General features: G+C 53.0%; 55 protein-coding genes, 1 tRNA gene and 7 pseudogenes (2 of these 63 cut by a window edge). 37 read left to right on the top strand and 26 right to left on the bottom strand.

Annotated elements, in window-relative coordinates:
- From pheT to CPH65_RS02490, 3 genes are all read left to right on the top strand, one after another.
- Positions 1–935 carry the final stretch of a phenylalanine--tRNA ligase subunit beta gene (gene pheT / locus CPH65_RS02500; RefSeq protein WP_096171985.1) on the top strand. Its footprint begins 1,483 nt before the window's first position, so 935 of the gene's 2,418 nt are visible here — the last part of the coding sequence; its start codon lies beyond the left edge, outside the window; it ends in the stop codon at positions 933–935.
- Between the two features lie 72 nt (positions 936–1,007).
- Complete coding sequence (locus tag CPH65_RS02495) at positions 1,008–1,400, top strand: ASCH domain-containing protein (protein WP_096171984.1); 393 nt, start codon at positions 1,008–1,010, stop codon at positions 1,398–1,400.
- 128 nt (positions 1,401–1,528) lie between these two features.
- Positions 1,529–2,194: a nucleotidyltransferase family protein gene (locus tag CPH65_RS02490; protein WP_096171983.1), complete on the top strand. Its 666-nt coding sequence runs from the start codon at positions 1,529–1,531 to the stop codon at positions 2,192–2,194.
- Here the strand turns inward: CPH65_RS02490 and CPH65_RS02485 are convergent.
- From CPH65_RS02485 to CPH65_RS02470, 4 genes are all read right to left on the bottom strand, one after another.
- Positions 2,181–2,420: a FeoC-like transcriptional regulator gene (locus CPH65_RS02485; RefSeq protein ID WP_096171982.1), complete on the bottom strand. Its 240-nt coding sequence runs from the start codon at positions 2,418–2,420 to the stop codon at positions 2,181–2,183. The two genes, CPH65_RS02490 and CPH65_RS02485, sit on opposite strands and share 14 nt — an antisense overlap.
- The gene (gene feoB / locus CPH65_RS02480; RefSeq protein ID WP_096176179.1) at positions 2,417–4,744 is read right to left on the bottom strand and encodes a Fe(2+) transporter permease subunit FeoB; all 2,328 of its coding nucleotides are present in this window, start codon (positions 4,742–4,744) and stop codon (positions 2,417–2,419) included. The genes CPH65_RS02485 and feoB overlap by 4 nt, the downstream gene beginning before the upstream one ends.
- Before the next feature lie 94 nt (positions 4,745–4,838).
- Entirely contained in the window at positions 4,839–5,078 is a 240-nt protein-coding gene (locus CPH65_RS02475) for a FeoA family protein (RefSeq protein WP_096171981.1), read from the bottom strand.
- A 220-nt stretch (positions 5,079–5,298) separates the two neighbouring features.
- The gene (locus CPH65_RS02470) at positions 5,299–5,790 is read right to left on the bottom strand and encodes an Lrp/AsnC family transcriptional regulator (protein WP_096171980.1); all 492 of its coding nucleotides are present in this window, start codon (positions 5,788–5,790) and stop codon (positions 5,299–5,301) included.
- Between the two features lie 315 nt (positions 5,791–6,105).
- Between CPH65_RS02470 and CPH65_RS02465 the strand changes: the two genes are divergently transcribed.
- Both CPH65_RS02465 and lepA read left to right on the top strand, forming a co-directional pair.
- Entirely contained in the window at positions 6,106–7,212 is a 1,107-nt protein-coding gene (locus CPH65_RS02465) for a TRAP transporter substrate-binding protein (protein WP_096171979.1), read from the top strand.
- Between the two features lie 166 nt (positions 7,213–7,378).
- The gene (lepA, locus tag CPH65_RS02460) at positions 7,379–9,184 is read left to right on the top strand and encodes a translation elongation factor 4 (RefSeq protein WP_096171978.1); all 1,806 of its coding nucleotides are present in this window, start codon (positions 7,379–7,381) and stop codon (positions 9,182–9,184) included.
- Positions 9,185–9,224: 40 nt separating this feature from the next.
- Here the strand turns inward: lepA and CPH65_RS02455 are convergent, their stop codons facing one another.
- Positions 9,225–9,800, bottom strand: a complete 576-nt coding sequence (locus CPH65_RS02455; protein ID WP_157747470.1) for a DUF2799 domain-containing protein — start codon at positions 9,798–9,800, stop codon at positions 9,225–9,227.
- 277 nt (positions 9,801–10,077) lie between these two features.
- On the opposite strand from CPH65_RS02455, the gene mepA reads away from it, so the two are divergent.
- On the top strand, positions 10,078–11,040 hold the full coding sequence (mepA, locus tag CPH65_RS02450; RefSeq protein WP_371359446.1) for a penicillin-insensitive murein endopeptidase: 963 nt from the start codon (positions 10,078–10,080) through the stop codon (positions 11,038–11,040).
- Positions 11,041–11,069: 29 nt separating this feature from the next.
- Here mepA and msrA read toward each other — a convergent pair whose 3' ends face one another.
- Together msrA and CPH65_RS02440 are read right to left on the bottom strand one after the other, a co-directional pair.
- Positions 11,070–11,714 (bottom strand): peptide-methionine (S)-S-oxide reductase MsrA, encoded by a 645-nt coding sequence (gene msrA, locus CPH65_RS02445; protein WP_096176177.1) that lies wholly within the window; start codon positions 11,712–11,714, stop codon positions 11,070–11,072.
- Positions 11,715–11,805: 91 nt separating this feature from the next.
- Complete coding sequence (locus CPH65_RS02440; RefSeq protein ID WP_157747469.1) at positions 11,806–12,126, bottom strand: hypothetical protein; 321 nt, start codon at positions 12,124–12,126, stop codon at positions 11,806–11,808.
- Positions 12,127–12,584: 458 nt separating this feature from the next.
- Here CPH65_RS02440 and CPH65_RS02435 point away from each other — a divergent pair.
- A tRNA-Ser gene (locus tag CPH65_RS02435) sits at positions 12,585–12,674 on the top strand.
- Between the two features lie 425 nt (positions 12,675–13,099).
- On the opposite strand, the gene arsC is transcribed toward CPH65_RS02435, so the two are convergent.
- Genes arsC through CPH65_RS02405 form a run of 5 tightly spaced genes read right to left on the bottom strand, consistent with a single transcriptional unit; the run spans position 13,100 to position 15,738 of the window.
- Positions 13,100–13,504, bottom strand: a complete 405-nt coding sequence (gene arsC / locus CPH65_RS02425) for an arsenate reductase (glutaredoxin) (protein WP_096171974.1) — start codon at positions 13,502–13,504, stop codon at positions 13,100–13,102.
- 19 nt (positions 13,505–13,523) lie between these two features.
- Positions 13,524–13,769, bottom strand: a complete 246-nt coding sequence (locus CPH65_RS02420; RefSeq protein ID WP_157747468.1) for a hypothetical protein — start codon at positions 13,767–13,769, stop codon at positions 13,524–13,526.
- Between the two features lie 21 nt (positions 13,770–13,790).
- The gene (gene arsB, locus CPH65_RS02415; RefSeq protein ID WP_096171972.1) at positions 13,791–14,861 is read right to left on the bottom strand and encodes an ACR3 family arsenite efflux transporter; all 1,071 of its coding nucleotides are present in this window, start codon (positions 14,859–14,861) and stop codon (positions 13,791–13,793) included.
- Positions 14,852–15,370 carry an arsenate reductase ArsC gene (locus CPH65_RS02410; RefSeq protein WP_096171971.1) on the bottom strand — a complete coding sequence of 173 codons (519 nt, stop codon included), beginning with the start codon at positions 15,368–15,370 and terminating at the stop codon, positions 14,852–14,854. Before CPH65_RS02410 ends, arsB begins: the two co-directional genes overlap by 10 nt.
- A 35-nt stretch (positions 15,371–15,405) precedes the next feature.
- A complete protein-coding gene (locus CPH65_RS02405) occupies positions 15,406–15,738 on the bottom strand; it encodes a helix-turn-helix transcriptional regulator (RefSeq protein ID WP_096171970.1) in 333 nt (110 codons plus the stop codon).
- Positions 15,739–15,824: 86 nt separating this feature from the next.
- Here CPH65_RS02405 and CPH65_RS02400 point away from each other — a divergent pair, with 86 nt between their 5' ends.
- From CPH65_RS02400 to CPH65_RS02390, 3 genes are read left to right on the top strand one after another with little or no spacing between them, the layout of a single operon-like run.
- Positions 15,825–16,196: a metalloregulator ArsR/SmtB family transcription factor gene (locus tag CPH65_RS02400; protein ID WP_197703946.1), complete on the top strand. Its 372-nt coding sequence runs from the start codon at positions 15,825–15,827 to the stop codon at positions 16,194–16,196.
- A complete protein-coding gene (locus CPH65_RS02395) occupies positions 16,190–17,275 on the top strand; it encodes a permease (RefSeq protein ID WP_096171969.1) in 1,086 nt (361 codons plus the stop codon). The genes CPH65_RS02400 and CPH65_RS02395 overlap by 7 nt, the downstream gene beginning before the upstream one ends.
- Before the next feature lie 28 nt (positions 17,276–17,303).
- Positions 17,304–17,540 (top strand): thioredoxin family protein, encoded by a 237-nt coding sequence (locus tag CPH65_RS02390; RefSeq protein ID WP_096171968.1) that lies wholly within the window; start codon positions 17,304–17,306, stop codon positions 17,538–17,540.
- A gap of 567 nt (positions 17,541–18,107) precedes the next feature.
- Here CPH65_RS02390 and CPH65_RS02380 read toward each other — a convergent pair.
- On the bottom strand, positions 18,108–18,701 hold the full coding sequence (locus CPH65_RS02380; protein ID WP_096171966.1) for a hypothetical protein: 594 nt from the start codon (positions 18,699–18,701) through the stop codon (positions 18,108–18,110).
- 640 nt (positions 18,702–19,341) lie between these two features.
- Here CPH65_RS02380 and CPH65_RS02375 point away from each other — a divergent pair.
- The 3 genes from CPH65_RS02375 to CPH65_RS02365 all read left to right on the top strand — a co-directional run bounded on the left by CPH65_RS02375 (position 19,342) and on the right by CPH65_RS02365 (position 23,465).
- On the top strand, positions 19,342–21,156 hold the full coding sequence (locus CPH65_RS02375; RefSeq protein ID WP_096171965.1) for a DUF262 domain-containing protein: 1,815 nt from the start codon (positions 19,342–19,344) through the stop codon (positions 21,154–21,156).
- Between the two features lie 462 nt (positions 21,157–21,618).
- Positions 21,619–22,560: a patatin-like phospholipase family protein gene (locus tag CPH65_RS02370; RefSeq protein ID WP_096171964.1), complete on the top strand. Its 942-nt coding sequence runs from the start codon at positions 21,619–21,621 to the stop codon at positions 22,558–22,560.
- An 11-nt stretch (positions 22,561–22,571) separates the two neighbouring features.
- Positions 22,572–23,465 carry a nucleotidyltransferase gene (locus CPH65_RS02365; RefSeq protein WP_157747467.1) on the top strand — a complete coding sequence of 298 codons (894 nt, stop codon included), beginning with the start codon at positions 22,572–22,574 and terminating at the stop codon, positions 23,463–23,465.
- 293 nt (positions 23,466–23,758) lie between these two features.
- Here CPH65_RS02365 and CPH65_RS02360 read toward each other — a convergent pair whose 3' ends face one another.
- From CPH65_RS02360 to CPH65_RS02325, 7 genes are all read right to left on the bottom strand, one after another.
- The gene (locus tag CPH65_RS02360) at positions 23,759–24,061 is read right to left on the bottom strand and encodes a type II toxin-antitoxin system RelE/ParE family toxin (RefSeq protein WP_096171962.1); all 303 of its coding nucleotides are present in this window, start codon (positions 24,059–24,061) and stop codon (positions 23,759–23,761) included.
- A complete protein-coding gene (locus tag CPH65_RS02355; RefSeq protein ID WP_096171961.1) occupies positions 24,043–24,321 on the bottom strand; it encodes a type II toxin-antitoxin system ParD family antitoxin in 279 nt (92 codons plus the stop codon). Before CPH65_RS02355 ends, CPH65_RS02360 begins: the two co-directional genes overlap by 19 nt.
- 111 nt (positions 24,322–24,432) lie before the next feature.
- Entirely contained in the window at positions 24,433–24,978 is a 546-nt protein-coding gene (locus tag CPH65_RS02350) for a recombinase family protein (RefSeq protein WP_096171960.1), read from the bottom strand.
- A 171-nt stretch (positions 24,979–25,149) separates the two neighbouring features.
- The gene (locus CPH65_RS02345; protein WP_096171959.1) at positions 25,150–25,452 is read right to left on the bottom strand and encodes a HigA family addiction module antitoxin; all 303 of its coding nucleotides are present in this window, start codon (positions 25,450–25,452) and stop codon (positions 25,150–25,152) included.
- Positions 25,452–25,730 carry a type II toxin-antitoxin system RelE/ParE family toxin gene (locus CPH65_RS02340; RefSeq protein ID WP_096171958.1) on the bottom strand — a complete coding sequence of 93 codons (279 nt, stop codon included), beginning with the start codon at positions 25,728–25,730 and terminating at the stop codon, positions 25,452–25,454. Before CPH65_RS02340 ends, CPH65_RS02345 begins: the two co-directional genes overlap by 1 nt.
- A 198-nt stretch (positions 25,731–25,928) precedes the next feature.
- A complete protein-coding gene (locus tag CPH65_RS02330) occupies positions 25,929–26,681 on the bottom strand; it encodes an IS6 family transposase (protein WP_090075640.1) in 753 nt (250 codons plus the stop codon).
- A gap of 221 nt (positions 26,682–26,902) precedes the next feature.
- A complete protein-coding gene (locus tag CPH65_RS02325) occupies positions 26,903–27,907 on the bottom strand; it encodes a LacI family DNA-binding transcriptional regulator (RefSeq protein WP_096171956.1) in 1,005 nt (334 codons plus the stop codon).
- A gap of 573 nt (positions 27,908–28,480) precedes the next feature.
- On the opposite strand from CPH65_RS02325, the gene CPH65_RS02320 reads away from it, so the two are divergent.
- From CPH65_RS02320 to CPH65_RS02305, 4 genes are all read left to right on the top strand, one after another.
- Complete coding sequence (locus CPH65_RS02320; protein WP_096171955.1) at positions 28,481–29,362, top strand: 2-hydroxy-3-oxopropionate reductase; 882 nt, start codon at positions 28,481–28,483, stop codon at positions 29,360–29,362.
- The gene (locus tag CPH65_RS02315) at positions 29,362–30,648 is read left to right on the top strand and encodes a glycerate kinase (RefSeq protein ID WP_096171954.1); all 1,287 of its coding nucleotides are present in this window, start codon (positions 29,362–29,364) and stop codon (positions 30,646–30,648) included. Before CPH65_RS02320 ends, CPH65_RS02315 begins: the two co-directional genes overlap by 1 nt.
- Before the next feature lie 17 nt (positions 30,649–30,665).
- A complete protein-coding gene (garL, locus tag CPH65_RS02310; RefSeq protein WP_096171953.1) occupies positions 30,666–31,433 on the top strand; it encodes a 2-dehydro-3-deoxyglucarate aldolase in 768 nt (255 codons plus the stop codon).
- Positions 31,434–31,703: 270 nt separating this feature from the next.
- Positions 31,704–32,678 carry a hydroxyacid dehydrogenase gene (locus tag CPH65_RS02305; RefSeq protein ID WP_096171952.1) on the top strand — a complete coding sequence of 325 codons (975 nt, stop codon included), beginning with the start codon at positions 31,704–31,706 and terminating at the stop codon, positions 32,676–32,678.
- Between the two features lie 99 nt (positions 32,679–32,777).
- Here CPH65_RS02305 and CPH65_RS02300 read toward each other — a convergent pair whose 3' ends face one another.
- Complete coding sequence (locus tag CPH65_RS02300; RefSeq protein ID WP_096171951.1) at positions 32,778–33,470, bottom strand: GntR family transcriptional regulator; 693 nt, start codon at positions 33,468–33,470, stop codon at positions 32,778–32,780.
- Positions 33,471–34,065: 595 nt separating this feature from the next.
- Between CPH65_RS02300 and CPH65_RS02295 the strand changes: the two genes are divergently transcribed.
- From CPH65_RS02295 to CPH65_RS24425, 4 genes and pseudogenes are all read left to right on the top strand, one after another.
- A complete protein-coding gene (locus CPH65_RS02295; RefSeq protein WP_096171950.1) occupies positions 34,066–35,010 on the top strand; it encodes a tripartite tricarboxylate transporter substrate binding protein in 945 nt (314 codons plus the stop codon).
- Positions 35,011–35,097: 87 nt separating this feature from the next.
- Positions 35,098–35,580 (top strand): tripartite tricarboxylate transporter TctB family protein, encoded by a 483-nt coding sequence (locus tag CPH65_RS02290; protein ID WP_172891440.1) that lies wholly within the window; start codon positions 35,098–35,100, stop codon positions 35,578–35,580.
- 12 nt (positions 35,581–35,592) lie between these two features.
- Complete coding sequence (locus tag CPH65_RS02285) at positions 35,593–37,104, top strand: tripartite tricarboxylate transporter permease (RefSeq protein ID WP_096171948.1); 1,512 nt, start codon at positions 35,593–35,595, stop codon at positions 37,102–37,104.
- A 158-nt stretch (positions 37,105–37,262) separates the two neighbouring features.
- A pseudogene (locus tag CPH65_RS24425) lies at positions 37,263–37,877 on the top strand (IS5 family transposase); the annotation flags it as partial.
- 35 nt (positions 37,878–37,912) lie between these two features.
- Here the strand turns inward: CPH65_RS24425 and CPH65_RS02270 are convergent.
- Positions 37,913–38,725 (bottom strand): annotated as a pseudogene (locus CPH65_RS02270) (IS256 family transposase); the annotation flags it as partial.
- A gap of 115 nt (positions 38,726–38,840) precedes the next feature.
- Here CPH65_RS02270 and CPH65_RS02265 point away from each other — a divergent pair.
- A pseudogene (locus CPH65_RS02265) lies at positions 38,841–39,026 on the top strand (MerR family transcriptional regulator); the annotation flags it as partial.
- Here the strand turns inward: CPH65_RS02265 and CPH65_RS02260 are convergent.
- On the bottom strand, positions 39,008–39,220 hold the full coding sequence (locus CPH65_RS02260; protein WP_371359445.1) for a transposase: 213 nt from the start codon (positions 39,218–39,220) through the stop codon (positions 39,008–39,010). The pseudogene CPH65_RS02265 and the gene CPH65_RS02260 sit on opposite strands and share 19 nt — an antisense overlap.
- 56 nt (positions 39,221–39,276) lie before the next feature.
- Positions 39,277–40,491: a transposase gene (locus CPH65_RS02255; RefSeq protein WP_157747465.1), complete on the bottom strand. Its 1,215-nt coding sequence runs from the start codon at positions 40,489–40,491 to the stop codon at positions 39,277–39,279.
- A gap of 121 nt (positions 40,492–40,612) precedes the next feature.
- Here CPH65_RS02255 and CPH65_RS02250 point away from each other — a divergent pair, with 121 nt between their 5' ends.
- Positions 40,613–41,365 carry an IS6 family transposase gene (locus CPH65_RS02250; protein ID WP_090075640.1) on the top strand — a complete coding sequence of 251 codons (753 nt, stop codon included), beginning with the start codon at positions 40,613–40,615 and terminating at the stop codon, positions 41,363–41,365.
- A 648-nt stretch (positions 41,366–42,013) separates the two neighbouring features.
- Here the strand turns inward: CPH65_RS02250 and CPH65_RS02245 are convergent.
- Positions 42,014–42,856, bottom strand: a complete 843-nt coding sequence (locus CPH65_RS02245) for a MurR/RpiR family transcriptional regulator (RefSeq protein ID WP_096171944.1) — start codon at positions 42,854–42,856, stop codon at positions 42,014–42,016.
- Between the two features lie 337 nt (positions 42,857–43,193).
- Here CPH65_RS02245 and CPH65_RS02240 point away from each other — a divergent pair, with 337 nt between their 5' ends.
- The 8 genes from CPH65_RS02240 to CPH65_RS02205 all read left to right on the top strand — a co-directional run bounded on the left by CPH65_RS02240 (position 43,194) and on the right by CPH65_RS02205 (position 51,099).
- Complete coding sequence (locus CPH65_RS02240) at positions 43,194–43,910, top strand: N-acetylmannosamine-6-phosphate 2-epimerase (RefSeq protein WP_096171943.1); 717 nt, start codon at positions 43,194–43,196, stop codon at positions 43,908–43,910.
- Complete coding sequence (locus CPH65_RS02235) at positions 43,907–44,872, top strand: ROK family protein (protein WP_096171942.1); 966 nt, start codon at positions 43,907–43,909, stop codon at positions 44,870–44,872. The genes CPH65_RS02240 and CPH65_RS02235 overlap by 4 nt, the downstream gene beginning before the upstream one ends.
- Positions 44,873–44,984: 112 nt before the next feature.
- Positions 44,985–46,307 (top strand): extracellular solute-binding protein, encoded by a 1,323-nt coding sequence (locus CPH65_RS02230; RefSeq protein ID WP_096171941.1) that lies wholly within the window; start codon positions 44,985–44,987, stop codon positions 46,305–46,307.
- Positions 46,308–46,371: 64 nt separating this feature from the next.
- Complete coding sequence (locus CPH65_RS02225; RefSeq protein ID WP_244574515.1) at positions 46,372–47,241, top strand: carbohydrate ABC transporter permease; 870 nt, start codon at positions 46,372–46,374, stop codon at positions 47,239–47,241.
- A complete protein-coding gene (locus tag CPH65_RS02220; protein WP_096171940.1) occupies positions 47,241–48,065 on the top strand; it encodes a carbohydrate ABC transporter permease in 825 nt (274 codons plus the stop codon). The genes CPH65_RS02225 and CPH65_RS02220 overlap by 1 nt, the downstream gene beginning before the upstream one ends.
- A 4-nt stretch (positions 48,066–48,069) precedes the next feature.
- Positions 48,070–48,858: a glucosamine-6-phosphate deaminase gene (nagB, locus tag CPH65_RS02215; RefSeq protein ID WP_197703943.1), complete on the top strand. Its 789-nt coding sequence runs from the start codon at positions 48,070–48,072 to the stop codon at positions 48,856–48,858.
- The gene (gene nagA / locus CPH65_RS02210; protein ID WP_157747464.1) at positions 48,848–50,029 is read left to right on the top strand and encodes an N-acetylglucosamine-6-phosphate deacetylase; all 1,182 of its coding nucleotides are present in this window, start codon (positions 48,848–48,850) and stop codon (positions 50,027–50,029) included. The genes nagB and nagA overlap by 11 nt, the downstream gene beginning before the upstream one ends.
- Positions 50,029–51,099, top strand: a complete 1,071-nt coding sequence (locus CPH65_RS02205; RefSeq protein WP_096171938.1) for an ABC transporter ATP-binding protein — start codon at positions 50,029–50,031, stop codon at positions 51,097–51,099. The genes nagA and CPH65_RS02205 overlap by 1 nt, the downstream gene beginning before the upstream one ends.
- Positions 51,100–51,170: 71 nt before the next feature.
- Here the strand turns inward: CPH65_RS02205 and CPH65_RS24220 are convergent.
- A pseudogene (locus tag CPH65_RS24220) lies at positions 51,171–51,311 on the bottom strand (ATP-binding protein); the annotation flags it as partial.
- 73 nt (positions 51,312–51,384) lie between these two features.
- Here CPH65_RS24220 and istA point away from each other — a divergent pair.
- The 6 genes and pseudogenes from istA to CPH65_RS02170 form a co-directional block, all read left to right on the top strand.
- Positions 51,385–52,793, top strand: a pseudogene (gene istA / locus CPH65_RS02195) (IS21 family transposase); the annotation flags it as partial.
- Between the two features lie 126 nt (positions 52,794–52,919).
- The gene (locus tag CPH65_RS02190) at positions 52,920–54,143 is read left to right on the top strand and encodes an IS256 family transposase (protein ID WP_096171576.1); all 1,224 of its coding nucleotides are present in this window, start codon (positions 52,920–52,922) and stop codon (positions 54,141–54,143) included.
- A 62-nt stretch (positions 54,144–54,205) separates the two neighbouring features.
- Positions 54,206–54,588, top strand: a pseudogene (locus CPH65_RS02185) (IS3 family transposase); the annotation flags it as partial.
- Positions 54,589–54,669: 81 nt separating this feature from the next.
- A protein-coding gene (locus CPH65_RS02180) for an IS630 family transposase (protein ID WP_096171592.1) occupies positions 54,670–55,736 on the top strand; the annotation gives its coding sequence in 2 pieces (ribosomal slippage) (positions 54,670–55,174 and positions 55,174–55,736; 1,068 coding nt in all).
- A gap of 31 nt (positions 55,737–55,767) precedes the next feature.
- Positions 55,768–56,010: pseudogene (locus CPH65_RS02175) on the top strand (IS3 family transposase); the annotation flags it as partial.
- 53 nt (positions 56,011–56,063) lie between these two features.
- On the top strand, positions 56,064–56,397 hold the start of the coding sequence (locus CPH65_RS02170; protein WP_090075640.1) for an IS6 family transposase. It continues 419 nt past the right edge of the window; 334 of the gene's 753 nt are visible here — the first part of the coding sequence; its start codon is at positions 56,064–56,066; its stop codon lies beyond the right edge, outside the window.

The following is a 56,397-nucleotide window of genomic DNA, read 5'->3' as shown; positions in this document are numbered from 1 at the left end:
GCCAGAAGCGCATTCGCAATGCCCGCCGTCAGCTTGCTGCGCGGGGCATGGTCGAGGCGGTCACTTGGTCCTTCACCGAGAAATCCCTCGCCGAGTTGTTCGGCGGTGGCAAGCCAGAGCTGGCGTTGACCAACCCGATCTCGTCAGATCTGTCGGACATGCGTCCGAGCCTTCTGCCGGGCCTCCTGCAGGCTGCCCAGCGCAACGTCGATCGCGGTTTCAATGATCTGGCGCTGTTCGAGGTGGGCCAGATCTTCCTTGGCGATCAGCCAGACGAGCAGTTCACCCATGCAACCGGGATCCGTCGCGGTGCTGTGCAGGTCATCGGCTCTGGTCGTCACTGGCGCGATCCGGCTGATGTCGCGGATGTCTATGATATACGCGCCGATGCGCTGGCCGTGCTCGAAGCCATGGGTCTTGACAGCTCCAAGCTTCAGATCGTGGCCGGTGGGCCGGACTGGTATCACCCCGGTCGCTCGGGCAAGATCCAGCTGGGTCCGAAAAATGTCATCGGCTCGTTCGGTGAACTGCATCCCAAAGTGCTGGACGAGCTCAAGGTAGACGGACTGGTCTGCGCCTTCGAAATCACAATCGAGGCGGTGCCGGCACCCAAGAAAAAGGCCACCAAGCGGCCCGCTCTGGTGCTCTCCGATCTTCAGCCGGTGCGCCGCGATTTCGCCTTTGTCGTCAGCACGGATGTGACGGCCGCGACCATCCTCAAAGCCGCCAACAGCGCGGACAAGAAGATGATTGCGGGCGTCAATCTGTTCGACCTCTATGATGGTGATCGTATGGAAGAGGGCAAGAAGTCCGTGGCCTTTGAAGTGACGCTGCAGCCCAAGGACAAGACCCTGACGGACGAGGACATCGAAGCGCTCTCCAACAGGATCATCGAATCCGTAACCAAGGCAACCGGCGGTGAGCTGCGCGGCTGATCGAAACAACTCGAAACCCCGCGGTTCATGAAGATCGCGGGGTTCCTTTTTCTGACTTTGGCGGGGTGAAGCATGCATGACATTGTTGATTCCTATGCAATGGGCGACACGCCCGAATTGGCCGACCAACTTCTTGCTCTGATAATAGAGGGCAAGAAAACAGCGTCCTGCGAGTCCCTTCAATCGATGGAAAAGGACAATATTCCACTGCCCAATGTGGGGGACAAATATATCCTTCTCGATGGATGCCAGCGGCCCGCTGCGGTCATTGAAACCGTCGATGTGACCATTTGCCGTTTTGATGCGGTCGATGAATCCTTTGCCCGCGCAGAAGGGGAGGGCGATCTCTCCTATGACCATTGGCGGCAAGGGCATAGGGACTATTTCGACCGCAACGGCGGGTTTTCTGAAGATATGACACTGGTGTGCGAGCGCTTTCGCTTGCTTGAAGTGCTCGACCGATAGCTGAAGGCCCGTTTTTTGCTGGCATATGCCAAGCGGGGAATATTTGGTGATATCGGCATCTCCTCTTTGCCAAATGGGCAAGAATCGATGACCCTGCTCACGTCATGATCTGATGAGAAGAGGCTGGCATGGAAAGTCCGTTTGTTGTTCGAAACAGCGAAACCTCCGAGGCGATGAACGAAGAGCAGAGACGCAGCCTGCTTGTCCAGATCATCCGTCAGGATGATCAGCTTATGGAGCTTCTGGCTGGCTTGAGGGCGTTGGCGCTGCCAGACTGGCGGCTTGTCTCCGGCGCGCTCTATCAGACTGTCTGGAACCGCCTGACCAATCGGCCACAGGGCCACGGCATCAAGGATTATGACGTCGCCTATTTTGATGCATCGGACCGCTCTTATGAGGCAGAAGATGCCGTGATCCGCCGTGTGGAAGAGAGCCTAGCTCAATGGCAAGGCCGCATTGAGGTGCGCAATCAGGCGCGCGTGCATCTGTGGTATCCCGAGCGCTTTGGCGGCCCCTATCCCGAACTTCAGAACACGGATGAGAGTCTGGAGAATTACATGTGCACCACCCACGCCGTGGCGGTGCGCCTTGAAGAGGATGGCGAAATTTCGGTTGCAGCGCCCTACGGTCTGGCCGACATTTTCTCCCTGACCATCCGTCCCTGCCGCAAGCTCCCGACCAATCGCACCCACTATAGAGAAAAGGCCGAGCGCATGCTGCGCCTCTGGCCTGAACTCAAGGTGCTGGATTGGGATAGCGAGGAACCCTTGCGGATCACCTCTAGGCGCGTTTGACGCTTTCCCACCGTTCCGGCTCGCAGCCGCTCACCGCACAGCTACAGCAGGTCTTGCCGCAGGTCGGCACAGCATCCGGCGCAATGGGGCGGATGCGCCCCTTGGCGGCCAGCATGTCGAGAATACCCTTGAGGGCATCGGGGGCGACCCCGAAATGCAGGGCAATGTCGATGGCGGTGACTTCTCCGCGTTCAGCCACGTAGCGATTGACGTCAGACAGGATCATAGCGGCATCTCCACAACGGATTTGGAGGTATTGGAGGTTCGGTGCCCCAGATAGTGCATGAAGCCGATGACCACGGTGAGGAACGCAAGGATCGAGAAGACCCAGACCGTCGACTGGGTCGGGTGGCTGGCGAAGGTTCCGATCTGGTAGGCCAGCACCGAGGCGCAATATCCCAGCATGGTTGTCCAGCCCATGGCAAACGTCCCCCAACGGCGCCCCACTTCCCTGAAGAGAGCAGCCGACGCGGCGACACAAGGGGTATAGAGCAGGACCAACAACAGGTAGGCAAAAGCGCCGGTCTTGCCATCGAAGCGTGACACCATGGCGCTGAAGGTCTTGCTGTCGACCTCCTGCTCCGCAGCTGCGGTGTCAAAGCTGGAGACATCCCCGATATTAAGGCCGAGCGGGTCTGCCAGATTGCTCATCGCGTCAAGCAGGTTGACCGGGATCGAGGCGAAGGCGGACCCGATGCCATCGAGCAAGTTGAAGGCTTCTTCCTCCCCGTCTCCCTCGGCCACGTCGATCTGGCTGTAAAGCGAGTTGAGGGTGCCCACAACTGCTTCCTTGGCGAAGATCCCGGTGAAGAGGCCAACCGTTGCGGGCCAGTTATCTTCGTGGATGCCGAGCGGTTCGACCACCGGCGTCAGGCTTTTGCCAATCTCGGCCAGAATGGAATGATCGCTGTCTTCATGCCCGAAGCTACCGTCAGTGCCGATGGCATTGAGCAGGCTGAGGCAGAAGACAACCGCCACGATGACCTGTCCGGCATCGATAATGAAGGTTTTTACACGATCAAAGGTCCGCATCAGCACAGAGCGCAGGCTCGGCAACTGATAGGGTGGCAGTTCCATGATGAAGGGCAGGGCCTTGCCGCCGAAGATCGTTTTCTTGAGCACAAGGCCGGTGAAGATCGCAAACAGGATCCCCACGATATAGAGAAGGAAGACCAGATTCTGGCCGCCAGACGCAAAGAAGGCCGCAGCGAACAGGGCATAGACAGGCAGGCGCGCACCACAGGACATGAAGGGGGCCATCATCGCCGTCACGATCCGGTCGCGTTCGTTATCAAGGGTTCGGGCCGCCATCACGGCAGGCACCGTGCAGCCAAAGCCCAGAAGCATCGGAACGAAACTCTTGCCCGGCAGACCTATGGAGCACATGGCCCGGTCCACGACAAAGGCGGCTCGCGCCATGTAGCCGCTGTCTTCAAGACAGGTGAGGAACAGGAAGAGAAAGGCGACAACCGGGATGAAGGTCGCGACCGTCTGGATGCCCACCCCGATGCCGTTGGGAAGCATCGCAATGATCCATTCGGGAAAACCGATCAGCGCCATCAGATGTGCCGGACCATCGACCAGCAGCGTGCCGGCGAGAATATCGAAAAAATCGATGAAGGCACTGGCAAAATTGATCGTCAAAAGGAACATCAGATACATGATGACCAGAAAGAACGGAATGCCAAAAATCCGACTGAGAATGACACTGTCGATCCGTTCGGTCCATGTCTTGGTCAGGCGCCCGATGTGGTGCGTAACGGACTGCGCAAGACCGTTGGCAAAGCCATAGCGTCCATCGGCTATGAGTAGATCCGCGTCATCACCGCTTTCATTGATCAGATGTTCGAGTAGGGCATCAAGTTTTGCCCTTGCTGGTTCGTCAAGAAAAGACAGCGCCTTGCTGTCGCCGCCCAGTGCCTTGATGGCCAGCCAGTGAGCATCCACCTCTGACCGCTTTGCCGAGGCGCTCACATCATTGATGAGTGACGGGAGGGCCTCTTCGATGGCTTCGGGATAGGGGATGGAAACCTGACTGACGTCGCTGCGGCCCACCGCCGCGCTGATCACATCCTTGAGCGTTTTCAGTCCTGACGGATCTCTCGGACACAGGGCAACCACCGGCATGCCCAACCGTTCAGACAGCGCCCGGGTGTCGATCTCCATGCCATTTCGTCGGGCACTGTCGGTCTTGGTCAGCGCAATCACCATGGGCACGCGCATGTCGAGCAGTTGCGTGGTGAGGTATAGATTGCGCTCGAGGTTGCTTGCATCGACCACATTGACGACCAGATCAGCTTCGCCCGTCAGGATATAATCCCGGGCGATAGCCTCATCCAGACCGCTGTTGTAGCCGGTGTCGAGGGAATAGGTGCCAGGCAGATCAACAACCACATAGGAAGCGCCCTCATGGCTGAAGCCGCCCTCCTTCCGGTCGATCGTCACACCGGGCCAGTTGCCGACGCGGTGTCGTTCACCGGTCAGGGCATTGAAAAGAGTGGTTTTGCCGCAATTGGGATTGCCTGCGAAGGCGAGACGGAATGGGGTCATGATATCAACCAGAAATCGGACAAGGGAAACCCGCAGCGCACAACAGCACCGGTCGGATTGCCAGAAGGAAAAGGTGTTGTAAAAGGCTTTGGCTCTAGGAAGCGCAGGCTTCGATCTGAACACCCATCGCATCGGAGCGACGCAACGACAACGCGCTGCCTCGCACCCTGATCTCGACAGGATCACCCAGGGGAGCCACGCGCAGGATGGTGATTTCCGCACCACGCGTCAGCCCCATGGCCAGCAATTGTTGCTTGTAGGATTGGTTGCCGACCTCGAGCCGTACGATACGACCGTGATCTCCTACATTCATTTCACTCAAAGTGGCAGTCATAGAGGTACTCCGCAGTGATTGTCGCCGCGAACTCCCCTCAAAGACGGCTGGCCCCGCCAACAGAGGAATACGTGCATGAGAATGACTTGCAATATCACTTACAAGATCTGATGTTGATCATCTTTGAACCAGATCAACATCACGTTAAAAACTTGACCTGAACATACAAGAATAGAAATTCCAGTTTTGAACAATTAGTAAAAAACCGTATAGGGCACTTTTATCCGTGCACCAACTCTTCAAGTGCGACACCGCAATATTGTTTCGTCTGGTCGAGAACGACATGGCTGGCAATCTGCATTTTCCCGCCAACCTGCACGAGCAGGTCTTCCGTCACGGCGTGATACCGCTGGATGTCGGTGCAGACGAAGCGCACCAGATAGTCAAAGGAGCCGCTCATCTTGAGGCATTCGACCACATCGGGCAGCTCCGAGATAGCCTTCTCGAACGTCGAGAAGATGGAGTGATCATGATCTCTGATCGTGATGGTCGCCATAACGGTCACGTGGCGGCACAACTGCTCCAGATTGATCAGGCCGAGATACCCGCTGATCAAACCGATATCTTCCAGCCTCTTCACACGCTGCAGGCAGGGGCTGGGCGACAGCCCGACTTTTTCCGAGAGGGCCTTGTTGGTAATCCGGGCATTTTTCTGCAGTTCATCCAGAATTCGCAAGTCGATGCGATCAAGCTTGGAGCTTTTGCGCGGCACGGCTGAGGCCTCCCTTTGCGGTATTTCGCAAAATATTATTTGGCAATTCAGTGTTATTTGTCAGAAGATCAAAAGTTTTGCAAGTTAATTCAGAATGGTAAAGGGGCGCACAAAATTTCAGAGCCGACAGTTCAAAAGACTGGTACGAGGGGCCTCTGCCTGCCGGAAGTGTACAATAGCTCAATGGTTTGCGAAAAGTTGAGCTGCAAAATGTCGCTCCCTCTTGAACCGAAATGGGCCTCGTGCAAGCATGCGCTCAACGGGAGGAAATCCGAACGTCCACAACCATTTCATTTTAGTCAGAGGTAAATATAAATGCGTAAATCAGGATCGATTGATCGCCGTTCGGTGCTTACTGGATTGGCCGCGGGGGGAGCTGCAGGGCTTGCAAGTCCAACCATCGTCAGGGCACAGGAAAACATCACTTGGAAAATGGCCATGTCCTGGCCCAAGCAGGTGCCCGGAGTGGGGGTCAATGGCGTCCGTTTCGCCGAAAAGGTCACCAAGATGACCGATGGCCGGTTGACCATTAAAGTTTATGGTGCAGGCGAACTCGTCCCGCCGCTTGAAGTGTTTGATGCCGTCTCGAGCGGCGCGGCCGAATGTGGCCATGCGACGTCCTATTACTGGCAGGGCAAGGATCCCGCCTTTCACTTCTTCACTGGTGTACCCTTCGGCCTCACCCAGGTTGAGCATGCGGCGTGGCTATATTTCGGTGGCGCACAGGAGCTTTGGGACAAGGCCTACGCACCGTTCGGTGTGACGCCCTTCTATGCCGGTGCATCTGGCACCCAGGCAGCTGGCTGGTTCGCCAAGGAAATCAAAACCCTCGAAGACCTCAAGGGTCTGAAGATGCGCATTGCCGGTCTGGGCGGTGAAGTTCTGCGCCGTCTGGGTGCGTCTGTCGTGATGCTGCCGCCGACCGATATTTTCTCTGCGCTGCAGTCCGGCACGATTGATGCCGCTGAATGGGTCGGCCCATGGAACGATATGGCCTTTGGCCTTTATAAAGTCGTTGGCAACTATTACATGCCTGCATTCCATGAATTGGGTGCCGGACTTGAGGTGATCGTCAACACTGAAAAACTCAAAGCGTTGCCGGAAGACATTCAGCTCATTGTCAAGGAAGCCGCACGGGCTACCTCGATGGAAACCATGGCCGACTTTGCCTACAACAATGCTGCCTCCTTCGGTCCACTGAAAGCAAAAGAGGGCGTGACCGTCCGTGCCTTGCCGGATGATATTGTTATGGCTCTGGCCAAGGAATCCGATGTTGTCGTCAAGGAAATCGCTGACAGCTCACCGCTGGCTGGCGAAATCTACAAGAGCTTCGTCGACTTCCGCGCGCTTTGCAACGACTACCATATGAAAGCCGAGTGGGAAGCCCTGCGTACCCGCAAGATGGCGCTCGAGCAGGTCTGACGCGAGCCTGCTAACGCGAATTGGTCTTCGAATCGAAGATAAATTGCATAAACCCGGCCTTTGTGGTCGGGTTTTTCATTTTCGCGCTGGATATTTGCCGCAAGCCATGACATAGGCATCAAAAAGCCTCTTCTCTCAGGAAGAGAGCAAGGGTATAAGCGCTTTCATGACCAAACAGACTTTCAACAACATCCGCAACTTTTCCATCATCGCCCATATCGATCATGGAAAGTCCACGCTCGCCGACCGGCTGATTCAGCTCACCGGGGGCTTGAGCGAGCGCGAAATGCGTGAACAGGTGCTCGATAGCATGGATATCGAGCAGGAACGCGGCATCACCATCAAGGCCCAGACCGTCTCGCTCAAATATGTGGCTGACGACGGCAAGACCTACATTCTCAATCTGATGGATACGCCGGGCCATGTTGACTTTGCCTATGAGGTGAGCCGGTCGCTGGCTGCCTGCGAAGGCTCCATTCTGGTCGTCGATGCCTCACAAGGGGTCGAGGCACAGACCTTGGCCAACGTCTATCAGGCCATCGACAAGGACCACGAGATCGTGCCGATCCTCAACAAGATCGACCTGCCAGCCGCAGAACCGGATCGGGTGCGCGAACAGATCGAGGATGTGATCGGTATCGACGCTTCTCAAGCCATCGAGGCCAGCGCCAAGTCCGGCATCGGGGTCAAGGAAACCCTCGAAGCCATCGTTACCCGCCTTCCTGCCCCGGAAGGGGACAGGGAAGCGCCGCTCAAGGCCCTGCTGGTCGACAGCTACTATGACACCTATCTTGGCGTCGTGGTCATCGTCCGCATCATGGATGGCGAACTCAGAAAAGGCGATCGCATCCGCATGATGGGCACCGATGCCTCCTATGATGTGGACCGCATCGGCATTTTCAGGCCCAAGATGACCGATATTCCGGTGCTCGGCCCGGGTGAAATCGGTTTCCTCATCGCCTCGATCAAGGAAGTGGCTGACACCCGCGTCGGGGATACCATCACCCATGTGAAGCGCCCTTGCGAAAACATGCTGCCTGGCTTCCGCCCGGCCCAGCCTGTGGTCTTCTGCGGCCTGTTTCCGGTCGATGCCAATGATTTTGAGGATCTGCGCGCCGCCATGGGCAAGCTACGCCTCAATGACGCCAGCTTCTCCTTCGAGATGGAAACGTCGGCAGCGCTCGGCTTCGGCTTCCGCTGTGGTTTCCTTGGTCTGTTGCATCTGGAAATCATTCAGGAGCGTCTCAGCCGCGAGTTTGACCTCGATCTCATCGCCACCGCACCGAGCGTGGTTTATGAGATGGAGCTGACCGACGGCAGCCATATCAACCTGCACAATCCCGCCGATATGCCCGATGTGGTCAAGGTGCGCGAAATCCGCGAGCCTTGGATTAAGGCCAACATCATGACCCCGGACGAGTATCTCGGCGCTATCCTCAAGCTTTGTCAGGAGCGGCGCGGCGTTCAGACCGATCTTTCCTATGTCGGCTCGCGCGCCATGGTCCAGTATGACCTGCCGCTCAACGAGGTGGTGTTCGACTTCTATGACCGCCTCAAATCGATCTCCAAAGGCTACGCCAGCTTTGATTACCAGTTGGCCGATTATCGCGCCGGTGATCTGGTCAAGATGTCCATCCTCGTCAATGACGAGCCGGTGGATGCCCTCTCGATCCTCGTTCATCGCTCGCAGGCCGAAATGCGTGGCCGATCCATGTGCGAAAAGCTCAAGGATCTCATTCCGCGCCATATGTTCAAGATCCCCATTCAGGCTGCCATCGGCGGGCGGGTGATCGCACGCGAGACCATCTCGGCCATGCGCAAGGATGTGACGGCGAAATGCTATGGCGGTGACGCCACGCGAAAGCGCAAGCTTTTGGAAAAGCAGAAGGCGGGTAAGAAAAAGATGCGTCAGTTCGGCAAGGTGGAGATCCCGCAGGAAGCCTTCATTGCTGCCCTCAAGATGGACAACTGACTTCGGCATCGCTGAGGAAGCCGGGGTCGATGGTGCGGCCTCAGATGTCCGGATTGATGCGCTGAAGAAAGAGCTCTGCGTCCAGCAGGGCTCGATTCTTTTCCCGCTCCAGCCGCCAGCGCTCCCGCTCCAACCGATCTTTCTCGCCATGCAGGCGGGATAGTTCTGCACGGCGCTCATCCGAGCTCTTGATCATGCGTGAAGACGTGATCTGTTCGTCGATCTCTTGAACCTGCGAGTCCAGCTCGACGATCTGGGTTTCGGTTTCGTGCAGCACCTCGCCCCGAAGATAGCCCTTCAGAAAAACCGGTTCTGATTCTGCCGGGCAGATCTTGTGGTAGCTGTAGCCGTTGCGCCCAACCTGAAATCCGTTCGCCGGTGTGCAGTAGCTGCCCAGCCCTGTTTTGTAGCCGGCGAGATACTTTTCAGCGTCAGGCGTGATGTCGTAGCGTTTGCAGGCTTTCTGGTGATCGGCCAACCGGCTTTTCGGGTGGCCCTGATTGGCATCGACCGAGCCAATGCTGGTCCAGTCGCCCGTCGCGCACTCCTCTTGGGACAGGCTGGCGCAGCCCGCCAGCAGAGGAGCGAGGATCAGAAGGGCGGGAAATAGACGCATTTTTGTCCCAAACTGTGCGAGACTTGAAAAAGGTGATTCGCAACGGCATGTGCCATAGCGCCAATGGTTACCCATTCGGACCCCGACTAGCAAGCACGCTCGGTTCAAGCGTGCGCGGTTTCCGGGCCCGAGCTTTCCCAAGGCGCTGCAGGGACACAGGCATCGGGACAAATGGAGACATTGCATGTCGGCCTTGACGCCAATCAAATCAAAGACGACCGGAACATCGCGCCACGGCAAAGGCCGCATCGTGGGCTCTGGCACCCGCATGGCAACGATGATTGCCGTCAGCGCCCTCAGCACGCTTCTGGCCGTGGGGGCTTCCTCGCCAGCAAAGGCCCAGGCACCAGCCAAGCAGTTGTTTGGCAAGAAGGTTGCCCCGGCCAATCTGCAAACCCGCTCCATCGGCTCCTATGCAAAGGGCTGTCTTGCCGGAGGCCGGGCGCTCGAGATCGACGGTCCGGCATGGCAGGCCATGCGCCTGTCGCGCAATCGCAACTGGGGCCACCCGGTGTTGCTGTCCTTTCTTGAAAAACTGGCTGTCGACGCCAAGGCTTACGACGGCTGGAACGGCCTTCTGATCGGGGATATTGCCCAACCACGCGGCGGGCCGATGATCACGGGCCATGCGTCCCACCAGATTGGCCTTGATGCAGATATCTGGCTACGCCCGATGCCCAAGCAGCGCTTTAGCAAGGCCGAGCGGGAGTCGGTTTCTGCCATCTCCATGCTGAAAAAGGGCACCCGTGCAGTTGATCCGAACAAATTCACCATGGCGCACTTCCGCCTGATCAAGCGCGCGGCTTCCACGCCGGGCGTGGCGCGGATCTTTGTTCATCCGGGCATCAAAAAGGCCCTTTGTGACCGGGCCGGGTCAGATCGGGATTGGCTGCGCCAGATCCGCCCCTGGTATGGCCACCACTATCATTTCCATGTGCGCATGAAATGCCCCCCGGGCAATCCCGGCTGCACCAATCAGGCCCCGCCACCACCGGGTGATGGCTGCGGCAAGGCGCTGGCATGGTGGTTGTCTGATGCGCCATGGACGCCCAAGAAGCCGAGCAAAAAAGACCCCAACAAGAAGCCCAAGAAAAAGCGGCAAGTGACTCTTGCTGACTTGCCGCAGGCCTGCACGGCTGTGCTCAATGCCGAGCCCATGCAAGTGGCGGGCGCGCGCTATGTACCTGAGCCCGTTCGGGCGATAACCGCATTGCCCAGATCACGCCCGCTTCAGAGATAGGCTGGGCCCAGTGATCAATCAGGTGTCCATCAGGCAGGCAGCGGGCAGGTAACGCCCGTGCCGCCGATGCCGCAATAGCCGTTGGGGTTCTTGGCCAGATACTGCTGATGATAGTCTTCGGCATAATAGAAGGGGCCAGCAGGAGCGATCTCACTGGTGATTGCGCCGAACCGTTCGGCCTTCAACTGGTCTTCATAGCGTGCGCGTGACGCACGGGCGATCTCGGCCTGTGCATCCGAATAGGTATAGATGGCAGAACGATATTGCGTGCCCACGTCGTTGCCCTGACGCATGCCCTGGGTCGGGTCATGCGCTTCCCAGAAGGTGGCCAGCAGCGCTTCATAACTCAGCACGTTCGGGTCAAAGACCACAAGAACAGCCTCCGTATGGCCGGTGCCGCCAGAGCAAACCTCTTCATAGGTGGGATTGGGCGTGTGACCGCCCGCATAACCAACCGCCGTGACATGAACGCCGTCCATCTGCCAGAACAGCCGTTCTGCACCCCAGAAGCAGCCAAGCCCGAGCAATGCCTTTTCATGCCCGTCCGGGAAGGGACCCTTGAGGGCCGTACCAAGGACGAAGTGCGTTTCAGCGGTCGGAAGGGGTGCCGGGCGGCCCGGAAGTGCGTTCTCCGCGCTGGGCATCTCGAGTTTCTTCTGCATGAATCCGAACATGAGCATCCTTTGCCAAATAGGCAGCATGTGTTGAACCTGTCCTCAAGATAGGGTCGGTCAACGCGGAATGCCAGTCACACCCGGATCACTTTCACACCCGGATCACTTTTGGGCGACGTTTGCGGCCAAGCCAGATGAAAAACAGACCCACGAGTGCGGCCACAAGCCACGCCGGCATCATCAGGACCCACTGCATCAACGGATCCCAGAGGAACGGATGCACATTGCGCTGAATGACCGCTTGCGTGAGATTGAGGCTGGCTGTGTCGATTTCGAACCAGGTCGCGCCGAGGGATTTCATCACCACTTCGTTGGCGGCGATCGAGCGCACACCGTCAAGGACCAACGCCAGCAGCGCCAGCGCGCAGGTCCACAACCCCACGAAGGTAAAGATAAATCGGATAAATCGCATAAGATCCCACACCTTTGATGACACGCCGGACCAGAACGCCCATGCACTTTTCATAAGCTGTTTGGGCTCCGGAAACAACAGTCTTGGCGGATTTCCAGAAGGCTGCACCGCAGGCCAAGCATGACAAATCGCACGCAAAAGCGCTGTACCAAACCGCTTGATGCTATGCCATCTGGTGCGATCGAGTGATCAAGGCTGATCAAAGGGACGTGTCATCGGCCGCCTTGCATTAGTGGCTGCGACAGACAGCACGAGATGGGGCAACAAATCGGACTTGAGACGAATCCTGTCTCGAGGAAAGAAAAGCACGAGAAAACAAATCCTAACGGCAATTTTCGATCCGTTGAGCGCGGGCTAAAACAGGGTAAGTCGGAAAACGATGACAATCTGTCAACAGCCGCGGTTTAGTGGCTTGCGTTCGTTCATTTTTTGGCTATAGTGCGCCCACACTTTGGTACGGAGAGGTGGCCGAGTGGTCGAAGGCGCACGCCTGGAACGCGTGTAGGCGGGTAACCGTCTCCAGGGTTCGAATCCCTGTCTCTCCGCCATTTTTCAAGCGAAAAATTGGAATTTATATAGTAAATTCAATCGCTTGGTGCTAGTGCTCCCGCAAGATCCCCCAAATTTGCTACACATTTTGCTACACAAACCTATGCAAAGGTCTATGGTCCTTTCCACGGTTTTCTTCAATTCTTTCATGTTGAGTGGAGCTGACGGTACGCTTCAATCGGCAATGGATGTATTCAAACCAAGTAGCTCGGCGCTGGTCGATTTACGCGAATTGCAACGAGCGGTTTTGTGCCAGCTTCACGCAGGTCTGTTCCGGGCGGAAACCGGTCCTTCGCCTCAAGTGCTGGATCACCAATATAGCGGGCAAAAGCGGTCCTTCGAAAATTCTTTTGGTCTATCCGAAGAGCTAGCTTCTACTGCAGGAAGGGTGGCTCGATACGTCTAGTTCGAGCCACCTCATAGATCATGGAACGACGACTTTCTCTCCATCTTCCTTCACGAATTCAGTGCCGGAGGCAACATCCAACAATTCAAACACGGCTTCAGATGGCCGACATAGCCTGACGCCTTTGGGAGTGCAAACGATCGGGCGATTAACGAGAACCGGATGCGTCAACATTTTTTCCATAATCTCATCATCTGAAACAGATGGATCGGTCAACCCCAACTCCTCAGCTGGCGATTTTGAAGTTCTCAGAGCCTTTCTCGGTGAGAGATTTGCCGCGGCAAAAAGAGCAATTAGCTGTGGCTTTGTCCAACCATCGTTGAGATATTCGATGACGACTGGCTGGTTGCCGGTCATTTTGATGATCTCCAAGACGTTGCGGGACGTTCCGCAATCGGGATTGTGATGAATTACAACGGTCATTGTTTGTTTCTTTCTTCGATCAACGTCTCGCTATGGCGGTTTCCAGCATCAGCTTGGCAACGCAAAGTTTGTAGCAATGATCAAACTCTTCACATGATCGACACTCATCCCATTCTGGAATACTGGCTTTGACACGGCGATCTGAGCGTGTGAGGCCAGCATTTTCAACTTCGAATGAAAAGACCTTTCCTGCCATATTCTCGTTTGTTTCAAAATGCAGACTGTCGTGAAACATAGTTCCATAGCAGTGCTTATGTTGTGCCATAGTCGATCCCTTTCATTTTCCTTATGCCGGAAAGTGCTGGCGGGTCCTGTTTGCGAATGCAACGAGGGAAAGCATCACCGGCACTTCAACAAGAACACCTACGACAGTGGCCAAAGCGGCTCCTGAGTTAAGACCGAAAAGGCCGATAGCGACCGCAACGGCCAGTTCAAAGAAATTAGAGGTTCCAATGAGTGCGCAAGGGGCCGCGATTCTGAATGGCACTTTCATGACCCATGCTGCAACATAGGCAATGGCAAAAATGCCGTAGGATTGCAGTAATAGCGGGATCGCAATCAGCGCAATGAGGATGGGCCGGGATAGAATGACACCGCCTTGGAAGCCGAAGAGCAGAACCACGGTTGCCAAGAGTCCGATCACGGAGATTGGCTTCAGTTTGGAAGTGAACTGAGCGACTGCTTCATCGGTTTTGCTGCCTGATACAAGAGCCTTGCGCGTCAGGTAACCGGCAACCAGCGGCACAACCACATACAGAACGACACTTAGGATCAGTGTGTCCCAAGGCACAGGAATATCCGTGACGCCCAAAAGAAGAGCGACTATAGGCGCGTATGCGACCACCATGATTAAATCGTTCACACTGACCTGAACGAGGGTGTAGTTGGCATCACCGCGAGTAAGCTGAGACCACACAAAGACCATCGCGGTACAGGGAGCAGCTCCAAGCAGAATAAGACCCGCTATATAGGAATCTGCATCAGCCGCGGACATCATACCTGCGAACAGATACTTGAAAAATACAACGCCCAGAACGGCCATCGTAAAAGGCTTGATCAGCCAGTTGACTACGAGCGTGATCAACAGTCCCTTCGGCTCATCAGCCACATGGCTGATGCTGGAGAAATCGACCGACACCATCATCGGATAGACCATCGCCCAGATGAGCACAGCGACCACAAGATTGACATGGGCATATTCAAGTGCCGCAAGTGTTCCAAACAGGCTTGGGAAAAGTTCGCCAAGGATCAATCCTGCCGCAATCGACAGGGCGACCCATATGGACAACCATTTCTCAAAAAAGCCAATTCCCCCAGGTTCGGAAGTGTTGGCGCTGGTATTTGCATCTACGGACATTCGTCAGCTTTCTCTTTTGATTTTCCGATTTCATCAAGTTTTGTCTGAAGAGACATGCGGTCAATGCTAGCCAAAGGAAGGGCCGTGAAGATCGAAATTCTTGAAAATAGCATCCTGTAGGAATCTGAGAATGCCAGAGCAATTTCGGTATCCGTGCCTTCGATATGCGCAGGGTCGGGAACGCCCCAATGGGCTGTCATCGGCTGGCCCGGCCAAATTGGGCACACTTCTCCGGCTGCGTTGTCGCAAACCGTGAAAACAAAATCCAACTTAGGAGCTTCCGGCACTGCGAACTCATCCCAACTTTTGGAACGAGCAAAGCCGGTGTCGAAATTCATTCTCTTCAGCAATGCTAATGTCCGGGGATGAACCTCCCCTGTCGGTGTCGAACCTGCTGAGTAGGCTTGAAACCGGCCTTGCCCAACCCGATTCATGATGGCTTCGGCCATGATCGACCGGGCAGAGTTACCGGTACACAGAAACAGCACATTGTAAATCTGTTCGCTCATTGTCGTTTCCTCAAAAGAACTTCGTTTCGATTGTTCTAGCAAGAACAGGCAACTTCATTGATGACAGCATCGCAAAGCTCAGGCCTTCCTCCACAACAGTCCTGAAGAAGGTATGACAGCAGTCCACCTACGGCATTCATATCTGCGTAATAGTAAATCTGCCTTCCGTGCCTTTGATTGCGGACAAGACCTGAATGGAGGAGTTGCTTCAGGTTTACCGACATGGTGTTCGGCTTTACCCCCAAATGCTCACCTAGGTCACCTGATGACATGCCCTCAGGCCCCGCCTTAATAAGCAATCTAAAGACGTCCAGCCGGGTTGGTTGGCTCAGACTTGCGAAAATGTTTGCTGCATCATTTGTTTCCATATTTCATGAATAATTGAAAGGTTGTTTTTTGTCAATACGCTTTGGGGAATATGCATTGACTAGTATATTCGATTTGGTATATATACATGATTATGGATAAGATAACAAACATATTTGGCGCTCTGTCTGATCCGATCCGCCTGAGGATTTTGGCTCTGATTGCGCATGAAACCGAGCTTTGCGTCTGCGAGTTGGTCGAGGCGTTGGAGATGTCACAGCCCAAAATTTCCCGTCATTGTCGCGCACTCAATGAGGCCAATCTTGTTGATAGTCGCCGAGAAGCCCAGTGGGTTTTGTATTCAATTGCCAACGACATTCCGGATTGGGCCAAGCAATCGATTAGCGCAGCAATTGAGGGGGTTAAACAAGACCCTCAATATGCCGTTGATTGTGAGCGCCTCAAAACAGTTGAAAGGCCGCCAGTTCGCTGCGGCCTGAAGGAGAAGGAAGCATGTTAGAAGCTACATCTACGGCGGATGGTACTGGCAATTCGGTTTCAAAATCTGGCAAACAAGGACCAGTCTTGCTCATTCTGGGAACAGTCGTAGCGATTGGCCTTTGGTGGGTAGTCTACAATCAGCTCATTCCTCTCTCTGAAGCCATCACTTCACTCTTTCCCATCGAGCGTCATAGCCACACAGGCGAAGCCATTGCCTTCTTCTTCTATGATGTCCCCAAGGTCCTGATGCTTCTGACCCTCATCGTGTTTGCCATGGGGGTTGTGCGGTCCTGGTTTAGTGCGGAAAAAACCAGAGCGCTTCTCTCCGGCAAGCGAGAGGGGGTCGGCAATGTACTGTCTGCGGGACTGGGTATTCTGACACCATTCTGCTCCTGCTCCGCCGTGCCTCTGTTTATCGGTTTCGTCTCGGCCGGCGTGCCGCTCGGTGTCACATTCTCCTTTCTGATTGCGGCTCCGATGGTCAATGAGGTCGCTCTCATCCTTCTTGTCGGGCTCGTGGGTTGGAATGTTGCTCTGACCTACCTCTTCTTCGGATTGGGGATCGCCATCGTCGCGGGTTGGATCATCGGCAAACTCAAACTCGAAGGATGGCTGCAGGATTGGGTTCGTGAAATCCATTCAGGAGCCAATGCCCCAACTGACTTTGCAGCAGAAAACCTTACCCTTCATGACCGCTATAAATTGGGCTTTGAAGCGGTGAAGGAGATTCTTGCCAAGGTCTGGCTATGGATCATCCTCGGTATTGGTGTTGGCGCTCTCATCCACGGTTATGTTCCGCAGGATTTGATGATTGACATTATGGGCGCTGATGCCTGGTGGTCGGTCCCGGTTGCCGTTGTGATGGGCGTTCCCCTTTACACCAATGCGGCAGGCGTCATTCCCATTGTCGAGGCATTGCTGGGCAAGGGGGCTGCGCTCGGGACCGTCCTTGCTTTCATGATGAGCGTGATCGCACTTTCGATGCCCGAGATGCTGATCCTCAGGCAAGTTCTGACGCTTCGCCTAATCGCGGTTTTCATTGCAGTGGTGAGCTGCGGCATATTGGCCGTCGGGTTCCTCTTCAACGCGATATTCTAGATACACAAAATCAAGGAAAGACACTGATATGAAACAGGTAAAGGTCTATGGTCCCGGCTGCAAACGGTGCGAAACAACCGCTCAGATGATGCGTGATGCAGCAGAAAAGCTCGGCCTTGAAGCCACTATTGATAAAGTCACCGATCCGAAAGAAATTGCCATGGCTGGTGTAATGTCGACACCCGGCATTTCGGTCGATGGTAAGCTGGTTCATTCTGGTGGTCTGCCCGATGAGAGCAAACTCGAAGGTTGGCTAAAAGGCTGAATGCTGCGGATAGAGAAGGCCAGAGGTCATATCATATCGTGGTACTACCTCTTGCTTCAGCTTTTGATCCCAAATCATACATTGGTTTCCAATGTGCTGAATGACAGGTTGAGGCCGCCACTTTCAATCAGGGTGTTGAAATTGCAGCGGTTTGTTCGAATGTCCGAAATAAGGATATCGCTTCTAGGATCATAACGAAAACTGAATGACCGGATTGGGCCGCGGTTTCCGGGTGCCCCTTTCGCGCATGCAAAAGGTCCCTCCAATTTCAATGTCCAACTTGGGCTCCTTGCGGACTGCTGCGGTGCATCATCATGTGAAAACGCTCATCCAGGCTGGTGATTTGCAATCGCGGACCATAGGCGACATTCGCTAGGGATTACATCCTAAAAGCCTGCTTCTCCATTGCAGCCATTCGTTCATTTTGCAGCATTTTGGGCGGACAAAAATATCGTTGTTCGAAGGATCGCTTTCGGCTGAAGCTCAGAGTTTGTGATATCTACGCGGCTCACTGGTCTTAACCAAGATCAATGCCCTATGCCCTGCATCAGACGCGAGCAAGAAGGCTTAGCAGCCGCGTTTTGACCGAGCCTTAGTCGGTTTACAGGCTGACACCCTCGTTTCACCGCTGCACAAGGCAGAAGAATTACCTTGCCCAGAAAGATCATCTTTATAGATACAAAGGCAATCTTCAATTTCTGCCGCAGTCAGCTGTGCGAATGCGGGTAGCTGATGCTTTTCGATCAATCTGCCGGAAAACCCGAGCGCTGCGGCACCTTCACGCGTACCCGCGTGAAGGTATACTTGATCCGGTTCAAATCTGAGGAAAGCAGCAATGCGATAAGCGATATCATAGACTGCAAGTTCGCCGATACCTTTGATCGACCCAATGAGGGTATCAATCCGACCATGCAATGTTGCGAAGTCCTGAGCAGCTTTTAGGGTATCCTGATGGGCAAGTAATTGTTGTTCGGCCTCACGTAGGACCGAGACTGGAATACGATTCTGATGTGTGTGCTTCTTACCGTTGGAGCATCGGCAATTTGCAGCCACACTTATCACATTTGAGAGGGTTTGTTGCTTCGAATAGAAGTCCTTCTCGACTTGCGAGAGCGGGCGGTAAATACGTTTGTAATCATCAACGCAAGCTTCAATGTTCATATGGATGACTCCGATTGGATTTCCTAGAGAATTAACAGATGAGTGGGGAGATGGTGCAATATTACAACCTAAACGTTACAAGACGCTCGCTGCAATGTGTCAAATAGTTGAGTTGGGCTCGAACCAGACAGAGTCGGCACGCCTGAATTTGACAATCGCCCAGCAAGCAAGCGATTTTCAATCGCGGCCCTTTGCCGGCATTCATTAGCGAATTGATCCCGCGTTGCAACATCTCATTAGCGGATTCTCGCCAGTCTTCATGAACCTCGAGGTGATTTTCCCATTGCTGCCATTCATTCAAACCGCAACATTTTCCGTGGACTGAAAGCGGAAAATACCTGTCGGGTATTGAGGGCAACTCAGCATTCCGATGCCGCCAAAAGTGTCTTTGCAAACAGGGACGAGAGCCGCCATTTTCTGGTGATACAAGATTCAAGAAGTTGCTAACCAAATCAGACAAAAGAATTTTGGGTGAATAGGAGGTTATGCGGTGGGCTCGAACGAGCTGGGTCAAGATGGCGTCTCCACAGAGGCGCATTTAACACTCCGCTTGTTGATTTTTTACCAATTAGATAAAGTTGTATAATAGTCTGGATGGTATTAAAACGATTATTCGATTTCCACCAAAAGAGGCAGCACAATGCAGGATATCCAAGGTGACGATAAAACACTCGAAGTACTGCTTTCTGGGTCTGCATTTGGGATCGACTACTACCAGCGTGAATACCGGTGGAAGCGAAAGCAGCTTCAAGAACTAGTTGATGACCTTTACGGCCAGTTTGCGCAGACCTGGACCCCCGGCATACCACTGGAAAAGCAGTCGAAATACTTCCTCGGCTCCATTGTTATCAGCAAGGCGAGCGATGTGCGCAACATCGTTGATGGACAACAGCGCATAACGACGTTGACGCTGCTTTTGATCTATCTGAACCATCTGCAGCAGGACCACACGAAGAAGGTCAACAAGATCGAGCAGCTGGTCTTTGACGAGGACCCAGGTGGCCCCAAGTTCAAGCTTGATATCCCGGAACGTAACGACTGCATGTCAGCCCTTCTTAATGGCGAAAGCTACAACCCCGAGGGCAAATCCGACTCTGTTCGCAATCTGGTGGACCGTTACGACGATCTCGATGACATCTTCCCGAAGTCCATGTCGCCTGACGAACTCAACATGTTCATCTGGTGGATCATTCGAAACGTGAAGCTGATCGAGATCACCGCGAACGACGATGGCGACGCTTACACGATCTTCGAGACGATGAACGACAGGGGCCTTTCCCTAACCCCTACAGATATGCTCAAGGGCTATCTTCTGGCCAATATCGAAGACCCGGACAAGCGGCTTGAAGCGGACAAGCTGATCAAATCTTACCTGACCAAGTTCGCCGAGTTTGGCGACAACACCGAGGCAGACTTCTTCAAAGCCTGGCTGCGGTCGCAATATGCCAAGAGGATAAGGGAGCGAAAAAAGGAAGCCAAGAACGAAGACTTCGAGCTGATCGGCACGGAGTATCACCGCTGGATACGCAACAACGCCAAAGAGGTGGGGCTGAACGCAAGCGATGATTTCTACCAGTTCGTCATCAAGAACATGCGCATCTTCGCGGACCTATATTTGCGGCTCCTCAAGGCGTCGGCCACCCGCAAGAAGGGGCTGGAGAGTGTCAAGTACAACGCCGATGCGGGCTTCACGCTCCAGTACCATATCATCCTCTCGGCGGTGAATGCGGATGACGACAAAGACACCGCCAAAGCCAAGATGGGCGTTGTTGCCGACTTCATCGATAGTTGGCTGAACGTCCGCTTCTGGAACTACAAATCCAACAGCTATTCCCAGATGCAGTATGCAGCCTTCACCGTGATCCGCAGCATCCGGGGCAAGACATTAGCCGAGGTGCGGCAGGCGCTTCACAAACGGCTGGAGGAAGAGTTCGAAGAGATCGACTTCGAATACTCGGTGCGGCTCAATCAGTTCACCTCCAAAGCGATCCACCGGCAATTGGCCCGCTTCACCGACTGGCTGGAACGGCAAGCAGGGGAGCCAGGGAGGTACGAGGATTACATCGTCCGCTCCGGCAAGAACGCTTATGAGGTTGAACACATCCTCGCCGACAAGTTTGAGATGTTCACTGACGAGTTCGAGGACGCCGCAGCATTTGAGGAATGGCGCAACTATATTGGCGGGCTGCTGCTGTTGCCCAAGAAGGTGAACGCCAGCCTCGGAGATGATCCGTATAGGAAGAAGCTGCCGCATTACCTAAAAGCCAATGCGCTCTCCCAATCGCTGCATCCGGATTTCTACAAGAACAATCCCGGTGTGCTGAAGGCAATAAAGACGCATAAAATGGCGTTTGAATCCCATAAGAAATTCGGGTGGAAGGAAATCGAGCAACGCTCCAACCTGTACTGCGCCCTCGCGGCTCTGATCTGGTCACCTGACCGGCTGACAGAGTGAACCGCTTAACGTTGGTGTTCGCTGCACTACCCTTTTATGGTTTGTTTTGGGTTCCAATTTCTGAGCATGCTTTGTTGTGCTAATCCGTGTTTACGAACAGTTATCAAGGCTTATGAACAGCAGCCTCGGCCCCTAAGCAGACCTTGGGCACTGAAAGCGGATGTCGTGGTAGCGCTTCATCAGGCCCAGCAGCTGATCCTTGAAAGTGGTTCGCGAAGACAATGCGCCTTACCTATCTGTTGCGCCCGCAATCGGGTTTTAGTCGTCTCTGATGAAAAAGGGCATCCTGATCGGAGGCGGTTGTACCGACGGCGATGTTAACTGGCATCTTTAAAATCTGCAGCCAAAGCTGGTCCATGGCTCAGTCGCAGCCTACTCCAGCAGGTATACTGTGGACAATCGATCACCTTTCTGGCCGGACTCCAGAATTCAGTTATAGTTGCATTCTTGGAGGGCCGTCGCTTGACCGACTCAAAGCAAAGAATCGGGCCATATCGTATCCTCAGCCTAGACGGCGGTGGTGCAAAGGGGTTCTACACGCTTGGCGTCCTTGCCGAAATTGAAGGGCTTGTCGGCTGCAGACTTCACGAAAAATTCGACCTGGTATTTGGCACCAGCACCGGAGCCATCATTGCGTCAATGATCGCAGTTGGAATGTCAGTCGATGAAATCCATATGCACTACAAAACGTATGTACCAGAGATTATGCGGCTCAAGACGCCTGAACAGAAGTCGGCCAAGCTGGCGGCGTTAGCAAAGGAAATCTTCAATGATCAGAAGTTTGACGCCGTAAAGACGGCGGTAGGCATCGTGACCACGAAATGGGCCATCGAGCGCCCCATGATCTTCAAAGGTAGCATGGAACAGGCCCACGGCCGAAAAGGGACCTTCCTTCCGGGTTTCGGCGTGACCATAGGCGACGCCGTGCAAGCTTCTTGCTCTGCCTACCCCTTCTTCTCTCCCAAAACCATCACTACCGCAGACGGCGACGAGGTGGAGTTAGTCGATGGAGGGTATTGTGCCAATAACCCGACTCTGTACGCAATTGCTGATGCAACCGGCAGCCTGAACGTTCCCCGCCAATATCTCAGGGTGGTCAGCATCGGCGTTGGGATATATCCGAGCCCAAAGCCCTCTCTCTTCAGCAAGATGTGGTGGGCGAAGTACCTGCTCAGCGTGCAACTCCTGCAAAAGACACTGGAAATCAACACGCAGTCAATGGACCAGCTCCGTACCATCCTTTTCAAAGACGTGCCGACGGTGCGGGTCAACGACACCTTCGAGCAACCGGAGATGGCAACAGATCTGTTCGAACACGACCTGAAGAAGCTGAATATATTGCGCCAACGCGGGCGGGAATCCTACGCAAATAACGAAGCCACCCTGAAAAAATTTCTCCTGTAATGGATACTAAAATGGCTGTTAATGAGAACCAGTTGGAAACGTGGTCGGCTCAAGGGAGCATCCAGCAGTCAGCAGCCACTTACAAGACGATCAGCGGTGTACTCAACGACACAGGATCGCCGTATTGTCTGAAGAGCTTCGACACCTTTCTGCAGGGTTCGTATGGTAACGATACGAACGTTTGGGCCGACAGTGACGTGGATGTAGTCATTCGGCTCACGTCAGTATTTTATTCCGACACGGACGCTCTCTCTCAGGGTGACAAAGCCAACTACGACCAAAACCGCTCGACGGCGGAATACTCGCTAGGAACGTTCAAGGAAGAGGTGACGGATTGGCTGACCAAGAACCTTGGCCAAGGTGTCAAAGCCGGCAGCAAGGCGATCTACGTCCCCGGCAACAATAACCGCCGTGATGCAGATGTGCTAGCTTGCGCAGAGCACCGCATTTACCACAACTATCCGGCCAACGGAAATCCGTCGTACCTTGAAGGTATCATGTTTTGGTCCAAGGACGGCGAGCAGATCATCAATTACCCCAAGCAGCACTCCTCCAACTGCACAACCAAACACCAGAACACGAACGGCTATTTCAAGCCCACGGTGCGCATATTCAAGAACATCCGGAACCGAATGATCAACGAGGGACGGTTGCAGGATGGAATTGCCCCTTCATACTTCTTGGAGGGCATGCTCTACAACGTGCCCAACAACCTTTTTGGCACCAACTTCCAGCAGACGGTCATCAACTGCTTCAACCACATTTACGGGATACAGGACAAATCACAGCTTACCTGCGCCAACGGCATCCATTGGCTACTCCGCCAAGGGCATTCGGTGTGCTGGTCGCCGGATAATCACAACACTTTCATGGAGGCATTTAAGCAGTTCTGGAATGACTTCTGAAGGCCAGCTCCGGACAAAGAATTGAAATTGTTGTGTGACGCGTTCGTGTTGCCCAGTCCAGCTGCTGATTGTCTGCACGCGGCCCCACTCCAGCAATTCCAGCGAAGGTTCGGTCCCCGCCCGACCTTGCCGCTGCTGCCAGGTCTGGAACCGGGATACCTCGAATGGCCGCTTTGGCCTGAAGGACCGGAGATCTCGCATCCGCAGGAAATGTCGGCAATCCGCCCGAATGGTCTGCCCAAGCCCCGATGCGCTCAAAGACACTCTGAATGACGGCTTTCGCCTTCTGTGCCCTATCCAAACTCCTGCGCCTCAACGTCTTGTCGTCCGTGAATGATGCGCAAAACGGTGACAGTGTCTTCATCGGTGCGGAAATATATGCAACGTTTGCGATAGGGAAGAGCCTTCAAGCCTGGACGGATCCAGTCGCGAGGAACGCCGGGGAAGTCAGTGTCGGCAATCCATTGAATTTTGGCTGTTAGGTCGGCAACAAAGGTTGCTGCTGTGCCAACGTCTTCTTCTTGGGCGATGTAAACGAATATCCCCGTGAGGTCATCTTGCGCTTTGGGGGCAAGAACTAATCTTTTTGGGCTAATCGCACCATCCCCCGCTTGATAATGTCTTCTGTCAGGCTTTGGGTGTTTGCGTATTCGATACCTTTGCCTGCTGCAATTTCAGCGTCTGCTGCATCAACTAATGCACGGGCTTCTGCAAGGCGTGTCTCATAATCCTCAAGCATTCTCAAGCCTGCTCGCACAACCTCGCTGGCATTATTGAAACGTCCTTCTTCTATCTGTTGAGCAATGAAGGCGTCATAGCGATCACCGACGATAAAAGACCGTTTGGTACTTGGCATAGTTCAATCCCTTCGGTTAAAGACACTATAGCTCAAGGTAAGAACTATTCCTACCGATTTCTAGGGATATGCAATTACTCGGATTGCTGCCTTCCCGAAAGGGGGTGGCTTCTAATCCGTCAGCACCTTATAGACAGTTGAACGACCGATCTTCAGCCGATTGGCAATCTCGGTTGCGCCGACGCCTTGAGCATGGAGAGAGCGAACGGCCTTACGGTCCACGCTTGGCTTACGACCAAAACGAACGCCTTTGGCTTTTGCTTCCAGCCGCCCCTCATTGGTCCGCTCCAGGATCCTTTGCCGTTCAGCATCGGCCACCGCCGATAAGATGGTGACGACCATCTTTCCCATCGTTCCTTCGGTGCTGATGCCATCATCCAGAAACCGGATCGAAACACGCATCGCATCGAATTCTTTGATGAGCGTAATCATGTCTTCTGTATTGCGCCCGAGGCGATCCAGCTTCTTGATCAGAATGGCATCGCCTTCTTCCACCTTGAGGCGGAGTAGATCAAGTCCGGATCGATTGAGGTTGGAGCCGGTCGCTTTGTCGGAGAAGATCCTGTTCTCTCGAACGCCAGCCTCTTTGAGTGCCTTCATCTGTCCATCGAGGGACTGTTGGGAGGTCGAAACCCGAGCATAGCCGAACAGACGCATGAAACTGTCTCCTAAATCGATTTATAGACGCGCTGTCTATTAATGATGCGATTTCCGATTTAAGAGACATGTTATCGGCACCGATAGGCGCTGTCTACTATGTTATAAATTTATAGACGACGCTATAGACTGCTGCTTAGGTCCATACGCCACTACAGAAATGTGTTTGGATCAGCTGGCCGCCTTGATTGTTGGAATGGAGGAAACATCGATCGATAGTTTTGCCTTCTCCAAATCATAGCTGCGCTGCATGTTCAGCCAAAAGCTAGCTCCATTGCCGAGGAGCTTGCCAAAGCGAATAGCCATCTCAGCCGTGATGGGCTGTTTCTCATTGAGAATGTCATACAGCGTCTGGCGGGAGATCTGCAGAGCTTCAGCAATCGCTACCTTGCTCATCGGAATATCAGGCAAGATGATTTCTCTAAGTAGCTCGCCAGGGTGTGTTGCTGAAACGGATACGTGTTTATTGATCATTAGTGATAGTCCTTGATATCAACCAGAATGAAACCTTCGCCGTCGAACTGAAAGATGACCCGGAAGTTCCCTGTGAGCCGAACTGAGAAATAGTCACCCATATCTCCTTTCAGGCTATGAAAGCGAGAACCCGGAAAGTCCATCTCTTCCGGTTCATCAGCAGCGTCGAGAGCCGACATGATAATCCGGATCTTCGGTAGCCAATCTGAGTTTAGACCTTTTGTCTGTCCCTTGGTCCAATAGGCCTTCAGACCCTTATGTCGAATGCTCTTTATCATAACTCAAATGTAAGTCAATGGTTGACAGAAGTCAACTGGTTTGTAAGGCAAGTCCTGACGTTCTCTGGGGGCACGTCGCAAAGTCCGCTAAGACTGCGGCAGCTATTCACATAAAGGTAGCGAGTCAGACTGAGGAAATATACGGGCGCGTCGCAAAGTTTCAATCAGGCCCTGTTTGTGCTGTGATCAGCGTCATTTTCATGCTTCGTTAACTTTTTGAAGTCCAAAGAGGAGAGCAATGAGATCATTCTGTTCGCGAACGGTCCATGTCTCCGCGAAGTCGAAGCCCTTCTTAAGCCACAGCATGGCTTCGAAACCAGCGATGGTTCGTCTCGCAGCATGGAAGGATCGGAAACCACCAATCCTGGGCATATTCTTCTTTACCCTGAAATGATCACTCTCAATACGCTGCTGCAGATGCTTGGTAACATAATGGACTGGGTCCGGCCGCAGGTGGCCTTTGTCGACCGATTGTTTGATCGTTGACGGGAATGTGTTGGCACCGTCAGTGCCGATCTTGCCCGGCGACAGGAGCGGCTCATCCTTGAGCATTTTGTTGAAGAAACGCTTTGCTGCATCAAGATCTCTATTGGCGGTGAGCAGAAAATCCACGGGATTGCCGTGCTTATCTATGGCTCGGTACAGATATTTCCACTTCCCCCGCACCTTGATGTAAGTTTCATCCACCCGAATAGACCCGCAATGGGGTTTGCGAAACCGACGCAACCGTTTCTCGATCAAGGGAGCGTAGGTCAGAACCCATCGGTTGATTGTGCTATGGTCAACTTCAAAGCCGCGCTCAAGGAACATTTCTTCGAGATCCCGATAGCTCAACGGGTAACGCAGATACCAAGATACCGCCTGAATGATCAGCCACGCCTCAAATTGTCTGCCTTTGAAGTCATCTTTCGATTTTCGTTTCAGCTTTTCGGCAATGGCATTGAGAATCATACGACGCTCCTTCAATAAATCGGAGCACCTTCTCACCGCACAAATCTCAAATCCTGGTTAACGACAAAAGTTTGCGACAGGGCCTTAATCGGCCTCTACCCAAATTTCCTCGAGAATTTGGTCTCGACTGTCTCACGCGTGTGCATCCAAGTTGGCCGCTTTTGAAATCCGTCTCTCCGTTTGGAGGGGGGGGGGCTTGCCTGTACATGTGGTATAGTTGTTCAGGACGTTTCTCTTGCCAATATCTCAAATCCCACATCGAATGAATGGCCTTCAGTTTGTTCATTTTGTAATCTCGCCAACAGCATTTGGGCCGACTTTTCTCCCATGTTAATACAGTCGACCCGAACAGTTGATAACGCCGGATGGGTGTACATGGCAAAATTTTGGTTGCCGAATCCCATAATGGCAACATCGTCTGGTATTGACAGTCCGCGAGCCAAAACTTCAAACAGCGCACCGAGTGCTACAACGTCAGAGCTGCAGAAAACGGCAAACGGTGTTTTCTTTTGGTCTAGCAAGTCGGACATGATGGAACGCCCGAGAGCAACGCTGGGGGAGGGTTCTCTGATAACTGGTGTTATATCGGTTTGCCCTCGCGCAGACAGTTCCTTTAGATAAGCTTCGGCGCGTACATGGGCTCTCTGATCGCCAGCCGAGGCGAGGCTAAAACTTGTGTATCCCTTGTCGCAAAAATAGGTGGCAACTGATTTTCCGACCTCGGCATGCGAAAAGCCAACTACAAGATCTAGTGGCGTTGGCGTGATGTCCCAAGATTCGACAATCGGTATCCCTGCCGAATGTAGACGTCTGCGACACTCCAATGTGTGATGAATTCCGGTTAGGAAAATCGCATCGGGTCGCCTGCTTAAAACGGTTGTTACGATTTTCTCTTCAGCTTTAAGGTCATATCCGGATTCCCCAAGTAATACCTCATAGCCATTGTCCTTCAGAACGCGGGAAAAGCTCTGCATCGTCTCGGCATAGACAAGGTTTGCCATACTTGGTGTGATGGCTGCGATCAATCGACTGCGATTTGAGGCTAGGCTGCCTGCAATTAGATTGGGTACATAGCCGGTTTGAGAGATTGCCTGATTGACACGATCGAGTGTCTTCTGTGGCACTTTGTCTGGTGTGTTCAAGACACGGGATACCGTTGAAGGGGCTACGCCAGCAAGTTTTGCAACGCTTTCTAGTGTTGCTTTTGTGGTTGGTTGACCATTCATTGAGGTCTCGTTTCAATTCCCGGTTCTGTCACAATTTGTATGCCAGACCGCTTTGGGTCGTGACTGATCAACTGGAGAGGCGTAGTCACGTTCTTTCCATCTCCGTCAAGTTTTCTACACCGAGTGTAAGAGCTTGGCAACTCTGGCAATCCTGCCTTTGCCGCGCACTCCCTTTCCTTTCGTTCCGGTTCCTTTGATGTGCTTGCTGTGAGCTCCGAAATCACAGCAAAAATTGAGGTGATTAAAAAATCGAAGCGCTTCGATTTATATCATTTGCGCCTATAATATTGCATAATCAGGAGAGTTAATCACTACAAGAAATTTATATAACATAATAAAAACAATAAATTAAAAGAAAATAGATTTTTCTGATTTGAAAAAATGAGAATATTTTAAAAAAAGTTGCGCTTCGATTTTTTTGGTGGTAGGTGTTTTGGTGTTAGGGCAGTTGCCGCTACTTTTGTTGCTACGTCGAGCCGGGACTTCTTGTTAAATCGATTGGTTCGGAGACGTCTGTGCGATGAAGAGGAAGGCAATGCAAATGTGGTGGCAAATGACAGGGAGAGAAGTCGTATGACCAAGATCGGTTTTATCGGAACGGGAATTATGGGAGCTCCGATGGCGGAGCATTTGATTGCTGGAGGGCACGACATCACTGCATTTGACGCGAAGGCTGTTGCGCCGACACTCGTTGCCAAAGGTGTGAAAGTTGCTAAGTCCTCTAAGGAAGTGGCTGAGGCAAATGATGTCATCATCATCATGGTGCCTGATACACCGCATGTAGATGCGGTTCTGTTTGGTGGTAACAGTGTTTCGATGGGCTTGTCGGCGGGCAAAACCGTCATTGACATGAGTTCTATCTCGCCTGTTGCGACTAAGGAATTTGCAAAGAAAATTAATAGTCTGGGATGTGAGTATGTTGACGCTCCCGTGTCTGGCGGTGAGGTCGGTGCTATCAACGCAACTCTGACAATTATGTGCGGAGGCTCCGAAAAGGGGTTTGCAGTCGCCAAGCCTCTGTTTGAGCTGATGGGCAAGAACATTACGCTTGTTGGCGGAAATGGTGATGGCCAAACATGCAAGGTTGCCAATCAGATTGTTGTGGCGCTGAACATAGAAGCCGTCGCCGAGGCGCTTCTCTTTGCTTCAAAGGCTGGAGCTGATCCTGCCAAGGTTCGTGATGCTCTCATGGGAGGATTTGCTTCTTCTAAAATCCTGGAAATCCATGGAAAGCGCATGATTGATCGCACCTTTGAACCAGGGTTTCGTATAGAGCTGCATCAAAAAGACCTGAATCTTGCGCTTTCCAGTGCTCGGGCGATGCAAATGAGCCTTCCAAATACCGCGACAGCCCAGGAATTGTTTAATGCCTGTGCGGCCCATGGCGGCTCTTCCTGGGATCACTCTGCTTTGGTTAAAGCGCTTGAGCTTATGGCTAGCCACGAAGTTGCCTGATGATTGATCCTCAAACCCTTTTACGGCAGATGTTCGATGCTGCGGTAGCTTCTGCCCAGCCGAACATTTGTGTGCCGAAACACATGCCTTCAGAGACCCCTCGCGGACGCTTTATTGTCATCGGTGCGGGCAAGGCTTCGGCGGCAATGGCTCGCGCTGTCGAGGAAACCTGGAAAGGTCCGCTCGAAGGGCTTGTGATTACGAGATATGGATATTCTGTCCCATGCGAAAAGATCGAAATCGTTGAGGCGAGCCATCCGGTTCCTGACGAAGCTGGTCAAACGGCATCGCAGCGTATTCGTGAGCTGGTTTCCGGGTTAACAGCGGATGACTTCGTGCTTTGTCTGATCTCTGGTGGAGGGTCTTCACTAATGACCTTGCCAGCTGAAGGACTTTCTCTGGAAGACCTGCAGGCAGCCAATACCGCGCTTCTGAGGTCAGGAGCGACAATCACGGAAATGAACTGCTTGCGAAGGCATCTGTCGTCGATAAATGGCGGACGTCTTGCTGCTGCTTGCCATCCCGCCAAGCTTTTGACTTTGATGATATCGGATGTGCCGGGTGATGACCCAATCGATATTGCCTCAGGTCCAACCGTTGCGGATCCCACAACACTGGCTGACGCTCAGGGTATCGTTGATCGTTACCGACTGCAGCTGCCGGATGCAGTTCTTCATGCACTTAAGCTTGCCCAAAATGAAAGCATTAAACCTTCAGATCTGCGGCTTGCCTCTTCTGAAGCAAGGATTATCGCTGCACCTCAAATGGCATTGGAAGCCGCAGCCTCGGTAGCGCTCAAAGCAGGTGTCGTTCCTTACATTCTTGGAGATAGCATAGAGGGGGAAGCTCGAGACCTGGGAGTGGTGATGAGCGGGATCGTACGGCAGGTGAAGTTCAAGTCCCAACCCTTCGAACAACCTTGCATTCTTTTATCGGGGGGTGAGACCACCGTTACAATGCGAGGGCAAGGTCGAGGCGGGCGGAATGTTGAGTTTTTGCTCTCGCTTATGGTCGCGCTCAATGGTCTTCATGGGGTGTACGCCGTCGCAGCAGACACCGATGGTGTTGATGGCTGTGAGGAGGTTGCGGGGGCCTTTGGCTTGCCAGAAACCTTGGAAAAAGGCCGATCTCTTGGACTTTCAGCCAGGGCCGAATTGGAGAACAACAATGCTCACGGCTTCTTTGAAGCAATTGGAGATCAACTGGTCACTGGCCCCACATTGACCAACGTAAATGACTTCAGGGCTATTCTTATTACAGACACACGCGACTTGTGTGTGCAATGAACGGAGGAAATATTGACATGAACGCGCAGACCCTTCCAAACCAGCTACGCCAGAATCTTCTGGCTCGTAAACCTCTGATCGGTTGCTGGTGTGCTCTGGGCAGCCCAATCACGACCGAGGTTATGGGCGTGGCTGGCTTTGACTGGCTTCTATTGGATGCTGAACATGCTTTAAACGACGTGCTGTCGTTGGTGCCACAGCTTATGGCTCTCAAGGATAGTGAGTCAGCGCCTGTTGTTCGTCCATCCTGGAACGATACGGTCTTGATCAAAAGGCTTCTTGATGCAGGGTTTTATAACTTTTTGATTCCATTTGTGCAAAATGCAGATGAAGCACGGGCTGCCGTTGCAGCTACTCGCTATCCCCCTGCAGGGGTTCGTGGTGTATCTGTTGCCCATCGTTCCAACAAATATGGCACTGTGTCGGACTATCAGAAGATCATCAATGACAATATCGGTGTGATCGTTCAAATTGAAACTCCGGTTGCTGCTGATGCTGCCGAAGAGATCGCTGCCGTTGATGGTGTCGATGGCCTGTTCATCGGGCCGTCAGATCTGGCGGCTTCTTGTGGCTATCTTGGTAATCCGAGCGAACCTTCTGTTCAGGCAATCATTAAACGCGTTTTTGAAGCAGCAAAGGCGGCTGGCAAGTCTGCCGGAATCCTGGCTCCGGTTGAGAGCGACGCCCGAAAATATATGGAACTTGGCGCCAATTTCGTGGCTGTCGGTTCTGATCTTGGTTTGCTTAAAGGAGCAAGCCAGGCCCTTAAGGGAACCTATCTCTAATATGGTCTCCCAAGGCGACCGGAAAAGCAAGGCGTTCTATACGGCTCGCCTTTGTGAATTCCGACACAGGTTTGTTTCTGCTACCTCACTTCTACGCTTTGTGATGTGGCCTGAATAAAGCATTTGGGGCCTTTCACGTTTGCGTAATAGGAATTTTGAAGGTGTTGCGAATGCTGTTTCGCAGGCCCAGGGATTTTTGTGCCTAAATTCGCGGGCAGTTGCTCGAAATAGCATTTTGAAGCAACACTTTAGCAAGTATGGGAAATACTCATGACACATATTCTCGTTGCTGGAAAAATTCATCAAAGCGGCATTGACTTGCTCGATGCAACTTCCGGGATAACTTATGATTACGTAAAGGATGTCTCAGAAGAAAGCTATGCTCCACTGATCGATAAAGCTGATGCTCTGGTCATTAGAACTCAGCCTCTTTCTGCCGAAACGATTGCGCGCGGGGGGAACCTCAAGTTGGTGTCTCGACATGGTGTTGGGTATGATGCTGTAGATCTGCAAGCCTTGAACGACAGGGGCATTGTTCTGACCATCGTTGGAGATGTTAATTCAGTATCTGTGGCCGAGCATAGTTTGATGCTGATTATGTCTGCGGCAAAAAGAACCTCACGAGCCAGTAAGTCTATCAAGGAAGGCGATTGGAGTTGGCGTAATCAGCTGGAGGCTGTTGAGCTGCTTAATAAGCGGTTGTTTATCATTGGATTTGGTCGTATCGGGCAGCATCTGGCTCGGATGGCGAGCGCATTCGGCATGGAAATCCGCGCGTGTGATCCATTCCTGGAAAAGCAGGGGTGGCCAAAGAATACCGCTGCAGTACCCTGCGACATGCAATCCGGTCTTGCTTGGGCTGATATTGTATCGGTTAATGTACCCAGCTCGGGGCGCCCAATCCTCGGAGATTTGGAATTCTCGCAAATGAAGCGTGGTGTTGTTCTGGTAAACACGGCTCGCGGCGGGGTCGTGGATGAAAAGGCCTTGGTTAAAGCGATCCATGCGGGAATCGTGGCCGCTGCAGGCATTGATGTTTTTGAGATGGAACCCCCCAAGACAGATAACGAGCTTCTAGGTCTTGATCAGGTGATCCTGTCTCCTCATATTGCCGGGTTGACTGCGGAAGCTGGAGAGCGCACGGCGGTAAGTGCAGTGCAAAACGTTCTAGACTTCTTCGCTGGATATCTAAACCCTGCATTGATTGTAAATTCGAAACAAATCAATGAGTTAACTAAGTCTTAGGATGGGGTGACGGTATCCATTGTCCTGAGAAGTAATGCATCTGCGGGCCTGTTTTCCTGATTGATACCGTGGATGCATTTTCGAAATTGAGGGGCAAGCCTATTTGAAAAATTCTGGATTTCTGACACGGGCCTGCTCAGCAAAAACAGTAAATCTTTGAAGATGCTCGCGAACTGCGTTGCTGGCTTCATCTTTGGAGCCATTTTGTACCGCCCGGATCATGTCTTGGTGGTCCTTAAGAAACTTCGCTGCGCGGCCTGCTCCAGAGGCAGGAAGGTTTAATTTGCGAGCCCGGTCAATGTGTCCTGAATGTGAGATAACAAGATCCCAGAGTTCTTCATATCCCGCTTCAGCATGAAAGCTGCGATGAAAAATCCGATCGAGTGTGGAGAATTCCATAATGTCATTTCTTGAGAGAGCTGCTTCTTGTTGTCTCAGGATTTCTTCTGCTTCAGCCATAGGGGCAAAAGAATCTGCGAGAACCCGAGCGACTTCCATTTCCACTGACATTCGCATGAAATGCATCCGTCTAACGTCGTCCATGTCAATTTTTGAAACCATGGTCTTTGATTGTGGATGGATGTCTATTAACCCTTCTGCGGACAAACGCGCAATTGCTTCGCGCAATGGCATTGGACTTACGCCGTACTCTTCGGATAACTCTCGCCGAGAAATAACCGCGCCAGGAGCGAGCTGAAGATCAAGAATTCGAATTCTGAGCAACGAGTAGAGTTGATCAGAAGTGGTCTTTGCTCGAAGAAGATTCTGAGAATTTGATTTCGATGTGGCCAAGTTTTACTCGCAGATGCGATGGATCTCGCAAATATTGGTTTTCCTATTGTGTCCAACCAATTTGGTGTTCTGACACTGGTGAAGGTCTGCAATTTGCGATGCGCTGTCAACCGAAAAAGATATCTATGATATTAGTATTCTAATTGCAATGACTTAGTATCTGTGATATTAGTATATATGAAGAGAAGCGCTAATAGATTTCTGCTTTAATGCAGTGTTGGCTATTCAGTTTTTGCCCAATTGGATAGCTGGTAAAGTGAGTTGGAACTCAACGCCATGAGGTCTTTGAGAGGTCAAACTCGTATTGGGAGGGGCTAGTTGGGAAGAGATCGTGTGTGTTAGGAACAGAGAAAGCACCACTTTTCGAGGTGCGGTAATCTGTTAGAGTACGAGTGAATTGACCTGTTGCTATCGGTAAATATACGGATGGCAGTGTCATGTTCGAGGTGAACTGGTAGACATATCCGCCCTCCATGTTCACCAAATTTTCCCCATGCATGTCCTGGATTTGTGGGTAGCCTTACTGGTTGCCTGGGCAGTTTTGTTGAGAAAATTCTGCGCTTTCTACGCAGTGAGTTAAACTGGGAGGTTTAATATGAAGTCTTTATTTGCCGGACTGTTTCTGGCTTCTGTCGCGTTGACATCCAATATGGCATTCGCAGCAGACGGTTTTCCAAAAAAGGATATCACGATCGTTGTTCAGTACGCGACAGGTGGCGGGACGGATAGCTTTATTCGAGCCCTAGAAAAGCCACTGGAGGATGCGTTTGGAGTGGGTGTTGCTGTGCGAAATATCGCTGGTGGTGGCGGTGTTGTTGGTATGATGCAAGTGTTGGCTGCAAAACCAGATGGCTATACCGTGGCCATTGCAAATAATGCTTTTTACACCCTTATTGGGATGGGAAATGTCACTTTTTCACTCGATGATTTTGACTATATTGCAGCAGTCGGAATGGAACCATATGTGCTTGCAGCAAAAGCATCGGATGAATGGAAGGATTATGACGGCTTCCTGAATTATGCCAAGGATAAGACCATCCGACTTGGATTTGCGGGCGTCGGTTCTTCCACCCACATTATGGCGATGGCAATGGCAGAAGAGCTCGGCCTGAATGTACAGTTTGTTCCATATGGTGGAGCATCTGAAGCAGCTGCCGCCGCATTGGGTGGGCATATTGAAGGTGTGGTTCTTTCTCCTGCGGATCTGGTTGCTGCGATGGACGGTGATGACGGTCTAGTGCCTATCGTCTCTTCGGGCAAATCGTCTCTCATTGAGAATGTTAAGACAACTAAGGATCTCGGGCTGAATCTTTCCGTTCAGCAATGGCGAGGATTTGCCGCGCCCGCAGGCGTCGATCCGGAAGTCAAAAAGGCTTGGCAGGCTGCGATTGAAAAGGCCATAAAAGATCCTCAATTCATTGAGGCTTCAAAGAACCTTGGTGTCGAGGTTTCGCCTGTCTTTGGCGAGGATCTGAAGGCCTTCATGGATGAGGGTGAACGCGTGATGATACCTTTGGCTAAAAAGGTGGCGGCCCAGTAATCCAATTGAATTCGCTTTGAATAAGTCAACCATGCGCTTCCGCAAGGAAACCGATTCTTGCGGAAGCAGAAGCATAGTGGAATGGACATGAAACTTCTTTCTGGGCGTGTACTCTTCGATATCGCGCTTCTGCTTGCTGCTGCCATTGGTGTCCGGCAAGCCCAAATGCTACCCAATGCCGGTGGTATTAGCCAGATTGGCCCTGGGGATTTTCCTACGATGGTCTGTGGCCTTGGAATTATTGCAATTCTTGGGGTGCTAATAGGGGACTTGCGGAAATCTGATGCAGATGATCGCATTCAGCCCCTTGGTGGGCAGCAAATCACCTCGGCGATAGCAATCTGCGCGCTTCTGGCTTCGTACATCGTGCTGATGAACATTTTGGGCTTCATCATCTCTACCACGTTATTCCTTTTCTTTGCGACGGTCACTTGTGCGTGGGCAATGGGGATCGAAGCGATTAGAAAAAAATTGGCCCGCTTTTTGGCTATCGTGGCTGCTTTCTCTGCTATGTCGGCAATGCTTGTCTATTTCACCTTCTCCTACGGCTTCGGCTTAATCTTCCCATGAGGAGTTCTCCAAATGGACACTATATTTGAAGCCATTGGTATGGTTGCAAATTTCCAAGTGCTTCTTGCAATATTTGCAGCAACATTTCTTGGTTTGATTATGGGAGCTTTGCCAGGGTTAACGGCCGCAATGGCTATTGCACTGCTGATCCCTCTTACATATGGCATGGGTCCTGTCTTAGGCATGGCCACATTGCTCGGTGCCTTTTGCGGCGCATTTGCAGGCGGAGCTGTTCCTGCGATCTTGTTAGGTATTCCCGGAACGCCAGCGTCAGTAGCAACGACGCTTGATGGCTTCCCTATGGCTCGAAATGGGGAAGCCGGAACAGCTCTTGGTCTCTCGATTAGCGCTTCCTTTATAGGAGGGATTCTGGGTTCGCTCTTGCTGATCTTGCTTTCTCCGCCAATTGCTAGACTTGCTCTGAGCTTTGGCCCTGCTGAGTTTTTTGCTCTCGGAGTCTTCGGCCTGGTCATCATCGCGTCTGTATCGGCAGGGTCGATGCTAAAGGGGCTAGTAGCCGGTTTCATTGGTCTTTGGCTTGGGACAATTGGTGCTGATCCTATGACTGGCGTTTTACGGTCAACCTTTGGTCAGCCTGATCTGATAACAGGTATTGGGTTGCTCCCAGCACTGATTGGCCTTTTTGCCGTTTCTCAAGTCCTGCAGGATCTCGTTATCAAGTCGGGTAATGAAAAGCAGCCAGAAGCGGCTCAGAATTTTCAATCCGCAAAGCCGCCCTTTGGACTTCTTGCCAAGGCATGGAAAGTGATCACATGCTCTACCCTTATCGGTGTCTTTGTAGGGGCTATTCCTGGTGCTGGCGGTTCAATTTCGTCGTTCCTATCCTATGATCAGGCAAAACGTATGTCCAAGACACCAGAAAAATTTGGTAAGGGACATTATGAGGGGCTTGTAGCATCAGAAACGTCAAACAACGCAACTGCAGGTGGGGCGTTGATTCCAATGCTGACTCTTGGAATTCCTGGAGAAGTGTCTACTGCTGTTCTAATGGGAGGACTTGTGATCCAAGGCGTACGGCCAGGACCAGCTCTTTTTGATGAACAATCTTCCACGATCTATGCCATTTTCTTTGCGTTCATTATCGCCAATATTGCAATGTTCTTGATGCAGTTGATCGGTATTCGGCTTTTTGTCCGTATTCTCAAAGTTCCGCAGCATCTGATGATGCCAATTATTTTAATGTTTTGCGCTGTGGGTGTGTATGGGGTGAACGGATCCGTCTTCGAGCTATGGCTGATGCTTGGATTTGGTATTTTAGGCTTCTTCCTCAATCGATATGGTTATGGAACTGCGCCGGTTATCCTGGGCCTTATCCTTGGAACCGTAACCGAAGCAAACTTGCGGCGCGGTATGATTGTTTATGGAGGTGATTGGACGCAATTCATCTTCAGGCCGATCAGTGCCATCCTTCTCGCGCTCGCATTCGCTTTTCTGCTTTTCGTGTTCTGGCAGAACTTTTCAGACAAAAAGCCAAAGGATGAGGCTACAATTGGTAGCCCTTAACACTCGAAAATAAGATGTCCCAAAACTGATCCGGAGCAGGTGAAAGCGCGAAAATCTCGCATTTAACCCGCTAGGTTTTGTTGACAAACTTTATTCCCAAATCAGCTGAGATATGATTCAAGATAGCTTTCAAGGAGGCTATCTTGGCGCGATTGACAATGAGCGATGCGGAATGGGCATTTTTCGAACCTTTCATCCACTCGATCCGTGGTCGTGGCGGTCGCCCGGCGGGAGATCATCGCTTGGTACTTGACGGGGTCTTCTGGATTGCTCGTACTGGAGCACAGTGGCGTGACTTGCCGGCGGAGTTCGGCAAATGGTCTTCGGTCTATCGCCAATTCCGACGCTGGACTTTGGCGGGTCTCTGGGGAATGGTTCTTGAGGCGCTGAACGAGAGTGGCGCCGCACCAAATCAGGTTCAAATGATCGACAGCACCGTCATCCGCGCCCATCATCCACTGCCCGGCAGGGCATTGCGTTAGCAATGTCCCGAGAGAGGAGGCAGCGGGCTCAAAAGGGGGACTCCAAAAGAAGGTTTTGGCCGCTCAAAAGGTGGCTTCACGATGAAAATTCATCTGATCACGAATGTGCATGGCTTACCCATCAAGGCCGAGATATCACCGGGGCAGTGCTCCGACTATACCGATTATGACCTGTTGCAAGATGAGGATTTGCCAGATCCAAAGGTCTTCATTGCAGACAGGGGCTATGACGCGAATGCAATCAGAGAGGATGTTGAGGGCAAGGGAGGTATTGCCATTATTCCTGGAAGAGGGACTATGGAGAATTTTGTGCCCTGGCGCTTTGATTACGCCATTGGGAAACGATCTTCGAACATTATGGCGAATTGGCTTTTCACTGAGTTCCATTCGCGCACGGAGCGTTTCCATTCCACAGAGGTAGCATTCAGGGCGAGATAAATCAATTTCGCAGCTGCCTCGTCACTGGGGAAATGCCCGCGGGAGCGAACGGCCCGTCGGATTTTCGAGTTCAGTGCTTCAATGGCGTTCGTGGTGTAGATCAGCCTGCGCACCTGGGGCGGATAGTCGAGGAACGGGATCACCTCGTTCCAGGCCCGGCGCCAGCTCGGCGCGATTGCCGGGTATTTGGCGGCAAGGTCGCTGTTTTCGAACTCCGCCAGCGCCGCCTCCGCGGCTGTGGCGTCTACAGCGGTGTAGACAGCCTTAAGAGCCGCAGCGACGGCCTTGCGGTCCTTGTAGCTGGCAAAGCTCATGGAATGGCGCAGTAGATGCACGATACAGGTCTGGACCTGGGTCTGAGGAAAGGCTGCCTCGATGGCCTGAGGGAAGCCCTTCAGACCGTCCACGACGGCGATGAGGATGTCCTGAACACCACGGTTGCGCAGGTCGCTGAGAACTTTAGCCCAGAACTTGGCACCCTCATTGGCCTGGAACCAAAGCCCCAGAACGTCGCGGGTGCCGTCCGGGAGAACAGCCAGGGCCACAAAAACCGCCTTGTTCAGAACCACGCCGTCGGTGCGGATCTTGACCCGGATCGCGTCCATGAACACAATCGGATAACACGGTTCCAGCGGGCGGTTCTGCCAGGCGGTCACTTCCTCCATCACGGCATCGGTGATCGCCGAAATCAGGCTCGGGGACGTGTTGAATGTCACTGAGAACTGACCCGGTATGAAGTAAAATTGTCACTGAGAATTGACCCATGTGAACACTGGTCCCCGACGATTTACATCGGGGAGATTTGGAGTGATCGACATGGGCTTTTTAAGTGTCATTCGGCGTTGGGCATTACGCGACAAAATGCCAATTCGTGAGATTTCTCGGCGCACGGGATTGTCACGTAATACCATCAGAAAATATCTTCGTGAGGGGGTGGTTGAACCTAAATTCACGACGCCACCCCGTCCAAGCAAATTGGATCCTTATGCAGACCGGTTGTCGGTGGTCACCGTCTTCTGGCTGCTGCCATTGCGACGGTTTGGCGGCTGGTTCGCGCCTTCAGGTGGTGCATCGGCGCGTTCTTCGGTCAGATGCTCGTCCAGTTCGGCGCTCAGGGCTCGTTCGGCCAGCGCCTTGGTCAGTTCTTGCAGAATCCCGTCCTCTCCGAACAGATCGCCCGCTTTGCGGCCTTCCATCAGATGATCCAAAAGGGCTTTGTCGATGCTCATACGTGGGTCTCCTCATATTAGAGTTACCACGCCAGGGCACAAAATTCTCCATAGTCCCGCGCCTGCAGTTTTGCGGTGGCTGCAGAAGTCGATATTGGAGTGACGCCGTTTGGGCATTCCAGTACCAAACCGCCTTCATCAAGGCTGAAGTCCTCAAGTGTCAATCGCCCCGATTGGCTTCCTTTCGACGTTTGTGCTGGTGCCATTAGGCTCACGCCACATTTGGTTGCCAATTCCATGCAGTCAGCCGATCCATAATGTGAATCAGCCAGCAATACTCTTGGTACAATTGAGCGAGCGGTAAGATCATCAAAGGCGGTCGGTAATTGGTTCTTATCATGCACTGTCATTTTGTGAACCGATACAAAAGTGATCAAATCCGGCAATCGGGGCGCCTCTTCTTCATCATCCTCAACATAGGTCTCGACGATTTGTGCCATATAACCAAGCCCACGATGAGCATTGTAACTGGCATCTGGATCAGCAGGGGACTTTATGCCATCACAAGGCATATCACCGGGCTTGCGTGGAGTTGCAATTGCAGTCGGCTTATCATCTTGCTCTAACGAGACCTCGAACTGCTCCTTCAAAACCTGATCCAGCAATGTGTATCCAGGTAAATCCGCAGCAGCGGTGTCTTTGAATTGCACGACAAGCCCAAGTAAATCACATCCTGCCTCAACAAGCGTGCGCCGGGACGCGCTTGGCGCCGTATTTGCAAAACAACCGCTCCCTTTTCGATCAACATAACGACAGATGATTTCACCATCAATTTGCGTATGCAATTGGGGATGAACCCGCTCAAGCTCACGCGCGAATTTGGAAATGGTCTCAACGACGATCCCGAGCCGCGTCAGGCTACGCATGGCGGAACGTAAAGCAGTTGAATCCATGCGCTGATGATCCGTATTCACGTTAAAAGCACGCACCAAGCGATCTGTAACACGATGGAACAGAACTTTATCCAGCCCTTCGGCAATGAAAAGGCGGCGATAATTTCGCAAGGTCTTTTCACAGAAATAACAATCAGCCTCTGAGCGTACATCCAGCGCATAGTGCCAGGCCATATTGAACGCCAACGCCTCGACGGTAGCCGCGTCGCTCAGATCATGCAATTGCTGCAAAAGCAGAACGCCAATGACGATATGCAGATCCTTCGAAGGGCGCCCAATCCTGTCGTCAAAATGCGGTAGTAATTCCTCGATAGGAAGCTCATCAAGAAGGTGCTTCCGAAACACTTCAGCCCATGAATGATCCAGAAGACGACGTCGCTTCGGCCCTGTCGCAAACTTTTGTCGTTAACCAGGATTTGAGATTTGTGCGGTGAGAAGGTGCTCCGATTTATTGAAGGAGCGTCGTATGATTCTCAATGCCATTGCCGAAAAGCTGAAACGAAAATCGAAAGATGACTTCAAAGGCAGACAATTTGAGGCGTGGCTGATCATTCAGGCGGTATCTTGGTATCTGCGTTACCCGTTGAGCTATCGGGATCTCGAAGAAATGTTCCTTGAGCGCGGCTTTGAAGTTGACCATAGCACAATCAACCGATGGGTTCTGACCTACGCTCCCTTGATCGAGAAACGGTTGCGTCGGTTTCGCAAACCCCATTGCGGGTCTATTCGGGTGGATGAAACTTACATCAAGGTGCGGGGGAAGTGGAAATATCTGTACCGAGCCATAGATAAGCACGGCAATCCCGTGGATTTTCTGCTCACCGCCAATAGAGATCTTGATGCAGCAAAGCGTTTCTTCAACAAAATGCTCAAGGATGAGCCGCTCCTGTCGCCGGGCAAGATCGGCACTGACGGTGCCAACACATTCCCGTCAACGATCAAACAATCGGTCGACAAAGGCCACCTGCGGCCGGACCCAGTCCATTATGTTACCAAGCATCTGCAGCAGCGTATTGAGAGTGATCATTTCAGGGTAAAGAAGAATATGCCCAGGATTGGTGGTTTCCGATCCTTCCATGCTGCGAGACGAACCATCGCTGGTTTCGAAGCCATGCTGTGGCTTAAGAAGGGCTTCGACTTCGCGGAGACATGGACCGTTCGCGAACAGAATGATCTCATTGCTCTCCTCTTTGGACTTCAAAAAGTTAACGAAGCATGAAAATGACGCTGATCACAGCACAAACAGGGCCTGATTGAAACTTTGCGACGCGCCCCCCGTTTTCATGGCGTTTCAATCTCCGGCTAGAACCTGAGATCAAATTGCCTGAAAGCGCTGTGTATCCTCTTTTCGGAATAGTTCGAATTTTATCTAAATGGTATTTTCGCGTAGCCGAGCGCCGGATTGTTGCTGCTATGGTGAAGGGTGATTTAGCGCTTTGACTAAAATTTGAAGGAATGGAAGCTATTGGAACAGCGCATCATGCTCCTTTCGAGCATGCCGATCTGAAGTGGTCCCAGAAACCTGAACGGTAAGGCTAAGGTTTATCCCGAAGCTTTAGATTCATACTAGAAGTCACAGCCCCTTCCAATCCCCGGATACATCACCCGTGGAAGGCGGCTCCATAGGCTTGGTCAAATTTTGTCAGGAATCCCAACGGCGGCCTGTTTGGTGGCGGAATGCGGATTAAGGCAGGCATCATGTGCTGGCGAGCTGGACCTGTTTCAAGTCCGACATTGTTACTGGCTGATATGCAGCAGGTGGCAAGCCGCATCATGTTTCCAGTTCCTCCGCATCTTGCAAATCCACTCGGCCATCGATTGCCACATCGTCGCCGGGCCAACAGGAGACATTCATGGTCCACAGAATTCAGACGTGTTTGTAGATCACGGAATCTGCGGCCAGATCAATCCTTTTGCGCACGCTCGGATCGCGCCAGTACAGGGTTTCATAAATTGTATCCGCCACGGAAATTTGGCTTATAACCGAAAGTCCCGAACCGCTGGTGAGGGGGCTGTCTGAGGCGACTGCGAGCAAATGCAAGCTGCTTAAATCTGCCACGGCGTTGCGCCGTCGGCCAGTGATGCCAACAATGGAAGCATTGGTTCGTCGACCTATTTTGAGAACATCAATGATGTCCCGCGTGCCTCCTGAGGCGGAAAACGCAATGATCATGTCGCGCTCGTCAACGTTGGAGGCGAGCATGGTTGCCAAATGCATATCTGTTGGCCGATGACTCATCAGTCCTGCACGCATAAATTTGTAATGCAAAAAGGTTGCAGCCACAGAGGAAGCGCCCACGGCCACAATAATGATGCGGCGTGCCGAAACGACAAGATCAGCAACTTCGTTAATCTTATCAAGATCAAGCAAATCGCGGGTGGCTTCCAACCCCGTCAGATAGGCCGTGAATCGATGGGTATCATCTTTCTCCAGCGTATCATCTGCGTCTGATTTCAAGGCATTCTCAACTGAAATCTCCTTGGCAATCGCTAGCTTGAGCTGGGAGAAGGTCTGGTATTGCAACTCCCGACAAAAGCGATAGATCGTTGCGACGCTAATGTTGGCGCTGGCCGCGAGTTCATCCACCGACATGGTCGTCACTTCTACGGGATGCTGAGAGATAAACTGGGCAATCTTGCGCAACTTCGGCGTCATATTGGCCCCGTTGAACCGAATTTCCGAAAGAACTGGGGTTGTACCTTGGTTCATATTTTCACTTGCCCGGCATCAGTGAGGTTAATGGCGCAAATGGGTTCGACTACGTCGAAACAGTTGACCAATCGAGAAAAGCTCCAAAATGACTTATCAGAACAAGTTCTAGAAGGCCATCCAGCTCTATGAGCAGACGGATCTGTTCATCCCAACCCCGCCGCGTTGTTGATGCAGGTTATGGGTCAATTGCTCATAAATCAATGAAAATAACAAATAATTATCACATTAAATTATTTTAGAAAAAATTATTGTCAAAATATTTTTTCAGATATAAGGTCGTATCAACTCAAGCGCAGAATTGTGCTGAAAATCTCTGAAGTGCTTAGGAAACCTGATGACGGGAAGAGTAAAAGACAGCAAGGCTGACACCCTCAACGCGCTGCAAAATGGCCTCATTGTTTCGGTGCAGCCAATTGACGGCGGAGCAATGGACTGCGATGAGGTTGTGGTGGCAATGGCAAGAGCTGCCATCGATGGGGGCGCGCAAGGGCTGCGGATTGAAGGTGTCAAACGGGTGGCTGCGGTGCGAGCTGCCTTGCCAAGCGCTCCGATTGTTGGAATCGTCAAACGGGATTTTGACGAATGGCCCATCCGCATCACCGCCCTGCCGGAAGATGTTCTGGCCTTGGCAGAGGCCGGTGCCGACATCATCGCGATTGACGGCACGGATCGCTCTCGTCCTCATACTTTCGCCGACCTCACCAGTATCGCCCATGAACAGGGGTGTCTTGTGATGGCCGACTTGGCGGCAGAACAGGAAGCGGATTCTTGCCTTCGCGAGGGGGCAGACATTCTCGGCTCCACCATGTCCGGTTACACTGGAGAGGCGCCGACACCGGAAGAACCGGATTTTCCCCTGCTCGCAGCGCTTGCCAAGAAAGACTGCTTTGTCATCGCCGAGGGTCGGTTTTCAACACCGGAGCTTTGCCGAGCCGCGATTGAACACGGTGCAGACTGTGTGACAGTGGGATCTGTTCTTACGCGGCTGGAATATATGACACAGCTGTTTTCGAAATCGGTCGCTGCAACCAAAAAAGATAGCCAGCCATGACCTCTTGCCTATCGGTCAACCCGACCCGACCCGCCGTGCCAGCTGAAAGCGAGTGTGACGCCATGAATGCCAATCTTCTCAGTGGAGCTGGACTTGATATTGGCGGCACCAAAATTGCTGCCGCCCGGTTCGACAAGGGGTGCATCGTCGCTCGCGCACGCGCCGAGACTATTGGTCAAGCAGACATCAATAGCCAGCTCGACAGTATGGCGGCTCTTCTTCAGGAGGTCGGACATGTGAGCGGAACGCCCGTCGGGGCTGCTCTGACAGGAAGAGTTACCCGAAACGGCGACTGGATGGCAGTCAACCGCTCGACCCTATCCAACCTGACCGGTTCCAACCTGAAGACGTTGGCGTCAGATCGTTTTTCAGGCCCTGTGACGCTGGTCAATGACGCTGCTGCTGCGGCCCTTGGCGAATATCGCTTCGGGGCGGGTATTGGCTCGAACAGTATGGCCTACATAACCGTGTCAACCGGTGTTGGCGGTGGGCTCGTACTCAATGGCAAGCTCCTGCAATCCGATGATGGTCTGGCCGGTCACGTGGGTTTCTCAACCGCCCTCAAAGGCGATCAGCTCTGCGGCTCGGGACGCGTTGGTACGATAGAATCGCTCGCCAGTGGACGGGCGATTGCCCGTTACGGATCCAACCTTGCTGGCAGGGATGTGGCCGCTCCGGAAGTTTTTGCTTTGTGGCAACAGGGAACCCCTTGGGCGACCTCTGTGGTGGAACAATCCGCCCGCTCGATTGCCGAGCTTTGCGCCAATCTGCGCACCATTTTGGGACTGGACCGCATTGTCATTGGCGGCAGTGTCGGACTGGCAACCGGCTATCTGGAGTGCGTTTCGCACATTCTTCTGAATGAAGAACCTGAGCTTTTCAACGTCGATCTACAGCCGGCCGAGCTTGGTCAGGACAGCCCTCTGTTTGGGGCATTGCAGTTTGCTGTTGATCAGCAGTGATCATGGAAATTGGAATTTCTTTGCTGGTGAGATTGCCGATGGAACCGGATGGTCTTGCAAGAAGGAATGGAACGAATTGATCAACAAGACATAAGTCACAGAGGAGAATAAAATGAAATTGAATTATCTCTTGCCGGCATTGTTGTGCGGTGCTCTCAGCACAATATCCATGGCGGCGCAGGCCGAAGTCACCGTTCTGGGCTGGCCTGGAGGGCCGGAAGAAACTGCCCTGCGCGCGGCCACCAAAGCCTACAATGCGCTACCGGGAGTCGCCGACGAAAACAAGGTGGAGTTGCTTTTCTTCAGCCGCGATGGTTTCTATGACAAACTGGCTGCCGATCTTGCCGCGAGCACCGATGCCTTTGATATCAACCTGATTGCGACCTACTCGATTGGCCGTTATGCACCCTTCATGGAGCCGGTAGACCTTGGTGATGGAGCGAAGGACGTCTTCGGCGACGCCGTCCTGAGCACCATGCAATATGAAGGTAAGCAATTCGGCGTTCCGACCGACCTCTCCCTGCATTTCATGTATTACCGCAATGATCTCATTGATGCCCTCTTGTCCGACGACGCTGCCAAGGCCCGCTATTCCGAAATTGCCGAGGAATATCTGGGCAAGGCGATGGAGCCCAAAAAACCGGAAGACTGGAGCTGGAACGATTGGGCTGCCACCGCGCTGTATTTCACAAAGTCGGTCAACAGCGACAGCCCGACCCGCTACGGAACGGTTCTGCAGATGAAGAACCTGTTGTTCAACATGATGATCTTCCAGTCCCTGCCGCGAGCCTATGGCGCCGACTGGATGGACGCCGATGGCAACATCACGGTTGATTCCGAGGCATACAAGACCGGCCTTAAGCTATACCGCAAGCTGCTCGATGCCGGGGCAACACCGAAGGATTCCCTGTCCTACGAGTTTCCCGAAGCCAATGCCGCGTTCGGTTCGGGGCAGGTCGCCATCATGGTTCAATGGAACGCTGCCGCCGGTGATCTGCTCAACGAGGAAAAGAACCCGGTTGTGGCTGGTGTAACCAAGACGATAGCCCCTCCCAAAGGACCGGAAGGCCGCTTTACCCATGTGCATGGTTTGGGCCTTGGTATCAACAAGTCCGGCAAGAACAAGGAAGGTGCCCAAAAGTTCCTGCAATGGCTGGCAACAGCCGATGCCATGGAAATCTACGCCAAAGCTGGCGGCGCTCCCGGCCTCAAAGGCCCTGCGCTTGATGCGGTAGCAGCAGATCGCCCGGATCTGGTGCCCTTGGGCAGCTATGCATCCCAGTATGGCTACGTGATGAATGGTGCAACCTCTGCATCGGCACTCTCGGTCTATGAGCTGCAAGCCCAGGCCTTTACTGGTTATTGGGGCGATGTCAAAAGCCTTGATGACGCTCTGGCTGAAGCCAAATCCGGTATGGCCAAGCTGCTGAAATAATCATCAAGATCGACCGGGGTTCGCTTCCGCGAACTCCGGCCTTCCATTGACGAGGACATAGATTGTGGCCAATGAAACAAGCCGGGAAAACCGGATTCTTGCAGCGCCGGTTGTCATTTTTCTGTTGGCCATGTTGGGGTTTCCCGCAGTCCTCGACCTGATCTATTCGGTATCGACAGTCAGTTTCGAGAATTTGCGAGACCCGACCCTTTCGGGATTTGGCAATTATCGTGAAGTGCTGGGCGATCCCTATTTCTGGGGCGCGGTGAGCTTTTCCACCCGCTTTGGACTTCTGACGGCAACGCTTGAAACGGCTTTGGGGCTCTTTCTTGCGGTTTTCCTCGCCCCACTAATCCAGAAACGCTTTTGGCTTATGGCCATTTTCATGATGCCGATGATCATCGCTCCGTCCATGATGGGCCTGATGTATCGTCTGGTGCTGCATGAGTTTGTCGGTCCGCTGCCCTATTATCTGTTTGAGTTTTTTGGTGAAAGCCCGGCATTTCTCAGCCCGCAAACGGCTTTCAAGACAATGGTCGTGATTGAGACGCTGCAGTGGACCCCCTTCACCCTATTGCTGTTCTACACGGCCTATTCCTCCATTCCCAACGATATCCGGGAAGCGGCCAAGGTGGATGGCACCCGTGGCTTGCGCCTGTTCACCCACATCGAACTACCAGCCCTGCTGCCAACCCTGCTGGTCGCCTTTGGCATCCGCTTCATCGATGGTTTCAGGGTGTTCGACAATATCTATGTGCTTATCGGCTCGGGAGCCGGGGGCTCCAGCACTTCCCTGTCCATCTATATCTATACCGCCTTCTTTAAATCCGCCGACATCGGCAAGGCTCTGGCCGCTTCGGTTCTGTTGTTCATTGTCGCTTTCGGCTTGCTTTGGCTGGTCGGCTGGTTGCTGAAAAAGAGGAAACAGGCCTGATGGTTATGAATGCAATCCGTTGGCTGGTGTTCGTCGTTGCTGCTCTGGTCATGAATTTTCCGGTCATCGCGACCATCGTCACGGCCCTCAAGACCCCGGCCGATGTCATTTCCAACGCCAGTCTGATCCCGCGTGCCATAACACTCGACAATTTCGCAGCTGTCTTCACGGTCAGCGACCGGTTGAATATCTGGAGCTATCTGGCGAACTCGCTGTCGGCGTCCCTGATTGGCACGATCCTGCCGATTCTGCTCTGTCTCCCGCTGGCCTTTGCCATCGCAAGGCGCGACTACGGGCGCGATCTTTTGCTGCCACTGGTGGTCAATCTGCGTGCAATGCCGCTGATCATTTTCGCCATTCCCCTCTACATGATGTATCAGACGCTGGGGTTGCTGGACACAAGGTTTGGTCTGGGCCTCATTCTCGCGGTCGTCAACCTGCCTTTGGCGCTCGTTTTGCTGATCAATGCCGTTGCGGAGATTCCGCGCGAGCTTGATGAGGCGGCGGGTATGGACGGAGCGCGCACGGGACGCATTCTCAGCCGGTTGACACTGCCGCTCATCCGGCCGGCCATTGCCACGACTTTCGTTTTCGGCTTCATCACAGCTTGGAACGAATTCCTGTTTGGCTTGATGCTTACCACCAGCAAGGCAGTCCCCATGACCGTTGGCGCATCCTTCTTCTTCTCAGCCGGAGGTGGGGGCGTCCAGTGGGGTGTGGCGGCGGCTGTCATCGTCGTGGCGTCCGCACCGCCCGTCATTCTAGGGCTTATCATGTATCGGCAGATCGGTCGGTCTATGCTGGCCGGTGCCGTGAAAGGATAAATCATTGGCCACAATCCTCATCCATCACGATGCCGTCTCTGCGGCGAGCGCAACCGCAAAGCGCCTCCTGGATCTGCTTGTATCGAAACCCGATGCGTCACTTGGGCTGGCGACTGGTGGAACGATGGAACAGGTCTATGCGCAACTGATCGAGCGTGCCCGTGGTATGAACTTGTCCTTTGCGGGGGTTAAGAGCTTCAATCTGGATGAATATATTGGTCTGAACGCAGATCACCCGCAGTCCTACCGGACAACGATGAGCAAGCTGCTGTTCGACCATATAGATATCAAACCTGAAAACACCCATTTGCCGCGCGGTGATGCATCCGATCCGGCAGAAGAAGCAAAGCGATATGAAGCAATGATCGCCGAGCTGGGCGGCATTGATCTGCAGCTACTCGGGATTGGCCTCAATGGCCATATTGGCTTTAATGAACCGTCTTCGTCGCTTGGCTCCCGCACGCGGATCAAGAAGCTGGCTCGATCGACCATGGCCGCCAACCGCCGCTTTTTCAAACCCGATGAAACGGTTCCAACCCATGCACTTACCATGGGCATCGCAACGATCATGCAAGCCAGAAAGATCATTCTGCTGGCAACCGGTGCCAGCAAAGCTGATGCGGTCGCGAAAGCGCTTGAAGGGCCGGTGAGCACATCCTGCCCGGCATCGATCTTGCAATTCCACCCAGATGCCACAGTGATTGTCGATGAAGACGCCGCATCCAAACTTGAGCTGCGCGACTTCTACGAAAGCATTCATCCCGGTGGGGAAGAGGTGTATTTTGTCAAATAAGTCCGAGTTTGTCATTGAAGCAACAACGCTTTATCCCGGTTTCAGTGCTCCGGCAGTCAATGAACGGGCCATCCTGATCAAAGATGGCTTGATTGAGGCGATCGGAGAGCGCGGCACCTTCTCGTCCAGAAGATGCATCGAAGTCGACATCGTCGCCCCCGGATTTATTGACATTCAGATCAATGGTGCAGGAGATTGCCAGTTCAACGATACGCCAGACGCTTCCAGCCTTGCCGCCATGGCAAGAGCTGCTTCTGCGGGCGGCGTGGCCCATATTATGCCAACCTTCATCACTGAAAGTGGACGCGCTTATAGCGCCGCAATAGACGCCGTTGAAAAGGCCATAAGCGAACCCATCGACGGCGTGCTTGGACTGCATCTGGAAGGGCCTTTTATCAGCCCGGAGAAACCCGGCATTCATCGCGCCGACGCCATCCGGCCACTTGAAGACAGTGATATGGCTCTGCTGGAGCGCACGGTTTCCTACCCACGCATCATCACGCTTGCGCCTGAAGAGACAAACTCTGAAACCATAGCGCGCCTGTCCAAGGCGGGTTGGCGGGTCTTTGTGGGGCACAGCGCGGCCGGATACGATCTGTTGCGTGATCTGTCGAGCGCCGGGTTGGCGGGTGCGACCCATCTTTTTAACGCCATGCCGCCACTGATGGGGCGTGAGCCGGGACCGATAGGTGCGGTGATCGAGGGCCTATTGCCTTTTGCAGGCCTCATTGCCGATGGCATGCATGTGCATCCGGCCAACCTGCGTTTTGCCTTTGATCATATCGGTCCGGAGCGGATTTGTCTGGTCACCGACGCGATGCTGACACTTGGTGGCACCACGACGGAATTCGATTTCGGCGAAAAGCGGGTCTATCTCAAAGACGGGCGCCTTTGCGATGAAACGGGGCGCCTTGGCGGCGCTCATCTGTACTTGGACGAGGCGGTCAGGAACATGATCCGTTACGCCGGCGCGCCTGTCGAAGCGGCGATGGCGATGGCGGGATCGACGCCTGCTCTTGCTCTTGGGGTTGCTGACGAATTGGGTCGGGTTGCTTCGGGCTATAGAGCCAGTCTGACACTTTGCGACAGCGGCCTTCGCGTTCTTGCGACACTCAGCGATGGCGAATTTCTCTATCAGGACACCAGCAACCAATTTGCGAAGGAAACATAATGGGCAGCATACAACTCAAAGACCTGAGAAAATCCTTCGATGACCAGAAGATCATCAAAGGTGTCAATCTGGAGATCAAGGATGGCGAGTTCATGGTGTTTGTTGGCCCGTCCGGTTGTGGCAAATCCACCCTGCTGCGTCTGATCGCTGGCTTGGAGGAGGTGACCTCTGGCGCGATCATCAGCGACGGGCGCGACGTGACCAAGTTGCAGCCCTTTGATCGCCACATGGCTATGGTGTTTCAGTCCTACGCCCTCTATCCGCACATGACGGTCAAGCAGAATATCGAATTTGCCCTCAAGACCATCAAGATGCCAAAGGATGAGATCGAGGAGAAGACGGCAGAGGCTGCCCGCATCCTCAAGCTCGAACCCTATATGGATCGTAAGCCTTCAGCCCTGTCTGGTGGTCAGCGACAACGTGTGGCGATTGGACGGGCGATCGTGCGCGAACCATCCGCCTTCCTGTTCGATGAGCCCCTGTCGAACCTTGATGCCGCCCTTCGCACCGAGACCCGTCTGGAAATTGCACGCCTGCATGAAACCCTTTCTGGCACAATCGTCTACGTTACCCATGATCAGGTTGAAGCAATGACGCTTGCTGACCGCATCGCCGTGTTATCTGACGGACAGTTGATGCAATGTGACACCCCTCAGATGCTCTATGAGCGCCCCGTCAACCGGTTCGTTGCCCAATTCATCGGTAGCCCAAAGATGAACCTGTTGCCCGCAAGCGGGGAGAATGGCAAGACGATCAAGCTGGATGGGGGGGCAAAAGAGATTGAGATCCTTGGCGGCTATAAGGGAAGCGTGGCAGTGCTGGGGCTTCGGTCCGAACATCTACGGCTCGGGAGCGTTGCCGACGCGGCGCTTTCAGGTACTGTCTCCCATGTTGAATATCTGGGTGCGGATGCCAGTATTTTTGTGACACTGGCGACCGGAGAAACCCTCAACTTGCGCGGATTGGGTCGTGAACTACCCGCAGTGAATACCGAAGTCGGTCTGTTGTTCGATGCTTCCGATGTTCACTTATTCGACGCGCATGGCACAGCCATTCGGGACTACGAGTGATATCGGATTGTCAACGGCGGCGTAAAAACCTGCCACTGGGGCGGAGCAAAAGCAGGCCAATCCTTTCCAGATCACTTACCGGCAGTGGCGAGTTGGGCGCGGTTTTGGTTTAGGCGGTAGCTTTCGCCGTTCATTTCCAGGATGCTCACATGATGGGTGAGGCGTTTAGTGCCGAAGGTTTCCGTCCATTCTTTGAATGGCAGGTCTGTTGAATGTCACTGAGAATTGACCCATGTGAACACTGGTCCCCGACGATTTACATCGGGGAGATTTGGATTGATCGACATGGGCTTTTTGAGTGTCATTCGACGTTGGGCATTACGTGACAAAATGCCAATTCGCGAGATTTCTCGTCGCACGGGATTGTCTCGGAACACCATCAGAAAATATCTTCGTGAGGGGGTGGTTGAGCCGAAGTTCAAGACGCCACTTCGACCAAGCAAATTGGATCCTTATGCAGATCGGTTGTCTGCCTGGCTATTATTACAACTGCGCAAACCACGCAAAGAGCGCCGGACAGTGAAGCAGATTCATGCTGATCTTGTGAAGCTCGGCTATGATGGGTCCTATGAGCGGGTGGCGGCTTTTGCCCGTGCATGGCGCACTGATCGACAGCGTGCAGAGCAGACGATTGGTCGCGGTACCTTTGTGCCGTTGGTATTCCAGCCAGGAGAAGCCTTTCAATTTGATTGGAGTGAGGATTGGGCAACCGTTGCAGGCGAACGTGTTAAATTGCAGGTGGCCCATATCAAGCTCTCTCACAGCCGCACCTTTCTGGTACGAGCATATCCCCTTCAAACCCATGAGATGCTGTTTGATGCTCACTGGCATGCATTCCGTGTTTTTGTTGGTGTTCCCGGGCGCGGTATCTACGACAATATGAAGACAGCTTAGACCGTGTTGGCCGCGGCAAACAGCGTGATATCAATGCTCGGTTCAAGGCGATGGCCAGCCATTATGTTTTTGAACCCGAGTTCTGCAATCCGGCTGCGGGTTGGGAACAGGGTCAGGTTGAGAAGAACGTCCGGGATGCGCGCAATCGCCTATGGCACGTCATGCCTGTCTTCAAAGATCTTGCGGAGCTAAATCAGTGGCTAGAAGACAAGTGCATCGCTTTGTGGGCGGAGACAGCCCATCAAACGCTGCCCGGTTCCATTGCCGATGTCTGGGAAGCTGAGAAGCCCACTCTGATGACGTTACCGCCCGCCTTTGATGGCTTCGTTGAACACAGCAAACGCGTATCACCAACTTGTCTGATTACGTTTGAGCGCGTTCGCTACAGTGTTCCGGCCAGCTTTGCGAACCGCCCAGTTAACCTGCATGTTTATCCAGACCGCTTGGTTGTCGTGGCTGAAGGTCAAGTGCTTTGCGCCCATGAGCGTATTATCGACCGATCGCACCGCAAACCGACAAAGGTTATCTATGATTGGCGACACTATTTGGCGGTAATCCAACGCAAACCTGGGGCTTTGCGCAACGGCGCGCCTTTTACAGAAAGGCCCGAGGCCTTCCGCCGCCTACAAGAATACATGCTTCGCAAAGAAGGTGGAGACCGAGAGATGGTCGATATCCTGTCCTTGGTTTTGCATCACGAAGAAGGCGTGGTTTTACAGGCAATCGAGCTGGCTCTGGAGGCCGGAGTACCAACCAAGACACATATCCTGAACCTGTTACACAGGCTCATCGACCGCAAACAGAGGTGGCTCGGGAAATCTGAACAAGTGATATAAGTGGATTTTCGGTCTGTAATTTGCCTTTATGGGGGACTATGGAGAATTTTGTGCCCTGGCGTGGTAACTCTAATATGAGGAGACCCACGTATGAGCATCGACAAAGCCCTTTTGGATCATCTGATGGAAGGCCGCAAAGCGGGCGATCTGTTCGGAGAGGACGGGATTCTGCAAGAACTGACCAAGGCGCTGGCCGAACGAGCCCTGAGCGCCGAACTGGACGAGCATCTGACCGAAGAACGCGCCGATGCGCCGCCTGAAGGCGCGAACCAGGCGCCAAATCGTCGCAATGGCCGCAGCCAGAAGACGGTGACCACCGACAGCGGGAAGGTCATTCTCGACATTCCCCGTGACCGCAACGGCAGCTTTGATCCTCTGCTGATCGCCAAGTATCAGCGCCGCTTTCCCGAGTTCGACACCAAGATCATCAGCATGTACGCGCGCGGGATGACGACCCGCGAGATCCAGGGGCATATCGAGGATATCTATGGTATAGAGGCGTCCCCGAGCCTGATTTCGGCGATCACCGATGCCGTGATGGAGGAAGTGACCGCCTGGCAGAACCGCCCGCTGGAACCGTGTTATCCGATTGTGTTCATGGACGCGATCCGGGTCAAGATCCGCACCGACGGCGTGGTTCTGAACAAGGCGGTTTTTGTGGCCCTGGCTGTTCTCCCGGACGGCACCCGCGACGTTCTGGGGCTTTGGTTCCAGGCCAATGAGGGTGCCAAGTTCTGGGCTAAAGTTCTCAGCGATCTGCGCAACCGTGGCGTTCAGGACATTCTCATCGCCGTCGTGGACGGTCTGAAGGGCTTCCCCCAGGCCATCGAGGCAGCCTTTCCTCAGACCCAGGTCCAGACCTGTATCGTGCATCTGCTGCGCCATTCCATGAGCTTTGCCAGCTACAAGGATCGCAAGGCCGTCGCAGCGGCTCTTAAGGCTGTCTACACCGCTGTGGACGCAGCAGCCGCGGAGACTGCGCTGGCGGAGTTCGAAAACAGCGACCTTGCCGCCAAATACCCGGCAATCGCGCCGAGTTGGCGCCGGACTTGGAACGAGGTGATCCCGTTCCTTGACTATCCGCCCCAAGTGCGCAGGCTGATCTACACCACGAACGCCATTGAAGCACTGAACTCGAAAATCCGCCGGGCCGTTCGCTCCCGCGGGCATTTCCCCAGTGACGAGGCAGCTGCGAAATTGATTTATCTCGCCCTGAATGCTACTTCTGTGGAATGGAAACGCTCCGTGCGCGAATGGCACTCAGTGAAAAGCCAGTTCGCAATAATGTTCGAAGATCGTTTCCAAATGGCGTAATCAAAGCGCCAGGGCACAAAATTCTGCATAGTCCCCTTTATGGCTTTACAGGAGACCCAACTATGGCACGCCGTCCCAGACGTAATCACACATCCGCATTCAAGTCCAAGGTAGCCTTAGCCGCAATTCGAGGTGAGCAAACTTTAAGTGAGCTTGGCCAACAATACGATGTTCATCCCAACCAGATAAAGCAATGGCGGGACCATCTGCTTGAAGGCGCCAGTGATGTCTTTGAGAAGGACACGAAGGCCCCTGAGCCGGCGACAGTTGATGTCAAAACTCTTCACGCCAAAATCGGGGAGCTGACGCTTGAGAATGATTTTTTAAGCGGAGCGCTCAGCAAGGCCGGCCTGTTGAGCGCAAAGAAATGATTGACCCCAAGCATAAACTCTCCTTGTCCCGGCAAGCGAAGGCACTGGGCATCAGTCGAGGTTGTTTGTATTATACCAAGGGCGTGAAGTTCTGACTCTTTAGGGATTCCATTTTTAGCACTGGCGTGATTCAACATGGCAAAGGAGATTTTGCCATGTCTGCCGCTTTGATTCTTAGCGATGCTTTTGACGCCGATAGTTTGCGCCGTCTTGCCAAAGGATGCCGCAATGCCAAACAGAGCCGCCGCCTACTGGCCATTGCGGCTGTCTATGACGGCATGAACCGTGCTGATGCCGCCAAAGTCGGCGGTATGGACCGCCAGACTTTGCGAGATTGGGTTCTTCGCTTCAATGAGCAAGGCACCGATGGTCTTGTCGACATCAAAGCAACCGGCGCTCCCATGCGCTTGAGCCCAGAACAGCTCGAAGAGTTTGTTGCTATCGTTGAAACCGGTCCTGATCCTGAGAAGGACGGCGTCTCTGTCTGGCGTAGCCAGGATCTGGTGCGTGTGATCCAAGAGCGGTTTGGGGTCTCCTACAAGGAACGTGGAGTACGGGATCTTTTGCGCCGCATGGGGTATGTGCGCATATCTGGTCGACCTCAACATCCAGAACAAAAGCCTGAAGTCATTGATGCTTTCAAAAAAACTTCTCCGCAACGTTGGCAGCGCATGTAGGCCATTTGCCAAAGAACAAGCCCATCGAGATTTGGTGGCAAGATGAGGCTAGGCTTGGTCAGAAGAATGGACTGGCCCGACTATGGGCAAAAAAGGGAACCAGACCACGTCTGCCAGCCGATCAGCGATATAAAAATGCCTATCTGTTCGGTGCAATATGTCCAGCGCGTGGCGTTGGCGCGGGATTGATGATGCCTTTTGCAAATACACAGGCCATGCAAATGCACCTCGAAGAAGTCTCAAGGACAGTGGCGCGCGGCGCTCATGCCGTGGTGCTGATGGATCGTGCCGGATGGCATACGACAAGCAGACTCAACGTGCCCAAGAATATCACCATCCTCCTGTTGCCTTCCAAATCACCGGAACTGAACCCAGTTGAGAATATTTGGCAGTATCTGCGCGGTACCTTCCTGTCCAATCGGGTCTTCGAAGACTATGCCGCCATTCTTGATGCTGGTTGCCAAGCATGGAAGAGCCTCTCCGCCAACCCAACCATCATCCATTCAATAGGTATGAGAAAATGGGCTCAAGAAGGTCAGAATTAAATGCCGTTGGTATTACACCGCGAAGCCGACATCTGACGCCGATCTGAAGCTGATGCGCCGGATTGATCAATTGCATCTGGATTATCCCTTTGCGGGCAGCCGGATGCTTCAGGGCCTCTTGCTTGGCGAGGAACACAAGGTTGGTCGACTTCATGTCTCAACGCTGATGAAGCGGATGGGCATCGAGGCAATTTACCGTCGCCCCAATACATCAAAGCCAGCGCCGGGACATAAAATCTATCCGGCCCTGTCGCAAACTTTTGTCGTTAACCAGGATTTGAGATTTGTGCGGTGAGAAGGTGCTCCGATTTATTGAAGGAGCGTCGTATGATTCTCAATGCCATTGCCGAAAAGCTGAAACGAAAATCGAAAGATGACTTCAAAGGCAGACAATTTGAGGCGTGGCTGATCATTCAGGCGGTATCTTGGTATCTGCGTTACCCGTTGAGCTATCGGGATCTCGAAGAAATGTTCCTTGAGCGCGGCTTTGAAGTTGACCATAGCACAATCAACCGATGGGTTCTGACCTACGCTCCCTTGATCGAGAAACGGTTGCGTCGGTTTCGCAAACCCCATTGCGGGTCTATTCGGGTGGATGAAACTTACATCAAGGTGCGGGGGAAGTGGAAATATCTGTACCGAGCCATAGATAAGCACGGCA

It is taken from the genome of Cohaesibacter sp. ES.047 (assembly GCF_900215505.1).
Classification (GTDB): Bacteria; Pseudomonadota; Alphaproteobacteria; order Rhizobiales; family Cohaesibacteraceae; genus Cohaesibacter.
The sequence above is the reverse complement of the archived record's forward strand: the minus strand, read 5'-3'. Positions and strand labels throughout refer to the sequence as shown.

Excerpts from the sequence above, each read along its gene's own strand:
- garL (WP_096171953.1), top strand. The coding sequence starts at position 30,666 with ATGAACGCGCAGACCCTTCCAAACCAGCTACGCCAGAATCTTCTGGCT.
- CPH65_RS02365 (WP_157747467.1), top strand. The coding sequence starts at position 22,572 with ATGGCTGTTAATGAGAACCAGTTGGAAACGTGGTCGGCTCAAGGGAGC.
- CPH65_RS02490 (WP_096171983.1), top strand. The coding sequence starts at position 1,529 with ATGGAAAGTCCGTTTGTTGTTCGAAACAGCGAAACCTCCGAGGCGATG.
- CPH65_RS02465 (WP_096171979.1), top strand. The coding sequence starts at position 6,106 with ATGCGTAAATCAGGATCGATTGATCGCCGTTCGGTGCTTACTGGATTG.
- CPH65_RS02495 (WP_096171984.1), top strand. The coding sequence starts at position 1,008 with ATGCATGACATTGTTGATTCCTATGCAATGGGCGACACGCCCGAATTG.
- CPH65_RS02245 (WP_096171944.1), bottom strand. The coding sequence starts at position 42,856 with ATGAACCAAGGTACAACCCCAGTTCTTTCGGAAATTCGGTTCAACGGG.
- CPH65_RS02355 (WP_096171961.1), bottom strand. The coding sequence starts at position 24,321 with ATGCCAAGTACCAAACGGTCTTTTATCGTCGGTGATCGCTATGACGCC.
- CPH65_RS02440 (WP_157747469.1), bottom strand. The coding sequence starts at position 12,126 with ATGCGATTTATCCGATTTATCTTTACCTTCGTGGGGTTGTGGACCTGC.
- CPH65_RS02290 (WP_172891440.1), top strand. The coding sequence starts at position 35,098 with ATGAAACTTCTTTCTGGGCGTGTACTCTTCGATATCGCGCTTCTGCTT.
- CPH65_RS02250 (WP_090075640.1), top strand. The coding sequence starts at position 40,613 with ATGATTCTCAATGCCATTGCCGAAAAGCTGAAACGAAAATCGAAAGAT.
- CPH65_RS02325 (WP_096171956.1), bottom strand. The coding sequence starts at position 27,907 with ATGAATGGTCAACCAACCACAAAAGCAACACTAGAAAGCGTTGCAAAA.
- arsB (WP_096171972.1), bottom strand. The coding sequence starts at position 14,861 with ATGTCCGTAGATGCAAATACCAGCGCCAACACTTCCGAACCTGGGGGA.
- CPH65_RS02190 (WP_096171576.1), top strand. The coding sequence starts at position 52,920 with ATGAGCATCGACAAAGCCCTTTTGGATCATCTGATGGAAGGCCGCAAA.
- CPH65_RS02420 (WP_157747468.1), bottom strand. The coding sequence starts at position 13,769 with ATGGCACAACATAAGCACTGCTATGGAACTATGTTTCACGACAGTCTG.
- CPH65_RS02345 (WP_096171959.1), bottom strand. The coding sequence starts at position 25,452 with ATGATCAATAAACACGTATCCGTTTCAGCAACACACCCTGGCGAGCTA.
- CPH65_RS02205 (WP_096171938.1), top strand. The coding sequence starts at position 50,029 with ATGGGCAGCATACAACTCAAAGACCTGAGAAAATCCTTCGATGACCAG.
- CPH65_RS02340 (WP_096171958.1), bottom strand. The coding sequence starts at position 25,730 with ATGATAAAGAGCATTCGACATAAGGGTCTGAAGGCCTATTGGACCAAG.
- CPH65_RS02305 (WP_096171952.1), top strand. The coding sequence starts at position 31,704 with ATGACACATATTCTCGTTGCTGGAAAAATTCATCAAAGCGGCATTGAC.
- CPH65_RS02330 (WP_090075640.1), bottom strand. The coding sequence starts at position 26,681 with ATGATTCTCAATGCCATTGCCGAAAAGCTGAAACGAAAATCGAAAGAT.
- CPH65_RS02285 (WP_096171948.1), top strand. The coding sequence starts at position 35,593 with ATGGACACTATATTTGAAGCCATTGGTATGGTTGCAAATTTCCAAGTG.
- feoB (WP_096176179.1), bottom strand. The coding sequence starts at position 4,744 with ATGACCCCATTCCGTCTCGCCTTCGCAGGCAATCCCAATTGCGGCAAA.
- CPH65_RS02240 (WP_096171943.1), top strand. The coding sequence starts at position 43,194 with ATGACGGGAAGAGTAAAAGACAGCAAGGCTGACACCCTCAACGCGCTG.
- CPH65_RS02395 (WP_096171969.1), top strand. The coding sequence starts at position 16,190 with ATGTTAGAAGCTACATCTACGGCGGATGGTACTGGCAATTCGGTTTCA.
- CPH65_RS02485 (WP_096171982.1), bottom strand. The coding sequence starts at position 2,420 with ATGATCCTGTCTGACGTCAATCGCTACGTGGCTGAACGCGGAGAAGTC.
- CPH65_RS02220 (WP_096171940.1), top strand. The coding sequence starts at position 47,241 with ATGGTTATGAATGCAATCCGTTGGCTGGTGTTCGTCGTTGCTGCTCTG.
- CPH65_RS02235 (WP_096171942.1), top strand. The coding sequence starts at position 43,907 with ATGACCTCTTGCCTATCGGTCAACCCGACCCGACCCGCCGTGCCAGCT.
- CPH65_RS02260 (WP_371359445.1), bottom strand. The coding sequence starts at position 39,220 with ATGGAAGGCCGCAAAGCGGGCGATCTGTTCGGAGAGGACGGGATTCTG.
- CPH65_RS02320 (WP_096171955.1), top strand. The coding sequence starts at position 28,481 with ATGACCAAGATCGGTTTTATCGGAACGGGAATTATGGGAGCTCCGATG.
- CPH65_RS02410 (WP_096171971.1), bottom strand. The coding sequence starts at position 15,370 with ATGAGCGAACAGATTTACAATGTGCTGTTTCTGTGTACCGGTAACTCT.
- CPH65_RS02375 (WP_096171965.1), top strand. The coding sequence starts at position 19,342 with ATGCAGGATATCCAAGGTGACGATAAAACACTCGAAGTACTGCTTTCT.
- CPH65_RS02350 (WP_096171960.1), bottom strand. The coding sequence starts at position 24,978 with ATGCGTCTGTTCGGCTATGCTCGGGTTTCGACCTCCCAACAGTCCCTC.
- CPH65_RS02390 (WP_096171968.1), top strand. The coding sequence starts at position 17,304 with ATGAAACAGGTAAAGGTCTATGGTCCCGGCTGCAAACGGTGCGAAACA.
- CPH65_RS02380 (WP_096171966.1), bottom strand. The coding sequence starts at position 18,701 with ATGAACATTGAAGCTTGCGTTGATGATTACAAACGTATTTACCGCCCG.
- arsC (WP_096171974.1), bottom strand. The coding sequence starts at position 13,504 with ATGACCGTTGTAATTCATCACAATCCCGATTGCGGAACGTCCCGCAAC.
- CPH65_RS02315 (WP_096171954.1), top strand. The coding sequence starts at position 29,362 with ATGATTGATCCTCAAACCCTTTTACGGCAGATGTTCGATGCTGCGGTA.
- CPH65_RS02405 (WP_096171970.1), bottom strand. The coding sequence starts at position 15,738 with ATGGAAACAAATGATGCAGCAAACATTTTCGCAAGTCTGAGCCAACCA.
- CPH65_RS02475 (WP_096171981.1), bottom strand. The coding sequence starts at position 5,078 with ATGACTGCCACTTTGAGTGAAATGAATGTAGGAGATCACGGTCGTATC.
- mepA (WP_371359446.1), top strand. The coding sequence starts at position 10,078 with ATGATTGCCGTCAGCGCCCTCAGCACGCTTCTGGCCGTGGGGGCTTCC.
- CPH65_RS02230 (WP_096171941.1), top strand. The coding sequence starts at position 44,985 with ATGAAATTGAATTATCTCTTGCCGGCATTGTTGTGCGGTGCTCTCAGC.
- lepA (WP_096171978.1), top strand. The coding sequence starts at position 7,379 with ATGACCAAACAGACTTTCAACAACATCCGCAACTTTTCCATCATCGCC.
- CPH65_RS02455 (WP_157747470.1), bottom strand. The coding sequence starts at position 9,800 with ATGCGTCTATTTCCCGCCCTTCTGATCCTCGCTCCTCTGCTGGCGGGC.
- CPH65_RS02400 (WP_197703946.1), top strand. The coding sequence starts at position 15,825 with ATGATTATGGATAAGATAACAAACATATTTGGCGCTCTGTCTGATCCG.
- msrA (WP_096176177.1), bottom strand. The coding sequence starts at position 11,714 with ATGTTCGGATTCATGCAGAAGAAACTCGAGATGCCCAGCGCGGAGAAC.
- CPH65_RS02295 (WP_096171950.1), top strand. The coding sequence starts at position 34,066 with ATGAAGTCTTTATTTGCCGGACTGTTTCTGGCTTCTGTCGCGTTGACA.